Genomic DNA, 56,185 nt, shown 5'->3' on the forward strand with positions numbered 1-56,185 from the left:
GACCGGTCGTCCGGCCAGGCGGGCGGGCATGCCGCATCCCGCTCGGACGGCGTCGCCGACGGTCGGCTCGACGAACAGCTCGACGGGCTCGGCGACGGACGGTTCCACGGAGAGCTCGACGGTCTCGCCAGCCGGCGCTCCGACGGCTGCGGCGGTGTGCCCGGAAGCCGATCCGACGGTCAGCTCGACCTTGCGAGCCCCATACCGCACCCGCGGAGCACCAACGGCGCTCCCGGCACGCCCTCGCGCGGCGAGCCGTTCCGGCTGCTCGTCATCGAGAGTGACGTCTCCGACGCGGTCCTGATCGACCAACTGGTCGCCGACAGCGGTACTCCCATCGAGATCCACTGGGCGCACGGGATCGACCAGGCCGTCGGCCTGCTCTCCCCCACGCTGCCCGGCGCCCGGCGCAGCCGCCCGCGCAGCGCCGACTTCAGCTGCGTCCTGCTCGACCTGGCCGCCCCCGGCGAGCCGGGTGATCAGGCGGACGGTCCCGCCGGGCTGCACACCCCCGGCAGGGTGAACGGACCTGACGGGCTCGACGGCCTGCGCGAGCTACTGCGCCGGGCGCCGCACACCGCCGTCGTGGTCCTGACCGAGGCCGACAGCGCCGAGCTCGGAGCCGCCGCCGTCGCCGCGGGTGCCCAGGACTTCCTGGTCAAGCACGAGACGGACGGGCCACTGCTGGCCCGTGCCCTGCGCTACGCGGTCGAGCGCAAGCGGGCCGACGAGTCGCAGCGCCGCCTGGTCGAGGCCGAGCTGCGCGGTCAGGAGAACGCCCGGCTGCAACGCCACCTGCTCCCCACCCCCTTGCTCGACGGAGCCGGGCTCGCGTTCACCCGGCGCTACCGCCCCGGCCGCCGCCGCGCCCTCCTAGGCGGCGACTTCTACGACGCGGTCCGCACCTCCGACGGCACCATCCATGTGGTGATCGGCGATGTCTGCGGCCACGGCCCGGACGAGGCGGCCCTCGGCGTCGCCCTCCGGATAGCGTGGCGCACCCTGGTCTTCGCCGGGCTCACCGGCGAGGCGCTGCTCAGTACCCTCCAGCACGTGCTGGAGCACGAGCGCCGCAGTGACGAGATCTTCGCGACGCTCTGCATGCTGGTGCTCTCCCCCGGAGCCACGCCGTCCACCGGCCGGGCAGCCCCCGGCCACCCAGTGGCGTCCGCCGAATCCGCGGCGCCCGTCGGCCCCGGCGACGTCGAGCGTGCCCGGCTCTACCTGGCCGGGCACCCGGCACCGTTGCTGCTCCGGCCGGACGACCGTCCCGTACTGCTCCCGTCCGACCAGGCCGGTCCCGCGCTCGGGCTGGTCCCGTGCGACGACGGACAGGCGGTCTGGCCGGCCCAGGAGCTCGAGCTCCACCCCGGCTGGCGGCTGCTGCTCTACACCGACGGCCTGGTCGAGGGCCGGGTCGGCGCAGGTTCCCGCCGATTGGGCCAGGACGGTCTGGTCGAGCTGATCGGCGACCACCAGTCCGCCGGCCTCACCCGGGGCAGGCTGGTCGACAGCGCCATCGCCGAGGTCGAGGAGCTCAACGGCGGTGCGCTCGCCGACGATGTCGCCGTTCTGCTACTGGAGCGCAACCCGGTGCCGCTCATCATGGGCTGAAGGTCGTCACGAAACGCGGTGGGAGCGGTACCCGACCGGTACCGCTCCCACCGTCTCGTACGGATCCACCTTCTCGTACGGACCCACTGCTTCCGCGGCTCTGCCGCTCTCATCCGTCCGCTACGTCCCGTCCGCCGCCCCACGTGCGGCCCGGCCGGTGCGGTGATCACCAGGGTCCGTACGGCCCCACGTTCCGCCGGCCGCCCCTGCCCCGGCCGTCGGTCAACTGCTTGATGGCGGGCCGGACATCGACCATGTACACGATCGCGGCCACCAGTCCGGCCAGCGACAGCATGCCGAACAGGCTGGACCCGAGCAGCAGGTCGAGCACCAGGGCGAGACCGAGGATGATCAACCAGAACTGCTTCGTCTTCTTGTCCGCCGCACGGTAGCCGTCCTCGCGACGCGTGGCGGCGTCCACGAACACGAAGAGCTTGAAGCACACCATCGCGGTGGTCAGCCACCAGAACGGATCCAGATAGGCGAAGGCCAGGATCTGTCCCACTGCGGTCTCCTCACTGTGGTCTCGACGGAACCGCCCCCGGTGCCACCAGGTCGGGCAACGGCCACTTCCCATCGTGGCACGACCGGCGTCGTGTCCACCGGACAACGAACCGACCGGCCCCGATGTGCCCGGCAGCGCCCCCCGGGGCCAGACTCGGCCTGCTCACCGGCCGGTCCGCCGCCCCGCCGCGGTCTCCCCGAACCTCCCGGCGGCCCTGAGGCGGCCTACTCCGCGGACTTGTCGGTGGACTTCCGAGCCCGCGGGGCCTTCCTGGCGTCCCCCGGGGCAGCCTGCTCCTCGGAGTCCTCGACGATCTCGGCCTCAACGGGCTCGTCCGCGTCGACCGCGACCACCGAGGGCTCGGCCCCCGAGCTCTCCCCGGCCCAGCTCTGGCCGCGCTCCACGACCGCCTTGCCGCGCACGGCCAGTTCGTCGTAGACCTCCTTGGCCCGGACCGCCAACTCCGCCGCCCGGCCGACCTGCTGCAGCGCGAAGACCTGGGCCTTCTCCTGCAGTGCCTTCAGGTCCGTCGGCAGCGTGGTGACCGTCTCGGTCACCTTCGACTGCGCCTCGGCCAGCCGGGTCTGCGCCTCCTGCAGCCGGACCACGGCCTTCTCCTGAGTGCCCTTGCGGTCGGCCGCCAGCGCCTCGACCTTGCCCGGCACCTCGCGCAGCTTCGCGTAGGCGAGGTCGCCGGCGCCCGCGAGGGCGTAGAGCGGGGTCGGGTCGCTGAGGGTCTTCTTGATCTCGTCGGTGATCGGCATGACCGGTCCTCCCTTTGCGTCGACAGCCGGGCAACCGGTCTGTCATGGGTCTTCGCCCGGTGGCCACCCGACTGGGCAGCCACCCCGTGTTCAGTCCTCGTCGGCGTTCGGTCCTGGTCCGCTGGGCCCGGCCTCCGCCGTGCCGTCCGCGGACGGGCCTTCCTTGTTCTCCTTCAGGAAGGCGTCGTAGACCGCGAGCAGCGCCTGCTTCTGCCGCTCGTTGATCAGAGGATCGGCCAGGATCGCGGCCCGCAGTTCGAGCCCCTCGCCCTGCCGCTCCTCCAGAATCCCGGCCTGGACGTACAGCGTCTCCGCCGAGATCCGCAGCGCCTTGGCGATCTGCTGCAGGATCTCCGCACTCGGCTTGCGCAACCCTCGCTCGATCTGGCTGAGGTACGGGTTGGACACGCCGGCGGCCTCCGCCAACTGCCGCAGCGAGAACTGCGCGTTCCGCCGCTGTTCCCGGATGTACTCGCCCAGCGAGCCAACGTTCAGTGAGGCCATGCGGGCAGTCTCCCCCGCTGCGCTTGCAAATGCAAGCAGGGCGCTAACACCAGCAATCACTGCGGCCTGGACCGGCGCCGTGAGCTCTTCCTGATCCACCGCCGCCCCGGCCACCTACGCATGGGGGCGGCTTCTGACACAACTGCTGCGCCCCGGCCGACCGACGCGGCGCAGGGCACTCAACGGATCCTGACCGCACCGCAGGTGAAGGTGGTCGACTCGATGAGCTCGGGCGTCAGCCGGACTCCGCTCAACTCCTCGGCGAACGCGAACGCGGCGGGAACCGAGAGGTCGGGCTCCGGTTCCTCGGGACCGAAGTGGAAGCCGATGCGGTGCATCGCTTCCAGGTGGTCGTCGGGAGTGCTGCCCTGACGGGTGTCGGGGTACATCGGCTCGAAGCACAGGCGCGTCGTGGCGTCCTCGGCCCACAGGAACGAGTCGAGGGCGTTGATGTTGACGAAGTGGGAGATCCAGGTGGTCCCCGCCGAGGCCGGGAGTGCTCGCTCCTCGGCGATGCCGAGGCAGCCGTTCGGCTCGACCATCAGGGTCCACGCACCGACGCGGGTCATGGCGACGAGCTGCTGCGTGCCGTCCGAACGGTCCAGCAGGTCAAAGGACGCGTCGAGGATCGCGGTCGGACCGGTGAGCGGGCTCAGCTGCTCCCCGCTCAGCCGTCCGAGCAGCTCGGACGGAGTGAGTCCGCGTACGAGCGTGAAGCAGTACGCCTCGGCGAGGTCGGGGAACCGGTCCTCGAACCACAGGTAGTCAGCAGCAGCCACCGTCATGACCGGGATCATCGCCTATGCGTCCGACATGACCGGCGGCGGGCGCGGGGTCCGAGGCACGGGCTCCGCCGAACCGGGTGCGGTGCGGCTCGCGCACGCTCGCGACCGACCGGCCCGGCGGCAGTGGCCCGGCCGCGCCCATCCGGAGGTGGGACGGCAGCGCACACCGCCGGGCGTCAGTCGGCGGATCCGGTCAGCCGGCGGTAGGCGGGGGCGAGCAGGGCGGCGAGGTCACGTCCGGCGATCCGGACGCCCGCAGGGCCGAGGCCGGCGAGGGCCGAGTCGGACGACGGTGCGGCCGCGGAGACGGGCGAGGCAGGACGGAGGGTGAACTCGCCCTCCCAGAAGGTGTCCAGAAGCTCGGACAACGGCTGCGCCTCGGTCATCGGTCACTCACTCCCACGGCAGGTCTGCCCGCCCTCGTGTCATCCGGCGCCTCGAACTCGCCGATCGCGTCGGCGGAGAGGGAGACCAGTTCGCGCAGCGCGGCGGTGGACAGATCGGCGAGCCACTGCTCGCCCTCGCCGACCACGGCTTGTGCCAACGACCTTTTGGACTCGATCAGCTCGGCGATCCGCTCCTCCACGGTGCCGACGCAGACCAGACGCCGCACCTGGACGTCCCGGCGCTGGCCGATCCGGAAGGCGCGGTCGGTCGCCTGGTCCTCCACCGCCGGGTTCCACCAACGGTCGAGGTGCACCACGTGGTTGGCATTGGTCAGGTTGAGTCCCGTGCCGCCCGCCCTGAGCGACAGCAGGAAGATCCGGGGGCCCTCCGGCGCCTGGAAGCGGGCGACCATCTCCTCGCGCCGGCGCTTCGGCACACCCCCGTGCAGATGGAGCACCTCCTCGCCGAGCCGGGCGGCCAGGTGGGGCTGGAGCATCCGGCCGAACTCCGCGTACTGGGTGAAGACCAGGACCCGGCCGTCCTCCGCGAGCGCCTCCGTCAGAATCCCCTCCAAGCGTGCCACCTTGCCCGATCGACCACCGAACGCCGAACGGTCGTGCAGGAGTTGGGAGGGATGGTTGCAGACCTGCTTGAGCTTGCCGATCGCCGCGAGCACGGCGCCCCGGCGCTCCACCCCGCGCACGCCCGCCAGGCGCCGCAACAGGTCGGCCACCACCGCCTGGTAGAGCCCGGCCTGTTCGGCGGTGAGGTTGCACCAGACCGTGATCTCCTGCTTGGCGGGCAGCTCGACCGCGACCGCCGGGTCCGACTTGGACCGGCGGAGCATGAAGGGTCCGGTCAGCCTGCGGAGCCGGCCGGTCAGCGTCGCGTTCCCGTTGAGCTCGACCGGGATGGCGTAGCGCTCCTTGAAGGACTCGGCGGAGCCGAACAGACCCGGATTGGCGAAGTCGAGGACGGCGTGCAGCTCGGCGAGCCGGTTCTCGACCGGTGTGCCGGTGAGCGCGATCCGGTGTCCGGCCCGCAGTGAACGGACCGCCCGGGACTGGGCGGTGGCCGCGTTCTTGATGAACTGCGCCTCGTCCGCGATCACCCGGCGCCAGGGGATCCGCCCCAGCTCCTCGGCGTCCCGCTGCACCAGACCGTAGCTGGTGATCACCAGATCGGCTCCGTCCGCGACGGCCCGGGTGACCGACCCCGCCGCCCGGTCCGCGCCGTGGTGGACGTGGACGCGCAGCATCGGGGCGAACCGCGCGGCCTCCCGCTGCCAGTTGCCGACCAGGGACATCGGGCAGACCAGCAGGTTCGCCCGCGCGGCCGCCTGGCCCTTCGAGGGCCGTCCGGCTGCCTCGGCGTGCTCGACCGCGAGCAGGGCGAGGGTCTGCACCGTCTTGCCGAGCCCCATGTCATCGGCGAGTACGGCGCCGAGGCCGAGTCGGGCGAGGCCGTGCAGCCAGGCCAGGCCCCGCTCCTGGTACGGGCGAAGGGTCGCCCCGAAGCCGGCCGGGAGCGCGGGTGGCGGCATGTGCGCCCCGTCGGCCGGATCACCGGCGGCACCCGTACCGCCGGTGCGTCCGGCGAGGAGATCGCCGAGCGGGCCGGCCGCCTCGACCCGTGCGACCGGCAGCCCGGCGACCTGCGCGGCGGGGTCGAGTGCCAGGCGCAGCACGTCCGTTGTGGACATCACCCCGGAGCCCCGGTGGGAGAGGAAGGCGAGCGCGCTCGCGATCTGCTCCACGTCCGCCTCGATCCACCGGCCGCGCAGCCGGACCAGGCCCTGCTGCGCCGCTCCCAGCTCGGCCAGCTCCCGCTCGGTGAGGGTGAGGTCTCCGATCGCGGCGTACCAGCGGAAGTCCACCGCCGCGTCGCGGTCGATCCGGCCGGTCCGCTCCAGCGCCCCCGCGACCGGCGTACGAGCGGCCTTGAGCACCAGTCCGAGGCGCGGTCGGCGCTGCCACCAGGCCGGGAGCAGCACGCCGAAGCCGGCTTCGGTCAGGGCGGGGGCGGCCTCACGGAGGAAGTCGAGGGCCTGGGCCCGGCCGAGGGTGAGACCGGTGGGACGGGAAGTGCGGAGCGCCACGCGGAGTTCGGGGCGGCGGAGTACGGCCCGGTCGAGTTCCGCGGTGTAGCCGCCGACGGGGTCGGCGACCAGCCGGGAGAGCGCCGCCCACGCCGGGCCGCGGGACCAGAGGTCCGCGGCGGTGACGAGTAGGGAGGGTTGGTCGACGGGCTGGAGGAGGAAGTCCAGACGCCAGTCGTCGTCGCCCGCCGGCTGGTCGGGGACGGGGAGGTCCGAACGGTCCGGCAGGTCGGCGTCGTGGCCGAGCGGTTCGGACAGCCGGAAGCAGAGGCGTAGCGCCCGGTCGGAGGCGGGTGCCCCGGCCTGCCAGGCGGCCAGCCGCTCCCCGAGGTCTGCGGCGGCGGGGTCGGCCGCGGCGGGGTCGGCCGCGGCGGGCTCCGCAGCGGTCCGCTGTGCCGCGGCCGCACCCTCGGTGGCAACCGGGACCGGTGGCGTCACCGGCGCGAGGCGCCCGTCGGCGGCGTGGAGCGCCGCCAGCCAGGACTCGGCGATGGTGGCCGGGGAACGGCGCAACGGGGGTGGTGCGGCCTCCAGGGCGACCCGGGTCTCCTGGTCGACCAGGACGTCCAGCAGGTCGGCGATCAGTTCGGTGCCGGTCCGGGCGGGGTCACCGGGACGGTCCTCGGCGCGGCAGACCGGCGGGCATCCCGCGGCGAGCGCCTCGGCTTCGCGCCGGGCGTCCGCGTCGGGTGCGGGCTGCCAGTGCGCCCGCAGCACACCGCCCTGTGCGCGGAGCACGGGCAGTACGCGGCCCTGGCCGACCATCCTCCAGGCGAGGTCGTGCACGGCGGTCAGCCAGCGCACCGAGGCCCCGTACGCGACCTCGACCGGGCCGGTCCCGGGGAGTTCGGCGATGGCCACGGAGCAGTGCGGGTCGAAGAGTTCGCCGAGCAGCTGGGCCGCCTGGGGTGCTTCGAAGAGCAGTACCGGGATCCGCCACGGGGACAGCGTGACACCGCGCCGGACGGTGCCGACGGGCAGCTGCGGGGAGGGGACCGGCACGGCGCCGAGGCTGGGGAGCAGCAGGGTGGCCCACCGCTCGAGGGCCTGTTCTGCCAGCCAGCCGAGCCCGGGGCCGATGGCACCCAGAAGGCGCGTGAGTTCGTCGGCGGGGCACGCGTACGGGTGCGCTGCCGTACGTGCGCCCTTGTGCGTCGGGCGCGCGGCGCTCACCGGACGCGCGGCGCTGGCAGCGAGCGCCCGGCTCACCGCAGCTACTCCCGGCGCGGGCTCGGCTTCCGGCACGACGGCCGCACCCGACGCACTGAAGACCCCGGACGCACCGGCCGCCCCCGACGCACCGGAGAACCCACCCGGCGGCCCGAGCGGCGTGCCACCGGCCGCACGGGTCTCGCGGACCTCGCGCACCTCGCGGCGCGGCCTGCCGAAGGCCCGCGCGTCCTCGGCCCAGAGGGCCAGTCGGCCGTCGGCCCGCCAGAGCGCGTGCAGGGCGTACATCGGCCTGGCCTCCCGGGGTGCGAACACGGACTCGATCGACCCTAACCGGAGTCGAGTAGCGGACAGGTCGAGTAGCGGACAGATCCCGTCCTAAACCCCGGCTAACGTCGGTCCTACCGAAGCGGGGCAACCCACGACGAGAGGGAGTCGACATGCCCATCCTGGTGCGCGCGGAGAGCAACGAGCGCGACGGCCTGCTGGCTTTCCTGGACGCCCAGCGCGGCGCGATCCGCCGCGCCGCGTTCGGGCTGACCGAGGAGCAGGCGGCAGCCACACCCAGCGTGAGCAGCCTGTCGGTGGCCGGACTGGTCAAGCACGTGGCACGGTGCGAGCGGTTCTGGATCCTCGGCATCCTGATGGACGACGAGCGCGGGAAGGTCACGCCGGACGACTGGGCGGACGAGCACCGGCTGCTCGACGGCGAGACGCTGGCGGGCTGGCTCAAGGAGTACGAAGCGGTGGCCGCCGAGACCGAGGAGGCCATCCGCAGCCTGCCCGATCTGGACGTGGACGCGGCGCTGCCGACCGCCCCGTGGTTCCCGCCGGGCAGCCGCCGCACCGCGCGATGGATCCTGATGCACCTGATCGAGGAGGTGGCGCGCCACGCGGGGCACGCGGACATCATCCGGGAGAGCATCGACGGCCGGACGGCCTTCGAGTTGGTGGACGCCGCCGAGGAGGTGGCGAAGGGCTGAACTGGACGGCGGTGGAGGGCCGGCCACCGGGAGCGTTCTCCGGGAGGCGCGCCCGGAAAACGCTCTGGGCCCCCGGAGCGCACTCCGGGAGATGCGCCCGGCGTGCACCCACTACCGCGCGACGGATCGATCGAACCAGTGGGGGGATTCCTTCGGGAGTCCCCCCACTCATGGTTGAACATTGAACGAAACGGGGCTATGGTGGAGCCAACAAGTTGAAGCCTAAACAACTGGCTTCGGATCTCAGGAGGAGCCATGGGCATCTTCAGCCGCAACAAGACCGCCGCCGCAACCACCGCCGCCGCCACACCGGCCTCCGCAGGACCCGACCTGGCTCATCTGACCGGCGCCTACACCATCGACCAGGCCCACAGCCGGATCGGTTTCGGCGTGCGCCACGCCATGGTGACCAATGTCCGCGGCGAGTTCGCCGAGTACGAGGGCAAGCTGCAGCTGGACGGCAGCAACCCGGCCAACTCCTCCGCCGAGCTGGTGATCAAGGTCGCCAGCATCGACACCAACCAGGCCCAGCGCGACGAGCACCTGCGCACCGGCGACTTCTTCGCCGCCGACACCTACCCGGAGATCGCCTTCCGCAGCACCTCCGTCCAGCGGCTGCGCGACGACTCGTACCGGATGTCCGGCAACCTCACCATCAAGGACACCACCCGCCCGGTCACCCTCGACCTCGACTTCACGGGCAGTGCGACCGACGTCTACGGCGCCAACCGGGTCGGCTTCGAGGGCTCGACCACCATCGACCGCACCCAGTGGGGCCTCACCTACAACGCGGCGCTGGAGACCGGTGGCGTGCTGATCGGCGAGAAGGTCAAGCTGACCTTCGACATCTCCGCCGTCAGGGCCTCCTGACCCATCCCCGAACACGTTCGGCCTCCCGGCCCGCCTCCGCCGCTCCCCCGTCGGCGGGGTCGGCCCGGGAGGCCGAACGCTTTCACTTCCGGCGCCGCCACTTCCGACGCCGCCACTTCCGACCCGGTCACCTTCGACCCGGTCACCTTCGACGCGGTCGCCCCCGACCCGGTCACCCCCGACGGAGAGAAGCCGCTCCGCCCGGGATCATCCCAGCAGCGCGGCATCCTCCCCCGGCAGCCAACTGCCCGGCGGGCGCCGCAGCCAGCCCTCGCGCGCGCCGAACTCCGCCCCCGCGGCGCGCAGCGCGTCCAGCCCGGGGTGGCGCAGCTCCGGACGGTGGACCAGGCAGACCAGGCTAAGCGGCACCGGATCGACCAGCGGCCGGGTGACCGATCCGGGGATCTCCGGACCGCCGACCGTGGTGAGCACCGCCTCACCGTGCCGAGCCAGGTAGTGGGCCATCTCGTCCGCGCCGACCGGCGGGGTGTAGGGCGGGGCGGTCACCAGGCCGTGTTCCGCGGCGAGCCGGCGGCCGAGGTCGGACCACTCGGTGGTCGCCTGGTTGCCCGCGCAGACGTCGAGCGGGTGCCCGGCCAGGGCGGCCAGCGGCACCACGGCCCGCCCGGCGAGCGGATGGCCCGCCGGCAGCAGCACCGCCATGCGCTCCAGCCGGACGGGTGTGTGGGCGAGTTGGGACCGCACCGGCGCCGGAAGGCCGGCGAAGCGCCCGAACGAGACGTCCAGCCGGTGCGCCAGCAACTCCGCCGCGGCGCCGGCCAGTCCCCCGCAGTAGCGGGCAAGGAGTTCGCCGCCGGGCAGCGCGGCGCGGGCGGCGGCGAGCAGTCGGTCGGCGGTCAGGTCCGTGCCGGTGACCGCGCTGTTGAGATCGACCAACAGCGCCCGGTCGCCGACGCCTGCGACGATCTCGTCGTGCAGCGCCAGTAGTCGGCGCACCTTCGGCAGCAACTGCTCACCCGCCGGGGTGAGTTGGACGGTTCGGGTGGTGCGGCTGAACAGCGCGCCGCCCAACGTCCGCTCCAGCGCCCGGATGTCCCGACTGAGGGCCTGCTGCGCGATGTGCAGGCGCTGCGCAGCCCGGCCGAAGTGCAGCGTCTCGGCAGTGGCCAGGAAACCGCGCAGCAGACGCGGATGCAGGTCGACGGGCATGGCCGCAGGTTAGCAACGCGATTCGGCGCCCCCGTCCGCCGCCCGCGATTTACAACACGGACGCGTCAATCCGGCAGAACAGGTGTTGGACCGGCCCGGGCCGGCACCGCGAGGCTTGGAGGTAAGCCCCCACCACCGACCCGGGAGACCCGTGCTCGCCTCGTACCGCCGCCTCTTCGCCCCGCCGGGGGCGCTCGCCTTCACCCTGTCCGGACTGCTCGGGCGGCTCTCGTTCTCGATGACGGGCGTCGGCACCGTGGTGATGATCGCCGCCCGCCGGGACTCTTACGCGCTGGCGGGCGCGGTCTCGGCGGCCGGCGTGGCGGCGGTCGCCATCGGACTGCCGCTGCTGGGGCGGCTGGTCGACCGGCACGGCCAGCGGAGGGTCGCGGTGCGTGGCGCGCTGGCCGCCGCCGTCCCGTTCGCCGGGCTGTTGCTCTGCGTGCACTACGGCGCGCCCGCCTGGACGTACTTCGTTTGCTGGCCGGCCGCCTCCGTGCAGCCGAACCTGGGCGGCATGGCGCGGGCCCGCTGGGCCCACCTGTACCGGGACGACCCGGCCGCCCGCCATCTCGCCAACTCGTTCGAACAGGCCCTGGACGAGTTCTGCTTCATGGCCGGGCCGGTGCTGTCGATGCTGCTCTGCACCTCGTTCTTCCCGGAGGCCGGACTGCTGGTCGCCGGGCTGCTGTCGGTCACCGGTGTGCTGTTGTTCGCCGCGCAGCGCCGTACCGAACCGCCGGTGCGGCCGACGGCACACGGTGCGGGCGGCGTCGGCCGGCAGGCGGGCGGGCTGCGGGCGGTGCTGCCGGTCTTCCTCGCGACCGGCGTGGCCTTCGGCTCGATGGAGGTCACCACCATCGCGTACTCCGACGCGCTCGGCCAACGGGCGGCCGGGGGCGGACTGTTGGCGCTGATGGCGGCCGGTTCCTGCGTGTCCGGACTGGCCTTCGGCCTGGCCCGCTTCCGGCGGCCGGCGGCGGCGCGGCTACTGGCGGGGACGGCCGCGATGGCCGCACTGCTCCTTCTGCCGACCCTCGCCGCGCTCTCCGGGGCGGGGCTCACCGTCCTCGCCGTCGCACTGTTCGCAGCCGGCTCCGGGACGGCACCGACCATGGTCGCCGGGATGACGGTGGTCCAGGAGTCAGTACCGGAGAGCAGGTTGAACGAGGGCATGTCGCTCGCCGTGTCCGGCATCGTGGTCGGGATCTCCGCCGGGTCCGCGCTCGGCGGTGCGATCGCCCAGCACGCCCCACCCGGTACCGGCTACCTCCTCCCGGCGGGTGCCGCGGCATCGGCCGTGCTGCTCACCGCACTCGGCTACCGCCGGCTGCGGCGTCCCGCCCCGGCCCGTGCCGCACATGAGCCTTCCGCGGCGGAGAATTCGGCGGTGGCTGTCGGTGCCGGCCGCTAGCGTTGCGACCATGGGGGAAGAGAGCAGAGCGGGGATCGAATACCTGCGGGGGGACGCCACGTCGCCGCAGGGCAAGGGCGTCAAGGTGATCGCACACGTCTGCAACGACCTGGGCGGCTGGGGCAAGGGCTTCGTGGTGGCGCTCTCCCGCCGCTGGCCCACGCCGGAGGCGGCGTACCGGCGCTGGCACCGCGAGCGCTCCGGCAACGACTTCGGCCTCGGCGCGGTGCAGCTGGTGCAGGTCGAGCGGTATGTGTGGGTGGCCAACCTGGTCGGCCAGCGGGGCACCAGGACGGGCCGCTCGACGGGCGTGCCGGTCCGCTACGAGGCGATCGACTCGGCACTGGCCCGGCTCGGCGAGCACGCGCTCCGGCTCGGCGCGTCCGTGCACATGCCCCGGATCGGCTGCGGCCTGGCCGGCGGCCGCTGGGAGCTGGTCGAGCCGCTGGTCACGGCTCGGCTGACGGATCGGGGGGTGCCGGTGACGGTCTACGACCATGACTGACGGCCGGCCGCGCGCCCGCCCGCGATCCGGCCGGTACCCGAGCTCAGTCCGTGCCTCCCCGGGCAGCCGGCAGCCAGGTGTACTCGTACTCCGGCAGTACGTGCCCGCCCGGGAAGTGGCCGTCGCGCTCGTCGGTACGGACACCGCCCTCGCGCTCGTAGAAGGCGACCGCGCGGGTGTTGCCGCGCAACACCTCCAGATAGAGCGGGGCGTTCGCAGTGCGCGCCAGCGCTTCACGAAGCAGAGTGCGCCCGATACCGCCGCCGGTGAGCCCCGGGCGGACGTGCAGGTTGTCCAGCAGCACCCGGCCCCCGTCGGACTGCGGGACGAGGTAGGCGAAGCCGACCGTCTCGCCGTCCAGCTCGGCGATCAGCAGCAGCGGGGTCCTCGCGGGTTCACCGTAGTCAGCGGTCAGCCGGATCGCCCACACCTCGCGGCGCTCCTCCAGCAGCCCGTCGCCCAGTGCCTCGGGCGGAACGATTCCGGCGTACGCGGTGCGCCAGCTCTCGGAGTGCAAGGCCGCGACGGCTTCGGCGTCGGCGGCACCACCGACGCGGATGGCAGGCTGACGGTTCATGTGACGATCTTCCCATGCCCGCCCACTTGAACACGTTCAGAACTACCCCTAAAATCATCGCCAGGCGGTTTTGAACGCGTTCGAAACTGCGGGGGTTGCCGACTGGACACCGGAAACCTCGGGGGGATGGGGGCAGGGGGGATCAAACCGCGTGGTACCGGGACTTCCGGGGGGATCCGGTACCACGCGGGCCCGATGACGGCGGACGGGCCGCCATCGCGTCCCGCTAGGCTCGGGGACCGTGGACGACGCGGCAACGACGAACGGTGGAAGCGACCCGATCAGCGCGGCAAGCCCGATCGGCACGGACGGCCCGACCGGCACGGACACCCCGGAGCACAGGCCGCCCGTTCCCGGGCTGCTGCCTGCCGAGGTGCGCGGCGGGCGGGCCCAGCCCAAGACCGACAAGAGCGAGCAGACCCGTGCGCTGATCCTCGAAACCGCGATGCGACTGTTCCAGGAGCGCGGCTACGAGAAGACCACCATGCGCGCCATCGCCGCCGAGGCGGGCGTCTCGGTCGGGAACGCCTACTACTACTTCGAGAAGAAGGAATTCCTGATCCAGGGGTTCTACGACCGGATGACGTACGAGCATGCCGCCGACGCCCGCGTCCGCATGGCCGGGACCACCGACTTCGCCGAGCGGCTGGAGATCACCCTCACCTCCTGGATCGACTGCGCGGCCGAGTACCACGAGTTCGCCGCCCAGTTCTTCCGTACGGCGGCCGACCCGACGAGTTCGCTGAGCCCCTTCTCCAACGAGTCGCACCCCGCGCGGAAGACGGCGGTGGAACTGTTCGGCGAGACGCTGAGCGGCTCCGAGCTGGCGCCGAAGCTGGACGCCGAGCTCGCCGAGCTGCTGCCCGACCTGCTCTGGCTGCACCTGATGATCGTCGTCCTCTACTGGGTCTTCGACCGGACCCCGGACACCGAGCGCACCCGCGAGTTCGTCCGCCGCTCGACCCCGATGGCCGCGCGCATCATCAACCTCTCCCGTTTCCGGGTCTTCCGCCCGATAGTCCGGGACGCCAAGGGGCTGATCCAGGACTTCATCCTGCCGACGATCGGCCGCACCACGAAGTAGCGGCCCCGGTCCGGCCGCCGCGCGGCAGCGGCCCGCCGGACGGCCGCGGAGCCCTGTCCACCCGAACGGACAGGGTTCTCGGGTGCCGGTCCGGAACCTGCCGGACCGGCGCGGGCGGAGCTGCCGGACCTCCCCGGTCAGAAACCGTCCGGGTTCCACGGCGCGAGCGGCGTGCGCAGCAGCAGGTCGGCCGCGGCGGCCCCGCCCGGGCGCAGCTCGGTGACCAGCGCGGCGGCGACCAGCCGGGGCACCGTCTCACCGCCGAGGTCGAGCGTGGCGAGGGCGCCCGCGCCGAGTGCCAGGTCCGGCTCGTCCTCGGTCGGCGTGCAGCGTCCGGCGCCGTCGGCCCCGGCCTCCAGGACCCACCGCCCGTCGACGTACCCCCACCGGCTCCCGAGGGACACCTCCGCCGTACGGTCCCGCCTGCTCGCACCGAGCGGCAGCACGTGGGTTGCGGCGCGGGCCCGCGCGCTACGGGCGGCCGTAGAAGTCCGGGCGGCCCATGATCCACAGGCTGGCCTGCTTGATCGCCTTGCCGGGGCGCGGGGCCTCGATCATCTGGTCGTCGCCGATGTAGATGGCCACGTGGTAGATGTCGGCAGCACGGCCGGTGTGCGTCCAGAACACCAGGTCGCCGGGCCTGAGTTGGTGGTAGCCGATCGGGGTGGACTCGGCGTACTGGGTGGCGGCGAAGTGGGTGAGGGACTTGCCGCCGTGCCGCCAGGCCTTCATGGTGAGGCCGGAGCAGTCGTAGCCCTCCGGCCCCTCACCACCCCAGAGGTAGGGCAGCCCGATTTTCGAGCGGGCAAAGGTGACGGCCGCCTCCGCGCCACTGGCCGACCAGACGCTGTCCGCCGCCGGATCCGAGGGGGTGCCGGCGGCCTCGGCGGCCACTCTGGCCGCCTCCGCCGCGGCGAGTTCGGCACTCGACTCCTGGTCCTCGCGACGCTGCCGCTCCTGCTCGACGGTGGTGTCGTGGGCGGCGGCGAGTTCCGCGAGCAGGTCCTCACGGCGCTTGGTGATCTCGTCGACCCGGGCCTGCTGGGTCTCGAGCCTGGCCTGCGCCCGTTCCTTGGCCACCCGTACGGCCTCGGCAGCGCGGGTGGCGGTCTGCTCGGCCTCACGGGCGGCGGTGGCGGCGCTGGCCGCCGCGGCGGCGGTGGCGGTGGCCGAGTCGAAGATCTCCCGGATGCGGGCTCCGGCCGCACCGACGGCGGTGGCCTGGTCCCCGACGGCGCGCGGGCCCTTGGCGCTCAGCAGGGCGTTGATCGCGGAGAGTTCGGCGCTGATGCCCTGGCGGTAGGACTCGGCGGCGAGCTGGCCGGCGCGGTCGGCGGCGTCGGCGCGGTCCGCCTCGGCCGCGGCAGCGCGTTCGGCGGCCTCGGCCGCGGCGGTACGGGCCCTGGCCAACTCTGCCTGCGCCCCGTTGTACGCCTCCACGGCCTGTTCGGCGGCCCGGTCTGCGTCCGCGAGTTCGGCCTGGGCGGCGGTCAGCCGGGTCTCGATCGCGTCGGCGTCGTCGGCCTTCACGGTGGCGTCGGCCTTCACGGTGGCGTCGGCCTTCACGATGGCGTCGGCCTTCACGATGGCGTCGGCCTTCACGATGGCGTCGGCCTTCACAGTGGCGTCGGGACGGGCCGGGGCTGCCTCTTCGGCCACGGGATCAGGGGGGTCGACAGGGGACGCCAGCAGCGGCGGGGCGTTCACCGCTGCACTCGGCGCGGCGGCGGCCGCGGGGAGCAGTCCGAGCAGACTCGAGGATGCCAGCAGGAGCGTCGACAGGAGTCTGCGTGCCATGGGCGGGCCCTCTCTCGCGGTGTCTGATAATCGATCAAAGGTCTCATCAGGTGACATTTCGGTCACTCGACGCAATATCTCAGATCTCGCACCAGGCCGAGGTCATCCCCGTGCGCCCTGTCGGGTGAGATGTGCCCGCCGCCGATCCGGCGTCAGTTTCCGCTCGGGAGGTAGCCGGTGAACACCGGCCGCGCGGTCAGCGCCGGGGTGCCGGGTGGGGCAGCCGGGGGTGCCCGGGGTGGCGACGGCACGTGCGGGCCTCCGGCCCCGGGGCGGCCCCGGCGCCCGGCGTACCACCCTCGCCCCGGCGGAAACCGGCGTTGAGACCGCCGGCCGCACCCGGTCGGCCCGACCAAACCGGCAGGCGTACGGCGTAGCCGCGGTTGCGCCCGGCGCGTACCACGCGGCGGCGCTGCTGTGCGCGGCTGTGCCGTGCGGGGTCGGTCGCGGTGGCGAGGGCCGCACCGGCTGCGGCGGCTGAGCGGCGGTCGGCCAGCCGGGCGGAGCGGCGGGCGAGGGCACGGGCGGCATGGGCGTCGAGGTGGGCGGTGGCTCGGGCCGCCATGCGCTCCGCGACGCGGTGGGTGGCGGCGTGGTGCGCCGGGACCTTGTCGGGTGCCCCGGCGATCAGGTCGAAGAGCCAGGTGCGCGCCCGGTCCGCCCGCTGGTGCAGCAGGCGCTCGCGCCGTAGCGCACGCGCCGCGCGGCGGGGCCGGCTCGGGTACCACCAGCGGGCCCAGGGGCTGCTGGGGCGGGCCAGCCGGACGGCGCCGATCCAGGAGAGGCCGGGCACCATCATGCCGAGCAGACCGGTCCACACCTTGCCCTTGAGCAGGGTGACGACCGATACCAGGGCGTTCACCGCGATCACCGCGACCACGCCCCAACGGCCGGCCTCGGCGGATGCGGTCTGGCCGGGCACCACCCCGAGCGGCACGTACCCGGTGAGCAGCAGGGCGGTGCCCAGGATGCCGAGGATGACGGCGTCCACGGACTTGCGCCCCTGCTCGCTCCAGTAGACGTCGTCCAGGTGCAGGATCAGCGCGAACTCGTCCAGCACCAGGCCGCAGCCGATCCCGAAGGCCAGGCCGAACCAGTCGATCCACGGATGGCCGCCGTCGGCGGCGAACACCCCGATGCCGCCGAGCAGCAGGAAGCCGAGGCCGAAGACCATGTGGTGGATGTGCAGGCCGCCGGGCGTGATGTTGCCCGGCCACCAACGGACCTTGGCGCGGATCATCCGGACGCTGAACCTGATCAGCACGAAGGAGCAGATGAACCCGACCAGCAGCAGGAACAGCGGCTGCTTGTGCGCGGTGACGATGTGCGTGCGGTAACCGTCCAAAAGCGTGCTGGTCATGGGTCGCGGTGCCTTCGTTCCGTGGTCCTCCGGGTGCCTTCCGGCTAACCCCCGGTCAGAATCCCCGGGTGCGTTTGGCGGCTCGGCGCGGCACGCCCAGCGAGGCCGCGAGGGACAGTTCGGCGCCCGGCTGCTTGAGGAAGAGGCGGGCGATCTCACCTCCGAGGTTCACACCGCCGGCCAGCGCCAGGGCGAGCGCGGCAGCCCGGCCGACCGCGACCAGGCCGGTGACGGGCTGGTTCTGGGTGAAGGAGAGCATGCCGAGGTAGATCGCGGATCCGGGCAGCAGCGGGCCGATCGCGGCGGTCACGTACGGCAGCGAGGAGGCGTGCCGGTAACGGGCCATCAGCTGGCCGAACAGGCCGACCATGCCGGCGGCGATCCCGGTGGCCACCACCGCGGAGACGTGGGCGTTGAGGGTGAGCACCCCGTAGGTGGACCAGCCGATGCAGCTGTTGAGGGTGACCAGCGGAAGCTTTCTGCGGTCGGTCTGCAGCAGTATCGCGAAGGCGAAGGTCACCAGCATCGCGGCCACCAGCTGCACCGGCGGGTGGCTGTAGCCGGTCAGGCTCTCGCTCGGGTTGAGTTTGGCGCCGAAGGTCAGCCCGAGGTAGAGGATCAGCATGACGCCGATGATGATGCCCGCGACCAGGTAGAGGACTTCCAGCAGCCGGGCGGCCGCGGTGATGTAGAAGCCGGTGAGGCCGTCCTGCACGGCGGCCATCAGGGCGCGCCCGGGCAGCAGGGCGAAGAGTCCACCGGTGATCACCACGGATCCGCGCAGGCCGAGGTGGTTGAAGGAGAGGACGATGCCCGAGGCCGCGGCGGGCATCGCGGCGACCACGAACTGGTAGAACTCCGGCAGACCGCGGCGGGCGATCAGCGCGGCGAACCGGTCGCCGAGGATGGCGGCGACGAAGGCGCTCGCGAAGACCAGCCAGGCCTTGGCGTCCAGCCGCCCGCCCACCAGGAACGACGCCGACCCGGCCAGCAGGCCGGTGGCCAGCGCCAGCAGCCAGACCGGGTACGGGTGCCGGTTGCGGCGGATCTCGGCGAGGCGGCGGTAGGCGTCGTTGACCGAGATCTTCTCGGCGGTGATGTCCCCGACCAGCCTGTAGACGGCGGCGAGCCGGGTGTAGTCGGTGGTCCGGCGGCGCACCACCCGGTCGGCCGTGACCGGCGGCTCGACCAGGGAGGGCAGGTGCGAGATGCCGATCAGGGTGAAGGTGACCTGCGGCTCGCAGTGGTCCAGGCCGTAGGCGTGGGTGATGCCCAGCATCGCGGCCTCGACGTCCTCGGCCGCCTCGCCGCTGGCGAGCAGCAGCTCGGCGATCCGCAGCGTCAGGTCGAGGACGCGGGGGATGTTCTTCTTGCTGGCCGCCTCCGGCTTCTCGCGCTGGGTGCGCTCGAAGGCGGGGCGCTCGGACATCGGCGTGCGCAGCAGGGTGCGCATCCGGTCCGGCCAGGGCGCGGCGCCGGGTGCGCCGGGGCTGAGGGCCGAGACGTCGAGACCGGTGGGCAGGCCGTAGCCGACGGCGCGCCAGACCTCGGGGGTGAGGGTGTCCTCCGGGCCGGTCACCGGGCGGGCATCCGACGGCTCGGGCTCGGCCGGACGCAACAGGCCCTCGGTCTCGACCGGCGGCGGGGCGAGCGGGATGACGGTGGGCCGCTCGACGGGCGGCGCCGCGGAGCCGAGCAGCCCCTCGGTGGGCGGCGCCTCGCGCGGTGGTACGGGCTTCGGCTCCGGCCTGACCGCCCGCCCGCCCCTGACCTTCTTGCCGCCGCCCGATCGGCCTCGGCCCCGCTTAGGCACTACCACTCCTCGCCGCCCCTGGTGGCATCCGGCCACCGATGTGATCTTTTGTCCCACCTTGCCTGATCGAACGCGCGAACGCACATATACGGAGCGGCAGCCTCTGCGCCGGCTACTCGACCTACTCGTCCACCGACCGGCGCCGGGCCGCGCGATCCGCCCGGCGGGCGCGCAGCAGTTCGACCACGACCGGGAGCGCCGGCGCCAGGACGACCGTGACCAAGATCGCCTCGATGTCGTCCCGGACGAAGGCGATCCGGCCGAGCGCATGGCCGAGAACGCTGACGCCGCCGCCCCGGAGCACCGCGCCGAGCACGTTGCACGGGACGAAGGTCCGGCAGTTCATCCGGCTCACGCCCGCCACGATCGGCGTGAAGGCGCGGACGACCGGGACGAACCCGGCCAGCACGATCGCCTTGGCTCCGTGCCGGTCGAAGAAGGCGCTCGCCCTCTCCACATTGTCCTGCTTGAAATTCTCCTGCTTGAACCAGCGGAAGTCAGGGCGCCGGAAGAGACCGGGCCCGACTTTCCGCCCGAACCGATGGCGGGCCTCGTCCCCGGCCACGGCCACGATGAGCGGGCAGACCGACCCAGCGGCCGGCCGAGAGTGCCGTCGGCGACCAGCAGGCCGGTGGTGAACAGCAGCGAGTCGCCGGGCAGGAAGAAGCCGATCAGCAGGCCGGACTCGGCGAACACGACCACGAGGATGCCGAGCAGGCCGAAGGCGGAGATCAGGGCCGTGGGATCGAGCCAGGACGGGCCGAGGGCGAGGCTGGTCACGCGCTGAACTCCTGACAGGCGGCACGGCCGGCATTGCCTTGGCAAGGAAATGGCAAAGCATCCACCAAGAAGCGGGTCAACTTCCTTGAGTTGACCGAAGGTTGACCGTCTCGCAGGGGTGGGTCGACCAGCCCGAACTGTATGGTCTGCCCATGCCAATGCCTCCGAGGCCGCAGAGGACCCCACCACTCCCGGTCCTCCCCTACCGCAAGCCCACACCCGGGCGGGACTACTGGGTGCTGGACGACGTGCTGCCCGACGTCGACGCCGTCCGGGCCCGCTGCCTGGCCGAGGACGACTGGACCGAGGGCTACCCGTACAAGCCGGAGAGCTGGCCGGGGCTGCGCACCATGCCCGGGCTGACACCCGAGGAACTCGCCCTGGTCGAGCGGCAGGTGATGAAGGCCACCGGCGCGGGCAGGCTCTGGCAGGAGGCCGCCCCCGGTGGTGCCACCCTCAACCACAACTGCGTCCAGGTCGTCGGCCGGGACGAGGGCCAGGTCCGGCCGCACACCGACTCCCGGGCGCTGTGCCGGTACGCCGCGGTGCTCTACCTCAACCCGGACGTGCCCCGGGACTGCGGCACCAGCTTCTACCGGCAGAGCCTGCCCGGCGGCACCCTCGGCGGCAATCTGGTGACCGCGCCGCACAACAACCTGGTGGACGCGCTGCGCACCCGCTTCGTCTCCCCCGACGCCTTCACCGAGGACGTCCGGGTGGCGAACAAGTACAACCGCCTGCTGCTCTACACCTCCAACATGATCCACAGTGCCACCGGGTACTGGGGCAGCGCCCTGGAGGACAAGCGGATGACCGCCGTCTTCTTCTGGATGGCTTGAGCCCGAGCGGACGGCTTGAGCCCGAGCGGACGGCTTGAGCCCGAGCTGGACGGCGTGAGCCCGGGCCCGCTCGGGGGCCGGCCGGGGCGCCGCTCAAGGGCACGGGGAGCGCACTGCGAAGCCGTACGAGTCTCCCGCGTCCCGAGAAACCGACCGGGCCGCCCGATGGCGTGTTCAGAGGCCGTAGCCCGCCTCGCCGAGTTCCTCGCGCAGTGCCGCCCAGGCCTCACGGCCCGGCCAGCCGCCGTCCAGCCAGTAGTGGGCGAGCCGGGTGCCGAGCTCGGCGTCGTTCGGGTAGGCGCCGGCGGCGGTGAGCGACTCCACGGCGGTGGCCCAGCGGTAGCGGATGTCCGGGTACCGCTCGGACTCCGCCACGCCCGGCAGCTGCTCCAGGGCGAGTTCGGTGCGGCCGAGGGCGGCGAGCACCAACGCGACGTGAACCAGTCAACTCGGCATTGACGCAAGAGTGACCCCGAGCCGCTATGGCAAAGCGGGGGAAATTGCCGATATTCGCCGCCATTCCGGGCCTCACCAGCCCTCCGCACCAGCCTCGTACCGCTTCGCGCTATTCCATCCGGGTGACACGAACGAGGGAACCTGGCGGCGATCCATTGAAGTCAATCGGCCGTTCGGGGAATGCTTGTCCCGCGACGTCAGGAAGCGGCGCGGCCGGGGCGGCCACCCCGGGACGCGCCACAATTCGCACCAGTTAAGCAGGGAGACCACCGTGTCCCGTATTCGCGCGGCCGCTGCCGTCACCGCTCTCGGCGCGTTCCTCCTCGCCGGAGTCGGCAGCGCCCAGGCGAGCAACGGCACCGGCTCCGAGCCCCAGCCCCAGCCCGACAGCAGCGTGGTGAGCGACTCCGGCAACACCTTCGACGGCGACACGGGCCGGCAGGCCGGCTCGGGCGGCGCAGACCGGAACCAGCAGCAGAACCGGACCCGCGGCCTCGGCGACGCCCGCACCACCCTTCAGGGCAGCGCCCTGGACAGCCGCGTCTACTACCCCTTCGTGCTCTACTGAGCCGCCCAGACCGCGGAGCGGGCGCGCTCAGCCCGCTCGCGAGCGACCGGGCGGGCCCCTCCCTTCCACGGGGGCCCGCCCTTCACCGTCCGGCTGCCGCCCCCTCCCACAGCCGGCCGGGGCACACCGTTGCCACCGTCGGCCGGGTCACACCGTCAGACCCAGCACCGCCCGGCCCAACTCGACCAGACAGTCCGCCAGATCCGGCCTGGTGCAGCCGGGACGGTTCCGCACCCCGTCGTTCACCAGCGCGAACATCGCATGCACCCGGATCCGCGCCTCCGCGTTCTCGAAGGCCGGCCGCACCTGGCGGAGCAGGCCGACCCAGGTGTGCAGGAAGTCCCGCCGGAAGTCCACCGCCGCCCTGCGGTCGGGCTCGGCCAGCCGCTCGGTCTCGACCAGCATCACGCCCAGGTGGTGCCGGTGGCGCAGCGCGAAGTCGACGTACGCGGACAGCCCGGCGGCGAGCGCCCCGCCGGGGGTGCCGCCGCCCGCGATCGCGCTCTCGACCTCATGCCAGAGCCGCTCACGGCTGCGCACCAGGGTGGCGGCGAGCAGTTCGGCCTTGGTGTCGAAGTGCTTGTACACACTGGGACCCGAGATTCCGACCGCGGCGCCGAGCTGGTCGGTGCTCACATTGTCGAAACCGCGCTCGTGGAACAGCCGTACGGCCGCGGTGAGCAGTTCCTCCCGCCTGGACTCCGGCACCGCCGCGGCGGTCCGGGCCGCCACCGCGGGCTCGGGCAGCCCGGACGGGGTGACCGCGAGCACCGCCCCGCCGATCCGTCGCAGCAGCCGCTCGAAGCTGCGGCGGGGTGGTGCGAAGGTGTGGTACGACAGGCTGCCGTACGCGGACAGCATCGACCAGCAGAGGAACTCGGCGTCCTGGGTCGGGAGTTCGGGCCTGGCATCGGAGAGCAGCTCGGCCATCGCGCCGACGTCCGCACGCAGCCGCCCCCACAGTTCGGCGCGCTGGACGGACGGCAGCAGCCTGGCGTCCCGCTGCCACAGGGTGCCGAGCGCCCGGTGCTCCACGGCGACGGCGGCGAGCGCGCCGCAGAGCCCGTCCAGGTCCCGGTGGCCGGCGCGGACCGCCGCCCGGACCGCGGCGAGGTCCGACTCGACGGCCCGGAGCAGGAGTTCGGGCTTGTTACGGTAGTGCCGGTAGAGCGCGGGGGCGGTGATGCCGACCTCGGCGGCGACCTCGGCCATCGAGATCTGGTGGTATCCCCGCCGGTGGAACTGCTCGCTCGCCACCGCGAGGATCTGCGCCCTGCGCCCGGGCGGCCGGCGCACGACCTCCCGCTCCGTCGTCACGTGACTCCCCTCGCGATCGGCCCGGGTGCCGCACCCCGCTGGTCCGTGCTCCCCGCAGCGGACCGGTTCGGTGAATCGCGGCAACACCACACCTCGATGATTCGCCACAGGTTAGCAAGGATTCACTTCCCCCTCCCCGATCAGCGAGAAAGAAGTGCTCCGATGCTGGACAGCCATGGCTACCAGCGATTAACTTGTGGGGCGATCAACGGGCACCACGAAGGGAGCGCCGCCGTGCGCCGCACCGTGTTCACCGAGGACCACGAGGCGTTCCGGGAGACCATCCGGAGCTTCATCGCCAGGGAAGTCGTCCCGGTCTACGAGAGCTGGGAGGCCGAGGGCCACCCGCCGCGCGACTTCTACCGCAAGCTCGGCGAACTGGGTGTCTACGGCATCGAGGTACCCGAGGAGTACGGCGGCGCGGGCGAGACCGGCTTCAAGTACCAGGCGGTGATCAGCGAGGAGTGCGCCCGCGCGGGCGTCACCTTCGGCTCCTCCGGTGTGCACACCGGCCTGGTGCTGCCCTACCTGCTGGAGTACGCCGACGAGGAGCAGAAGCGGCGCTGGCTGCCGGGCTTCGTCTCGGGCGACATCATGACGGCGATCGCGATGACCGAGCCGGGCGCGGGCTCGGACCTGGCCGGGATCAGCACCACGGCGAAGCTCTCCGAGGACGGCACCCACTACGTCCTCAACGGCGCCAAGACCTTCATCACCGGCGGCGTGCTGGCCGACCTGGTGCTGGTGGTCTGCCGCACCTCCCCGTACGACCCGGCCGACCGCCGGGCCGGCCTGTCGATCCTCTGCGTCGACACCACCTCCCCCGGCTACGCGGTCGGCCGCAAGCTCCAGAAGATCGGCCTGCGCACCTCGGACACCGCCGAACTCTCCTTCACAGACGTCAAGGTGCCGGTGGAGGACCTGCTGGGCGAGGAGGGCAAGGCCTTCGACTACCTCACCCACAACCTGGTGCAGGAGCGGCTGGCGATCGCCGTGGGCGCGTACGCCTCGGCCGCGGCCGCGGTGCGTTTCGCGGTGGGTTACGTCAAGGACCGCAAGGTGTTCGGCCAGGCGGTGGCCGAGTTCCAGAACACCAAGTTCACCCTGGCCGACTGCCAGGCCCAGGTGATGGCCCAGCAGTCGATGGTCGACCGGGCGCTCGAGCTCTACCAGAACGGCGAACTGACGGTCGCCGACGCGGCGGCGACCAAGCTGTTCTGCACCGAGTCCGCCTCCCAGGTGATCGACAAGTGCCTTCAGTTGCACGGCGGCTACGGCTACATCCTGGAGTACCCGATCGCCCGTCTCTACACCGACAACCGGGTGTTCAGGATCTACGGCGGCACCAGCGAAGTCATGAAGACCATCATCGCCAAGTCCCTGGGCCTGTAGGCCCGGGAGGCGCGGCGGCCGTCCCCCACCGGACCGCCGCGTCCCCGGTAGCGGGCTTCCCCCATGGGCCCGCTGCCGGCCCCTTCGCGACCTTAGACCGACCGGTCTTCCGAGAGCCGACGCACCGAGGACGCCATGACACCCGCGCTCGCCAAGCTCGTCCGCGTCCAGGCCGCGCTCAGCGCACCCGGCGCCCCCTTCGCCACCGCCGACACCCCTGACGGCCCGCACTACCGCCAAGGCCCGCGCACCCTGCGGGAGTTGCTGGACGCGACCCTCGCGCACGACGACCGCCCCTTCCTGCTGGCCGGCTCCCGCGAGCTGACCTACGCCGGGCACCACGCGGCCGCCACCGCCCTCGCCCACCGGTACCGCACCAGGTACGGCCTGCGGCCCGGCGACCGGGTGGTGATCGCCATGCGCAACCTCCCCGAGTGGCAGATCGCCTTCTGGGCCACCCAGTTGGCCGGGCTGGTCGCCGTACCGCTGAACGCCTGGTGGGAGCGCGAGGAGCTTGGGTACGCGCTGAACGACTGCGAACCGGGGCTGATCGTCGCCGACCGCGAGCGCGCCGAGCGGACCGAGCGGTGGGCCGCCGCCCATGGAGTACCGCTGCTCACCGTCGGGGCCCCGGGGCTCGGGCACGACCGGCTGGAGGAACCGCCGCTCGACGGCCCGGCCGCGTCCGGGGCCGGTCTCCCACCGGTCGAGCTCTCCCCCGAGGACCAGGCCACGCTCATCTACACCTCGGGAACCACCGGTCGCCCCAAGGGAGTCTCCGCCACCCACCGGGCCTGGTGCGCGGCGGCGCAGAACCCCCGCTTCTTCGCGCTGAGCGCGATGCTCTGCGCGGACGTGGACCCGGTGGCGGTGCCGCCGCACACCGCGCTGATGACCTACCCGTTCTTCCACGTCGCGGCGTTCACCGCGCTGTTCCCGCTGATGGCGAGCGGCGGCACCGTGGTCCTGATGCGCAAATGGGATGCCGCCGAGGCGCTCCGGCTGATCGCCGGACACCGGATCACCGCCTACTACGGGGTCCCCGCCACCGCACTCGGGCTGCTGGACGCGGCCGACGCCGCCGGGGAGGAGCTGCCCACGATGCGGGCGATCAGCACCGGCGGCTCCGCGGCCCCGCCCGAGCTGGCCCGGCGGATCGCCCGCCGCTTCGGCGGGCGGGTGGAGGCCCGCAACGGCTACGGCCTCACCGAGACCTGCGGCGGCGTGATCGCCAACCTCGGCGCCCGCTACGTCGAACAGCCCGACAGCATCGGCCGCCCCGCTCCCGCCGTCGAGGTGCGGATCGCCGGCCCCACGGGCGCCGCCCTCCCGGACGGCGAGATCGGCGAGCTCTGGCTGCGCGGGCAGCCGGTCTTCAGCGGCTACCGCAACAACCCCGGGGCCACCGCCGCCGCCTTCACCGACGGGTGGTTCCGCACCGGCGACCTGGCCCGCCTCCACGGCGGCGAGGTCTACATCGTCGACCGGCTGAAGGACATGGTCATCCGCGGCGGCGAGAACGTCTACTGCATCGAGGTCGAGGGGGTGCTCTTCGACCATCCGGAGGTCGCCGACGCCGCCGTGATCGGCGTGCCGCACCCCGTACTCGGCGAGGAGGTGGCCGCCGTGGTGGTGCTCCGGCCGGGCGCGGGCGTCGACGCGGACGGGCTGCGCGACCACATCGCGGCCCGGCTGGCCTCGTTCAAGGTGCCCGCGCACGTGTTCCTGCGCGGCACCGGACTGCCCCGCAACCCCACCGGGAAGATCGTCAAGCGCGCCCTGCGCGCCGAGGTCATCGCGCAGGGCGCCGTTCCGGGCGCGACGTGAGCCGGACGGCCGGTCAGTCCGCCGGACCGGCCGCCGCCTGGGCGCGCCAGGCTTCGAGGCCCGCTTGGGAGGCCGCCTTGGCCTGTTGGAGGGCGCGGGCCGCCAGTTCACTGGGTGAGGTCTCCAGCTGCTGCACCCAGCCCCGTCCGGCCGAGGCCAACGCCACGCCGACGAGCACCGTGCCGGTCAGCCCGATCAGCGCGCCGATCCCGGCGAGCGCGGCACCGGCGGTGAGCATGCCCCGGTTGACCTGGAATCCACTGATGAACTTCTGATGGTTCGCCATGGCATCCACCATCCAAGAGTGGCGTGCCGTCCGCACCCGGAAGCCGTCCGCCGATGGACCGGACCGGGTGCCCGGCTACCGCACGCGGCTGGTCCGGGCCGGGTGCACGGTTGCCGTCCGCGGAGCGGGCCGCCTAGGGTCGCGCTCGGGGGTCCCTCCAGCAGTAGGCCGCGAACCAGGAGGACGCGATGGCCGGCCCAGCTCCCGCCGACACCCCCGCCGATCTGGTGGCACTCGCCGACGAGCACGCCGCGAAGGCCGCCTCCGACCCGCACGGCCGCAGCGCGCACCTCCTGGTCCACGACGGCGTACTGCGCCAGACCGTGATCGCCCTGACGGCCGGGACCTCACTGGACGAGCACAACGCACCGCCCGCCGCCAGCATCCAGGTACTGCGCGGACGGGTGTCGCTGACCGTCTCGGGCCGGCGGATCGAGCTGCGGGCCGGCCACCTGCGCCCGATCCCGCAGGAACGGCACGGCCTGCTGGCCCACCAGGACTCGGTGGTGCTGCTCACCGCCGTCACCTACTGACCGCGCGGCGGGACGGCGCGGCGGCGCGGCGGAAGAGCCGTCAGGCCTCCGGAGCAACCGTCCGGCCCGCGTCGGGCTCAGGACGCCGGCGCGTCCAGGACCGTCCCGCTGACCAGCCGCAACCCGCGCAGGATCTCCCGTCCGTCCGGGGCCTGGTCGGGGGTCGCGAACCACTGGACCGCCAGCCCGGTCAGGAGTGACTGGTAGAAGGCGCCCCTGGCCAGCTCCTCGGGGACGTCGGGCACTTCCGCCAGCCCCTGGAAGATCGCCGAGAGTCCGAGCCGCGCCTCGCGCTGGGTGGCCGCGAACGCTTCCCGCAGCTCCGGCGAGTCCGCCACCCGGGTGGCGACCTCCAGCTGCACCGCCCACAGGTCACGGTGCTCGACGAAACTCTCCAGCACCCGGTCCCAGACGGCGACGAAGCGTTCCTCGGGGGTGGCGGCGCCGTGCGCCCCGGCCGTCAGCCTGCCGACCTCCTCACCCCACTCACCCATAGCCTCGATGATCGCCTGGACGAGCAGGGCGTCCTTCGAGCCGTAGTGGTAGCCGATGGCGGCCAGGCTGACCCCGGCGGCCGCGGCGATGTCCCGGGCGGTGGTGCGCCCGTAGCCCTTCTCGTACAGGCAGCGCTTGGCCCCCGCCAGCAGATCCTCGCGATTTCCCATGGCCCGATGCTATTCCAGCGCTGGACGACCGTCTTGGACAGTAGAGCAAGACACCCGAGTCACACGACCGTGCGGTGCGGCCGTCCCGGACGGCCGCTCCCCACGTCCCCACCGCCGCACCCCGCGCCCCGCGCCCCGGCCACCCCGGTGCCCGGCCGTCAACACGGCTCCCCACCCGCCCCGACCTGATGAGATCTCAGACCGCACGCTCGCCGCCCCGGTGCGGCCGGCGGACCGGAGCGAGCCGGCCAGCCGGTCGGGCGGGGTGCGGCAGCCGGGGTGCGGGACCGGCGGACAGGCGGCCCGCCCGAACGTGGTCGAGACCACATACCCCGCCCCACCTGCGGGACACCCGCTCTTTGACCACCGTTTCCCGACCGGTGTATACGTTCTGCGCTCGCGCCAGGCATACTGGCCGAGTCGGGCAAGCCCGCCCGGCCCTGATAACGGCGAGATATCCGAAGGGACCGGTGGTCAGGGATGCTGCGCAACGGTCTGGAGCCCTGGCACCTCCTCGTGGTGCTGGCTGTCATCGTTCTGCTCTTTGGCTCGAAGAAGCTGCCCGAGATGGCCCGTGGCCTCGGGAAGTCCATGCGGATCCTGAAGGCGGAGACCAAGGCGCTGCGCGAGGACGAGACTCCGACCGACGGGACGGCCCAGAACTCCACGGCCACCAGCACTGCCACCGAGCAGCCGCGCCCGGCGGTGAGCCCCACCAACATCGCCAAGTCCGCCGAGACCGACAGGTCGGCCACCACCGCCTGAGCCGGCCACCACGACTTCACCCGGAGCCTCCGGCCCGTCAGCTGACGGGCCGGAGGCTCCGGCGCTTCCGTTCCTGACCGCGGACGCTTCCGTTCCTGACCGCGGGGGCCACCGCCACCGACCGGCCGGCGTGAGCGGGTGGCGGAGCGGCCCGTGCGGCGGCACCGGCGGACCGGATGCCGACCGGACGCCGCGTCAGTCGTCGCCGTTGTTCGCGTTGCGGTCGCGCGACTGCTGGCCGTGCAGCGTGTTGACCAGTGCACCGAGGCGGTTCTGCCAGTTCTGGGTGGTAGCGCCGTCGACCGCGTGCTTCTTGGGCAGGTCCTTGACGGTCTTCTGGACACCGCGCAGCACCGCCTCGGCATCCTGCGGCCGGTGGTCGGCGATCGCCTGTGCCGCGGTGTCCAGCCGGTCCAGCAGCTCGCCCTGCTTGTCCTTCTCCTTGCCGAACGGCTGCGCCGCCACGTCGGCGCGGAGCGCGGCCAGTGCGGCGGCCGGGCCGTTCTTGGGCGGGGCGCTGGTCGTGGTGCCCGGCGTCGGGGTGGTGGCCGCGGCGGCCGGGGAGGGCGCCACCGCGGTCGGCGGGTTACCGCTCGGCGCCGCGGCCGGAGCCGAGCTGCCGGAGGACCCGCCGAGCGCGAAGGCGGCGACCGCCACCACGCCCGCCACCACGGCGACCCCGATCGCGATCGGTACCAGCGGTCGTCTGCGGCGCTGCGGCACGGGCTCGTCGTGGGCGGGCACGGGCTCCATCAACGAGGTGGCGGCCCCGGACGCCGGAGGTCCGCCCGGCGGGGTGAACGAGGGCCGGGCGAACGGCGGCGGGGCCGCCGCCGGAAGTACGGCGGTGCGCTGCGCGTCGACGTGCCCCTGGCCCGGCGCCTGGGCCGGTGCTCCGGTGACCGGGGGCAGCAGCTGGGTGGCGGCGAAGAGTTCGGCGCCCTGCCCGTTGGTTGCCAGCAGCTCAGCCGTACGGTCGGTGGCCGCGGCCACCGGGACGGCGGCCAGCAGCTCCGACCGGGCGACGGCCGCATCGGCCGGACGGTCTCCGGGCTTCTTGGCCAGCAGCCGCAGTACCGCCGCGTCCAGCGCCGGCGGTACGTCCGGGCGGCGCGCCGCGACCGGGGCGGGCTGCTCGCTGACGTGCTTGAAGGCGATGCCGACCGGGGTCTCGGCGTCGAACGGCGGCCGGCCGGTGAGCATTTCGACCAGGACGCAGCCGACCGCGTACAGGTCGGAGCGGCCGTCCACCGGGGCGGCGGTGGCCTGCTCGGGCGAGAGGTAGGCGGCGGTGCCGACCACCGAGGCGGTCTGGGTCAGCCGGGAGCTGGAGGAGCCGGCCCGGGCGATGCCGAAGTCCACCACCTTCACCCCGCCGTCCTGGGTGATCATGATGTTGCCGGGCTTGATGTCCCGGTGCACGATCTCGGCCGCGTGGGCGACCTCCAGCGCCTCGCAGACGGCGGCGGCGACACCGACGGACCGCTCCACCGGCAGGCGTCCGAGTTCGGCGATCAAGCGGCTGAGCGGCTGGCCGTGCACCAGCTCCATCACGATGTACGGGGAGCCCTGGTCCACGCCCGAGTCGAAGACGGTGACGATGCGCGGGTGGACCAGCATCGCGGCGTGCTGGGCCTCGCGACTGAAGCGCTCGGCGAAGCGCGGGTCGTCGGCCAGGCCGCCGTTGAGCACCTTGACCGCGACCGCACGGCCGAGCACCCGGTCGTGGCCGCGCCAGACGGTGGCCATCCCACCGACGCCGATTATCTCCTCCAGTACGTAACGCCCGTTCAGCGCACGTCCGATCACCTGGCACCACTCCCCTCGGGTCCACCGGCCGGAGACTTCGGGCCGCTGGTGCACCTGTGCACGATAACCAACTCGACCGTGTGGTGTTCTCGCAGACCGTGTGCGCCTTCCGGGCAGCCGTGCCACACGCCGCGACTACCGGACACCGAGCACGCGGAGCAGCACCAGCCGGACCCGGAGGACGAGGACAGTGACGCGCGGGGGGAAGTGGATCACCTCGGCGCCTGCAGGCTGCCGTAGCGCTGCATGCGCTGCCAGCGCAGGCGGGACCCGGCCACCGCCGTGCAGACGGACTGGATCACCACCAGGTACATCAGCTGCCGGTAGACGAACTGCTGCAGTGGCAGGCTCCAGAGCGGGCCCAGCCGCTCACGGTCGAGTCGGAAGGCATAGCCGGCCATCGCCAGCTGGAGCACCAGGAAGGCGAGCCAGACGCCGAGGACCCGTACCGGGTCCAGGAAGGCCAGGCCGTACAGGGCGAAGACGTCCACCACCGGGGAGAGCAGGGGCAGCAGCACCTGGAACATCAGCAGATAGCCCAGGCCGCGTCGTCCGAGCTTGCCCGCCTGGCCCCCTTGGACGAGCGCGCCGCGGTGCTTCCACATCGCCTGCAGGGTGCCGTAGCACCAGCGGTAGCGCTGGCGCCACAGTGCGCCGAGGGAGGCCGGGGCCTCCGTCCAGGCCTTGGCCCGTTCCTCGTACACCACCCGCCAACCGGCCCGGCAGAGCGCCATGGTGAGGTCGGTGTCCTCGGCCAGGGTGCTCTCGCCCACACCGCCGACCCGCAGCAGGGCGGAACGGCGGAAGGCTCCGACCGCACCGGGCACGGTCGGCATGCACTCGGCCAGGTCGAAGAGCCTGCGGTCCAGGTTGAAGCCGACCACGTACTCGATGTGCTGCCAACGGCCCAACAGCCCACCGCGGTTGACCACCTTGGCGTTGCCCGAGACGGCGCCGACCCGCCGGTCGGCGAAGGGCTGCACCAGCATCCGGACGGCGTCCGGCTCGAAGACGGTGTCGCCGTCCACCATCACCAACAGCTCGGACCGGGCGGCGGCGATACCGGTGTTGAGCGCAGCGGGCTTGCCCGCGTTCTCCTGCCGGATCACCCGGACGCCGGGAAGGTTCAACGACTCGACCAGGTCGGCGGTGCCGTCGGTGGAGCCGTCGTCCACCACGATCACCTCGACCGGATGGTCGGAGTCCAGCAGCGAACGGACGGCCGGCTCGATGCCGGCCACCTCGTTGTAGGCGGGGACGATGACGCTGACCGGCTCGGTGACGGGCGGACCCCAGGAGCGGCCGCGCAGCCGCCTGTGCCGCCGGGCGGCGACCAGCACGGCCACCGCGCGCAGGGCGCTCACCGCACCCGCGGCGTACAGCAGCCAGTCGAGGGTCCCGAGTACCCAGTCGCCGGCCGTCATGGCGGCGATCAGTGCCTGTCCCTGCCAGCGGTCGGAAGTGCCGGCCGCCTTCACCGGGTTCGACAGGCCGACCGCGTCACCGACGGTGGCGAAGCGGTAACCCGCCGCCTGCAGCCTGGGCAGCAGCTGGTCGAGCGCGGCCACGGTCTGGCTGCGGTCGCCGCCCGCGTCGTGCATCAGCAGGATCTGGCCGTCGGTGCCGTGCGGGGTGGCGTTGGTGAGGATCTTCTCGATGCCCGGGCGCTGCCAGTCCTCGCTGTCGAGGGTGGTCAGCACGGTGAGGTAGCCCTCCCGGCCGGCCTGCTGGACAGCTTGCCAGTCGGTGTCGGTCAGCGCCTCGGCGGAGGAGGAGTACGGCGGGCGGAGCAGTGAGCTGGTCCGCCCGGTGGCGCCGGCCAGGGCCAGCTGGGCCTCGCGCAGCTCCAACGAGCGGCGCCAGGGTGCGACGCTGCCGAGATCGGTGTGGGTGAAGGTGTGAATTCCGATCTGGTTGCCCTCGGCCAGGATCCGGCGGGCCAGCCCGGGGTTGTCGGCGACCTGGGTCCCGACTACGAAGAAGGTGGCGTGCACGTTGTGGCGGCGCAGTACGTCCAGGATCTGCGGGGTCCAGCGCGGATCGGGGCCGTCGTCGAAGGTGAGCGCGATGGTCCCGGCCGCGGGCCGGGCGGTGCTGGGCCCGGTGGCCGAGCCGGCCGGGACCGGGTCGATCACCGGACCGCCTCCGTGGACCACAGGGGGGACGTCGGCGTCGCTGCCCTGGCTCAGGGCCGCCCCGTCGGCGGTCTGCCCGTACATGTGCCGGGTGTAGCCCTGCAGCAGGAGCGCTGCCGAGAGCGTGGTGATCAGTACGGTGAGCAGCAGCCAGTGGGTGCGCAGCGGGACGTTGCGCACCGTGCCGCGCCTGCCGCGGCTTCGGCGTCGGGGGGCGGTACGGGTCGGCGTGGTCACTCGGTCCTCGGTCGGGGGTGCAGGGCCGGGGGTCGGGGCGGGCGGCTCGGAAGACGGTCGTCGGGTGTCAGGCGGTCTTGGTCGGGTGGGCGTGCGACGGTGTGGCGCTCGGGTGGCCATGAGTCGTCGGGCTCGCGGTGGCGCTCGGGGCGGGCGCTGTTGCGGGCGCCGTGGAGGGGCCGGGTCCGGCCGGGGCTCCGGGGGCTGCCTGGCCGGCGGCCGGGGCTCCGGGGGCTGCGGGGGCTCCCGGAACGCGGCGGGCGGTGGTGGCCGCGGGCCCGGACGGCCTCGGTCCGGTCGTACTGGAGGCCGCGGGATCGCCTGGTGCTGTACTCGGCTCCGAGCTCGGTACCGGCTGGGGCGCGACCGGAGGCCGGCCTGCCTGTTGCGCCGGCGACTGGGGGAGGAAGGGGGCGTTGACCGTGGGGCCGCCGAGCGCGCTGCTGACCAGTAGAGCGAGGTAGCCGGCGGCGGGGACGGCGGCCAGTCGGCCGAGTCGCCTCACCCGGCGCTGGCGGCGGCCCGAGGAGTCCACGAAGACCGGCGCGTCGGATGGCGCCGACTCGGCGGACGGTGACGGCACACGGTCGATCCGCACCGTGTCGTCCGGCGCGGCCCGGTCCGCCACCGTGTGGCCCGGCATCGCGTGATCCGGCGCCGCGTAGTCCGGCGCCGCATAGTCCGGCACCGCGTAGTCCCGCAGCATGGCGTCCACTGTCGGGTGACACCTCACTGCCTCGTCCGTTGCGGTCCAACTCGTCGTCATGGCCGGGCCTTTCGCCTGGCGACTGCGCGGCCGATTGTGCGGTCCGCAGCATGCCGGGGGTCGGTGACACGGGCGGCCGGTGGACACGGGGAAGCCCACCGACCGCCCGGTGCCGGGGAGTTGACGCTCCACCGGCGGGGTGGTCCGGGCGGCCGACGGGCCCGGGGGTGCGCCGTCGGCCGTCCGGAGTCGAACCGGGCGTGCGGTGGACACGGGGGAGCCCACCGACCGCCCGGAGCTTGGGAGTTGCTACCGGGTACTGCTGGTCCGGTACTTCGGTTCACTGGTGCAGCGGTTCACCGGACGGACGGTGTGCCCGGGGGGGAATGTCGCACACCGTCCGTCCGGGGTTCTAGGGGTCACCTGCCAGGGCCGTTGCCTCCGCCGGTGTCGTGCCCCCCGGACCCGCCGCCGGGCCGGGTCGGCTGGCCCGGCTTGGTCGGCGGCTCGGTGGGGAGCTCGTCCTTGAGGTCCTTAGTGCGGTCCGGGGCCGGGGTCGTGCCGTTGCCACCGCCGTTGCCACCGCCGTCGCCCTTGGACCTGGCGGCGACAGCCGTGCAGTAGCCGTCCACCCGGTCCACGTCACCGGCGGCCGCGACCAGCGGGGCCAGCCGTGCGTCGGCGAGTACGGTGCGGGCCGCCGCTCCGCCGACCAGCCGGTCCGCGTACAGCCGGCAGAGCTCGGCCGACCGCTCGGCCACGGCGTCCGGGACCTGCCCGGCGGGTTGGCTCGGGTCGCCGGCCGGGTTGCCGCCGGGATCGGTGCTCGCCTCCGGGGCCCGGTCCGCGGCCGGTGAGGCGGAACCGTTCGGCCGGGGCTGTCCGGAGGCGGTGGCACCGGCACCGACGTGGTGGGCGGTGGCCGACGAGGCGGACGCCGTGGCACGCGCGGCGGTGGGACCGGCCGCGGCGGGCCGGCCGCCCAGTGCCCCGGGCAGATGTCCGGTACCGGCGGCGACGGCCACTCCCCCGAGGGTGGTGGCGGCGAACACGGCGGCGAGGACCTTCGCACTGAAGGCCCGCGCCAGCGCGGTGCTCGCCATCGTTCGTCTCCCGGGTAGCGGTGCAGGGTTGCGACGGGCCTCCCGGAACGCGGCCAGTGCCGCCTCCTCTCCGGGCAGTGCGCCGTCCGCCTGCTGCGCGTCACCCGCCGCGGCCGGGGCGGCAGCGGCGGCGAGCAGCCCGGCGAGGGCGGCATGACCAGTGAGGGGGGCCTGACCGGCCGACGTGCCGACCTCGGCGCCACCGAGCAGTTGCTCGGCGGCGCTGCGGTCGATCCGGCGGGATCGGTTGGTGCTCATCTCATGTCCTTCAGCGTCGCTGCTCCGGCGTGTGTCACACCCTGCGCGGAATTCTTCGAGGAATTTTTTTCCAGCCCGGGCTCCGGCCCGCCGTCCGGTCCCCGTCCCGGGCCCCAGCGCGTCGCCGAGGCGGTCCGTCCGGGTACGCCCGAGGCGGCTCCGCCGGCCTGGTCGAGCAGCTTGGCCAGTTTGCGCAGCCCCCGGTGGGCGGCCATCCGCACGCTGCCGGGGCGCTTGCCCAGCACCTGGGCGGCGGCGGTCGCGTCCAGGTCGAGCACCACCCTGAGCAGTACCGCCTCGGCCTGGTCCCTGGGCAGCCGGGCGATCAGGGCCAGCGCGTCGGAGGTGGCGACGGTGGCCAGTGCCGTCCCGGCGGTGTCCTCGGCGGCGGCCAGCTCGGTCAGGTACTCCACCGGGAGGTCCGCGACCGGACGGCGGCGGATGCGGCGCAGGTGGTCCATGGCCCGGTTGCGGGCGATGGTGGCGGCCCAGCCCCGGAAGCCGTCCGCGTCGCCGCTGAAGCCGCCGAGGTCGCGGGCGATCTGCAGCCAGGTCTCGGAGGCGATGTCCTCGGCGTCCTCGGGTCCGCCGCCGACCAGTACCCGCAGATAGCGGAGCAGCCCCGGCTGGACGGCGCGGAACAGCTGTCGGAACGCGTCCTCGTCCCCCTGCTGGGCCGCCTGTACGGCGGCGGTGAGGTCGGCCGTACGGCGGGCGGGCAGCGGATCGTCCGGCGGGCCCGGCCGGCTGGGTGATATCTGGTCGCCGGCGAGGTGGTCGGCGCCCGTCCCGTGTGGTTCTGCACTGTGCACCCGCCACATCATGCGCCATCCCGGTGGGGTGCCCCAGAGGCGAGGGGTGACCCGGCAGGGCGGGAGCCGTCTGCCGGGGGCGCGCGATCATGCGCGCCGGGCGGCCCGGACCGGCCGCGTGGACGCGGACGGCGGAGGGAGGCCCCGGCCGGTGGGACCCACGTCCGCTCCGGTGCCGTCGTCGGCCGGTGCCGTCCCGGCCGCCCCGGTCATACCTTGGCAGGGAGGGGCGCGCCCCGTCCCCGGGCGGGCCCGGCGGCACACCGGGCTTCCCCGCCCGGCGGCACACCGGGCCTCCACGCCCGGCCCAGCGCGACCGCACGCCCAGCCAGCACCGGGACAACGCGATGACCACCGCCCAGGACCTGTTCGCCGAGGGGCTGCGCACGCACATCGCGCCGTCCCTCCGGTCGATGGGCTTCACCGGCGGCGAGCAGCACGTCTTCCGGCTCCCCGACGAGACGTACCGGGCACTGCTCGGCATCCGGTTCGGCACCGTGAGCCAGCACGCCGTCCGGTACACCTTCGACCTCAGCCTGTCCGCCGCGACGGGCGGTGCCGAGCACTGGCGCTCCTCGATCGGCGAGCTGCTGCCGGTCGGCGGCGAGGTGTGGTGGGAGATCGCGGCCGGGCCGCGCTGGCTGGTGGCCGTGGAGGACTCGATCGCCGCCGTCCGCCACTACGGCCTGCCCGAGCTGCGCCGCCGACTCGAACAGGCGCGGGCGGGCGGTGCGGGCAGTGCGGCCTACCTCTCCGCCGCCGAGCTGGAGGAGGTCAACGCCGCCCTGCTCATCGCCGCCGTGGCCCGGATCCAGCGCGCCGAGCTGGTGGACGGGGACCTGGTGCTGATCGGCGCCTGGAGCCGCAGCGACCCGGTCGCGCGCGAGGTCCTGCAGGGGGCGGCCGAGGGCTTCCTCTCCGCCCGGGACGAACGCTTCGGCCGGGTGCGCTGCCGGGACACCCTCGGCCGCGACCTGTGGACGTTCTGACCGCGCCCGGAACCGATCCGCACTCCCCGGGTGTCCTGGTGGACGGGGAGCGAACAGCTCCCGCCCAAGGGGGAACAACCAAATGAAGACCGAGCTGCCGGCCGACCGCCGGCTCTTCTGGGACGGCTGCCTGAACGTACGGGACCTCGGCGGCCTGTCCACCACCGACGGCCGCCGCACCCGGCGCGGCGCCGTGGTGCGCGCCGACAACCTCGACATGCTCACCGCCGAGGGCTGGGCGGCGCTGGCCGACTACGGCGTGCGTACGGTGGTCGACCTGCGGGACGAGCCGGAGTACCGGCCGCTCCTGCCTCACCCGGAGGGCGTCGACCTGGTCCGGGTCCCGCTCGACCGGCTGGCCGGGGCGGCCTGGTGGGAGCGGTTCGGCGAGCTGGACGGCACACCGCTCGCCTTCCGCCCCTACCTCGACCACTGCGCGGGCGCCGTGCGCTCCCTGGTCTCCGCGGTCGCGACGGCCCGTCCGGGAGCGGTGGTGGTGCACTGCAAGGCCGGGCGCGACCGGACCGGTCTGGCCGCACTGGTCCTGCTGGCGGCGGCCCGGACCGAACCCGGCGAGATCGTCGCCGACTACCTGCTCAGTGCCGCCAACCTGCGCCCGCTCTGGGGCATCCTCGGCCGGCCGGACCAGGAGCGGGCGGCGGAGGACCTGCTGGCCCGGGCCGGCACCACCGCCGAGGACGCGCTGCTGGACACGCTGGCCGGGTTCGACCCGGACCGCTACCTGGCGTCCGGCGACCTGGCCGCCCTACGGGCCAGACTGGTGGGCTGAGGACACCGGGGCCGCGCTCACCACAGCCTGTCGACGGTGCCCGGGTGGAGGGCGATCCTGGCACCCACGAAGCCGTCCCTGGCCGACCGGGCCCGCCGGGAGCAGAACCGTGCCATGGTGACCTTGTCGAAGCCGGGCGAATCGCTCGGGAAGGGGTCCTCGGGGGTGCCGCCGACCAGCACCGTTCCCGGCAGCGCCTCCCACCCCGCGCTCTCGTAGAAACCCCCGAGGGCCCGGTCGCAGGTGAACAGGCCCAGGTCCGCACCGCTGTCCTCGACGGCCCGGCGGGCGGCGGCGACCAGCCGCCTGCCGTGGCCGCGGCCCCGGTGGGCACGGTCGGTCACCACGCAGCTCAGGCCGCGGGCGGTGAACACCTCCCCGGCGTGGGCGAGTTCCTTGGAGAGCAGGTCGAGGGCGGCGAGCACCCGGCCGCCGTCGTCCACCAGCAACATCGACCGCGGATCCAGCGCCGGGTCGTGGCTCAGCCCGGGATCGGGCCCGCCGCTGGGCCAGGCCTGCTCCTGCAACTCCCACACCTGCGCGCGGAGTTCCGACGGGACCTCGGCCTCGGGCCAGGACGTGATCCGCAACTTCGATGCACCGCCTTGGAGTTGACTTCAGGCCAGCGACACCAAATCCACTCGCCGTCGGAGCACCGGACCGTCAATACTCCCGGCATGGTGCAATTCGCAGATTTCGATTCCCGCGGCTATCCGATGGTGGACGTCCGCACAGGGTACGGCCAGTGGGTCGGCAGCTACGAGCGGACCGTCGAGGACGCGATGGACCTCGCCGTCCTCGCCCGGCTGGCGGTACCGGACTGGGGCGCGGCCGCGCGGGCCGCCGACCTCGGCTGCGGTACCGGCCGTACCGGCGTCTGGCTGCGCGACCGGGGCGTCGGCGCGGTGGACGGGGTGGACCTCACCCCCGAGATGCTCGAACTGGCCCGCGCCAAGGGCGTCCACGACCGGCTGGTCGAGGCCGACCTGGCCGCCACCGGGCTGCCCGGCGAGGCGTACGACCTGGTGGTCTCCTCCCTGGTCGACGAGCACCTGGCCGACCTGGCCCCGCTGTACCGGGAGGCGTTCCGGCTGGCCAGGCCGGGCGGGCTGTGCGTACTGGTGGGCCTGCACCCGTACTTCATCATGGCCGCCGGGATGCCCACCCACTTCGACGGCGCGGACGGCTCACCGGTCGCCATCACCACCCACGTCCACCTGGTCAGCGACCACCTCACGGCCGGACTGGCCGCCGGGTGGCAGCTCGCCGAGATGCACGAGTCCGTGGTCGACGACGCCTGGGTCGCCCTGAAGCCCAAGTGGGAGCGCTACCGCCACCACCCGGTCTCCGCCGCGTACGTCTGGCGCAAGCCGGCCTAGCCCGTACCGGCCCGGCCGGCGACGCCTCCCCTGAGCACCGCCCGCACCGGAGCCCGGCGCACCCGGCCGCGGCCCGGTCCGCCCGGCCGGCTCGTGCTCAGAAGCCCACCATCGGCGTGGTGAGCACCCGGGTGCGCCCGTCCGCTCGGGCGGCGAGGCCCGCGGCGAGGCGCAGGGACCGGCTCGGGCCGAGCAGGACGAGGGCCTCCTCGGGGGCGGCCCAGCGGTAGGCGTCGAGCTCGCCGGGCGGCAGGACGACCGGGGTGTCGGCGGGAATGGTGCCCAGATCGAAGAGGAAGTGGCAGGCCGGGTGGTCGAGTTCGGCCGAGGGGTGGGTCCAGCCGACGGCCAGCAGGGCGCCCGGCTCCTTCACGATGCCGGTCTCCTCCAGGAGTTCGCGCTTCGCGCACTCCTCGGGGTTCTCCCCCGGGTCCACCGTGCCGCCGACGAACTGCCAGTGCTCCCGGTAACCGGCCTTCACGATCAGCAGCCGCCCCTCGGGGTCGCTGATCAGGCAGCCGGAGGCCGCGTAGACGCGGCGCAGCGAGGCGAGCCACTCGTCGCGGGTCTGCAGCAGCGGGGTGTCCGTCATGGGCTGTCCCTCCGGAGGTGTCGCGGACCGGTGTGCGCGCCCACTCTCCCACTCCCACCGCGCCGCCGGGCAGGGCGTGCGGCATCCGTACGGGGCGGCACCGGCCACCGGGCACCACCCCGCGCGTCCTCCGGGTCAGTGGGCGGAGTGCTTCTCCGCGCCGCGGTGGCGGTGGCCCGGGAGTTCGGCGTGGTGCGCCGATCCCTGGAGCGGGCCGGCGGAGTCGGCGGCGCGGCGGCCGCCGTGACTGAAGACGGCGTCGCCGAAGTACGGCCCGGACTGGGTCGCCTTCGGTGTCCCGGCGCCGAGGACGGGCGGGAGCCCGCGGGGATTGGCAGCCATGCCGCGGCGTTCGAGGAGCTCCTGGGTGCCACGGCGGAGCCTGGTCATCTTGCCCGACGGTTGCTTGGTCATCGTGGACCTCCCTCCGGCGGCCACTCGTCGCGGCGGAGTGCGCGGCAGGGCGGGCGCATGGGACGTTATGTCCCGGATTCTAGCCTTTCGGCCCGTCACGGTCTCCGCTCGGCGCCTGGCCGCCGGCCGTCCCGGCGGCAACGACACACCTGACCGTCGGCCGTGCGCCGAACCGCATCTGTGGAAGCATGCGCCGGGTGGCAACGGTGATACGCGACGACAGGCGAACACGGGCGGGGGACGACGCGGCCTCTCCCGAGGTCCGGCGGATCCGCTACCCCGGCTCGCTGTTCCGCTGCGCGCTCGGCCTCGCCGCCGCCGCACTCGTGCTGCTGCTCGCCATGGGCGCCCACGGCACCACCAACGGCCTGGAGGCCGATGTCGCCGAGGGTGCGGAACACGTCCCCTGGCCACCCGGCCGGCTCGCCTCGGTGGTCTCCGGCGCCGCGCTGCTGCTCGTCCCGCTCGCCTTCTCCGTCGACCGGCTGGCCCGCCGCGCCGGGCTGCGGGCCGCCGACGGGGTCTTCGCCGCCGTGGTCGCGTACGGGCTCTCGCTCGGTCTCGACACCGTCTTCGGCGACCTCGCCACGCTGACCCACGCGGCCCCCGAGGGCCTCGGCCGGACCGACGCCGTCTACGGGCACCTGGCACCCGTCCTCGCCTTCATGACCGCCGCCGATCTCGTCGGACTGCCCCGCTGGCGCGCCGCGCTGACCGCGACCCTCGCCACGGCCGGGCTGTCCGGGCTGATCACCGGCTGGGCCACCCCGCTCTCACTGGTCCTGGCCCTGCTGGTGGGCTGGGCCGCCGCCCACGGCACCGTGTACGCGATCGGGACCCCGGTCGTCCGCCCGAGCACCGAGCAGCTGCGAACTGCGCTCGGCCAGGCCGGCGCCCGCCCGGACCTCGCCCGCCGTACCGGCTCCTTCCGCTACCTGGTCACCCAGCACGACGGACGCCCCGACCTGGACGTCCACCTGCTCGACCGCCACGCCCAGGCCACCGGCCTGTTCCACCGGCTGTGGCTGCTCCTGCGGCTGCGCACCGCCCCTCGCCCGCGCGGGCCGCGCGGCCTGCGCTCGCTGCGCTCCGGCCTGGAGCACGAGGCCCTGCTCGCGTACGCGGCCTCCGCCGCCGGTGCCCGCACCCGCCGCCTGGCCGCCACCACCGAACTCGACGCCGACCGCGCCCTGGTCGCCTACGAGTACCTCCCGGGCCGGCCCCTGTCAGAACTCGACGACACCGAAGTCACCGACGAGGTGCTCAACGACGCCTGGCGGCAGCTGGACCTGCTGCGGCGCCGCCGCATCGCCCACCGCGCCCTCGCCCCCGAGAACGTGCTGGTCGGTCCGGACGGCGCGGTCCACCTGGTCGGGCTCACCGACGGCGAGATCGCCGCGGGCGAGCTGCTGCTGCACCTCGACGTCGCCGGACTGCTCACCACCCTGGCCCTGCGGGCCGGCGCCGAACGCGCGGTGACGACCGGCACCGCGCTCCTCGGTGCGGCCTCGATCGGCGCCGCACTGCCGCTGCTCCAGCCGATCGCCCTGCCGCGCGGCACCCGGAACGCGCTCAAGGGCCGGCCCGAACTGCTCGCCGCGCTCCGGGAGGAGACCCTGCGCGGGCGGCCCCAGGCCCCGGTCGAACCGGTACGGCTGGAGCGGCTGCGCCCGCGCACCCTGCTGGCCCTGGTCGCCGGGGTGTTCGCCGGCTACCTGCTGCTGCAGTTCATGTTCAGCTCGAAGACCGACCCGATCTCCACCGTCGCCCACGCGGACCCCGGCTGGCTGGCACTGGCCGCGCTGGCCGCCGTCGCCAGCCACTTCGCGGCGACCATGGGCTTCGTCGGCTTCGTCCCGGAGCGGCTGGGCTTCCGGCGCGCGCTGGCCGCCCAGGTGGCGGGCTCCTTCGTCAGGCTGGTCTCCCCCGGCGGGGTCGGCGGGGTGGCGCTGAACACCCGCTTCCTGCAGTGCGGCGGCGTGCCGACCGCGCAGGCGCTGTCCAGCGTGGGCGCGTCCCAGCTGATCGGGGCGGCGCTGCATCTGCTGCAACTGGCGGTCTTCAGCGCCCTGCTCGGCCACGGCGAGGGCGCCGAACTCCCGGAATCCCCCGTCCTGCTCGCCTCGCTGGCGGTGCTGGCCGTCCTCATGGTGCTGGCGCTCTCCGTGCCCTGGGTGCGCGGGCGGCTGGCCAAACTGCTGCGGCCGCTGCGCGCCGAGGTACTGCCCCGGCTGCTCGACCTGCTCCAGCAGCCCCGCAAGCTTGTCATCGGACTGGTCGGGCAGATGCTGGTGTCGATGACCTTGGTCGCCTGCCTGTACTGCTGCACCCGGGCCGTCGGACCACGGCCCGCCTTCGCCGCCACCGCCGTCGCCTACCTGGCCGGGAACGCCGCCGGCAATGCCGCCCCGACCCCCGGCGGCTCCGGCGTGGTGGAGGGCCTGCTCGCCACGGCCCTGGCCGGCACCGCCTCGATCGACAAGGGCACCGCGCTCGCCGCGGTGATCCTGCTCCGGGTGCTGACCTTCCTGCTCCCGATCCTCCCCGGCTGGCTGGCCTTCACCTGGCTCCAGCGCCGCAAGGCGCTCTAGCGGCGCGCGCGAACCACCGCGCGCCACCTGGGCCCACCGGGCCCGGGGTGCCGCACGGCCGGTCCCTGCGGCCGGAGTCCGTCAGCGGTACTCGTCCTCGTCGAGTTCGACGATGCGGGCCTGTTCGACCGCGTCCGCGTCATTGGCGTCGTCCGAGCCGAGCGAGCGGCGTTCGCGCAGCTGCTCGAAGTCGTCGCCGGGGTGGCCGTCGATGTCCCGCTCCTCGTCCTCCGTCTCCAGGACGAGCGGGGATTCGTCGGCGAAATCGTCGAAGTCCTCGGGGAACTCGGGGTTCTCGGGGTTCTGCCGCATGGCGTCCGTCCCTGCTGCTCGGAGCCCCACCTGGGCCCAGGTCGGTACTGGAAGTATCCGACGGCCGCGGCCCGGCCGCGCGCCTTCGCCGTCCAGTCGGCATTTTGTCCGGCTCTCGCACGGTAGACCCATGGACCGCCCTCCGGACAGTGCCCGTCACCCGCGCGGCTCTGCCGCCGCCCGCTCGCCTCCGGGCCCTCCGACCCGGCGCCGACGCTCTTCGCTCGCCCTCCTTGCCCACCACTGGGCAGGAGGGGCCCGCACTCCCTCGTTCCTCGGTCGCTTGTCGCTCATCGCTTTCGGCACCGGCGGGCCCTTCGGCTATCCGTTCCTCCCGGGGCCGCCGCGGCGGCGGCCCGGGCTGCGAGGGCGCCGAGCCGGTCGCGCAGGGCCGCGGGCTCGTGGACCTCGAAGTCGCAGCCCAGCATGGCCAGTCGGACCGCCAGCCAGTCCAGCGACTCGGAGCTGGCCCGCAGCCTGCAGGTGTGCTCGTCGATCGGCTCCAGCCGGTCGGACGGGCCGGTCAGCCAGCACGGGACCCGGTCGATCGGGGAGTGCAGGGTGACCACGGCGGTGTAGGTCGTGGTCAGGTCGGCGAGTTTGCGGGCGACGTATACGGCGGCGTCCTCGGCGGGCAGTTCGCGCGGCGGCACCCGGGCCCCGGTGGGCAGGGGGTCGCGCAGGCGGTCGACCCGGAAGATCCGCCAGTCGTCCCGTTCGTTGTCGTACGCGACCAGGTACCAGCGCCGTCCGGCGGCGACCAGTCGGTGCGGTTCCACCAGGCGGCGGGTCTCGTCGGCGGCGCCCTGGGGCCGGCCCCAGCCGGCCCGGTAGGTGAAGCGGATCCGTTCCCGGGCGGCGACCGCCGAGGCCAGCACGGTGAGCGTCTCCGGGTCGACCCGCGGACCGCCGGCGTCCAACCGTACGGTGGCGGCGCCGAGCGAGCCGACCCGGTGCCTCAGCCGGGACGGGAGCACCTGGACCAGTTTGGCCAGCGCCCGCACCGATGCCTCCTCTACGCCCTCGACCGCCGCGCCGGCCGCCGTGCGCAGGCCGACCGCTATCGCCACCGCCTCCTCGTCGTCCAGCAGCAGTGGCGGCATCGCGGTACCAGCGACCAGGCGGTAGCCGCCGATCGGACCGCGCGTCGCCTCCACCGGATAGCCGAGGTCGCGCAGCCGTTCGATGTCACGGCGGATGGTGCGCGGGGTGACCTGGAGGCGCTCGGCCAGCTCGCTGCCCGGCCACTCGCGTGGGGTCTGCAGCAGGGAGAGCAGGTTCAGCAGGCGTGCGGAGGTGTCCGTCATGGTGGCCAGCATGACGGAGGTAGCGGACAGGTTCTGACCTGTATGCGGCTTACCGTCGACGACGTCCGGGGCGCCGGCCGCGGGAATCCGCGGGACCCGCCCCGCCCCCGTGTCGGGCCCCGGCCGGTGGATCCGCAGCCCGGGGCTCGGCACACACCACAACCGAGCTCGCGCGAGCCCAACCAGCGGCTTCCCCCGGACGAATCGGGTAATACCGACTCTACTGATACGGCCGCGCCCGCGCCGTTCGGGGGTGACACCGGCGCGCTCGAACGCGGCGAGGTCGAGAAGGGCGCCCCGGTCCTGCTCTTCGGCTTCGGCGGCGGCCTCTCCTACGCCGGCCAGATCGTCCGCTGCCCCTGATCCCACGGCACCCCGGCACGCATCCGGCGGCCCCTTGCCCACCGGCAGTCGCCCCGGACGGCCCGTCAAGGGCCCGCCGGGCACCCTGCCGACGACAAGCCCCGCTGTTGGGGTCGCACGGCCCGAGGAGCGCGCGGACCAACTCCTGGACCTTGCCATCGGGCAGTGCCTGGACCGAGGCGAAGCGGGCCGGCCGGCCCGCCCGTTCGACTGCGGCTCGCGCCCCACCGGGCGCCCTGACGTCGCGCCGGCCCCAGAGGCCACCCGCCGCACACATCACGACTTCGCGCGCCAACCCCGCTCCGGGCGGTCCCTGGGGCTCGTGGGCCGGTCCGCAGGCGTACCATCGGTCAGCTTTCCCAGGCCGCGGCGAGCGCCGTAACGGGGTCGGTGGCGGCGGGCGCACAGGGCCACCAAATTCCGTCCTCCTTGGCATACGGGTACCAGCGCCCGTCCGGGCCGAGGCGGAGCTGGAGGCCGCTGTCGCCAAAGGTGAGGCGGTTCCGCCAGGCGCGCAGGGGCAGCGACGCGCCCTGGTCGCGACGGGGGGCCATGTCCGTGATGGCCTCGGTCACCGCCGTGCGGGCGGCGGCCATGGCGTCCGGGTCTGCGGCCACGGGGTCCTCGGCGACGGCCATCCCGATGGCGCCGCCGTACCGCCAGGCGCGGGTCAGCCGGGCAAGTTCCTGGGGGCGCAATCCGGTTCCGGCCTGCAGGGCGTGGAACCACTCGAGACTGCGCTGCGTGACGGTGAGGCGCACCGCGTCCTGGCGTTCGGCGAGTGCCAGCCAGGAGTGGTCTCCGGCGAGCAGCTGTCCGGCGCGAACGGCTGCGTCGGCGGCCAGGTGGTCGAGGTCGGCAGCGGTGAGGCCTGAATCTGCCGGGGGTTCGACCGGGAGGCGGGGCGTGCGTTCGGCGGCGGGCCAGCGCGGCTCGGGCAGAGCGGGCCGCTGGTCGGCCCAGCTCGCATAGGCGGCTGCGGCCGGAATGCCCGTCGGGGTCTGGCCGGCGGGTGGCCGGTCGGCCGCCCGCCGGTCGCGCAGCGCGGCGAAGACCTGCTCGCGGTCCCGGCCGCGCAGGGCGAAGAGGACGAAGGGGTCCTCGTCGATGCGGGCCCCGATGGCGTAGCAGAGGGCCGCCGCGTGCTTGCAGGGGTAGCCCCAGTCGGGGCAGGAGCAGTCGGGGTCCAGTTCGGTGGGGGCGGGCAGCAGCGACACGCCGGCGGCCCGCGCGTCCTCGACCAGCTCGGCGGGCATCTCGCCGTCCAGCAGCGCCGCGACGTGTCCGGCCCGAGCGGCGACCGCGTCGAGCAGCGCGCTCCACTGGTCGTCCGTCAGTACGGGGACGTGGACGGCCGAACGGTACGGCTTCGGGCGGCTGCCCTGGACCGGCGCCTTCACCTGCCCGGGAACGATCAGGACCTGGCCGACCATGCCCTTTCGCGCATAGGTACGGCCCCGGGAAAGGCGGGCGGAGTCGAGGGTCGAGCCCTCCAGGGCGGTGACCCATGCCCGGCCCCACCAGGTGGCGGCGAAAGCGCGGGCACCCCGGGTGGGTGCGCGACGGGCCGGACTCATGACTGCCTCCTCAGGGCCACCAGTTCAGCCAGTTCGTCGTCGCCGAGCTCGGTCAGCGCGGCCTCGCCGGAGCCGACCACGGCCTCGGCCAGGGCGCGTTTGCCCTCCGACAGTCGGGCGATCCCGTCCTCCACGGTGCCCTCGCAGAGGAGTTTGTGGACCTGCACCGGCCGGTCCTGCCCGATCCGGTAGGCACGGTCGGTGGCCTGGTCCTCGACGGCCGGGTTCCACCAGCGGTCGTAGTGCACGACGTGGGTGGCCCGGGTGAGGTTGAGCCCGGTGCCGGCCGCTTTGAGCGACAGCAGGAAGACCGGGTTCTCCCCCGCCTGGAAGGCGGCCACCATCTCCTCCCGGCGGGTCACCGGGGTGGCGCCGTGCAGGTACAGGGGGGACATCCCACGGGCCGTCAGGTGACGTTCGACCAGCTTGGCCATCTGGGTGTACTGGGTGAAGACCAGGGCGGACTCACCCTCGGCGGCGATGGTGTCGAGCAGTTCGTCGAGGACGTCCAGCTTGCCGGAGCGTCCGCTGAGCGGTCCGGTCTGGCGCAGGTACTGGGCGGGGTGGTTGCAGATCTGTTTGAGCCCGGTCAGCAGCTTGAGCACCAGGCCCCGGCGGGCGATGCCGGAGCTCTCGCGGATCCGGTCCATGGTCTCGCGCACCACGGCCTCGTACAGCGACGCCTGCTCGGCGGTGAGCGGGACGACGCGCTCGGTCTCGGTCTTCGCCGGCAGCTCGGGAGCGATCCCGGGGTCGGTCTTCTTCCGTCGCAGCAGGAAGGGCTTCACCAGCCGGGAGAGCCGTTCTGCGGCGGCCGGGTCCTCGCCCGACTCCACCGCGCGGGCGTGGCGTTCGCGGAAGACGGGCAGCGAGCCGAGCAGACCGGGCGTGGTCCAGTCCAGCAGTGCCCACAGCTCGGAGAGGTTGTTCTCCACGGGGGTGCCGGTGAGGGCGACGCGGGCCCGGCTCGTCAGGGCGCGCAGTTCGCGGGCGGTGGTGCTGTACGGGTTCTTGACGTGCTGCGCCTCGTCGGCGGCCACCAACGACCAGTCGGTTCCGGCGAGTTGTTCGCGGTCGCGGCGCAGCACCCCGTACGTGACGAGCACGATCTCGTCGGCCGCGAGGTCATCGAGGTGCCGTCCGCCGCCGTGGTAGCGGCGCACGGGGGTGCCGGGCGCGAACTTCTCCGCCTCTCGCTGCCAGTTGCCGAGCAGGGAGGCCGGGCAGACGACCAGGGCCGGTCCGGCGGTGGCCGGAACGGTCTGGCGGTGCAGGTGTAGCGCGAGCAGCGTGATGGTCTTGCCCAGGCCCATATCGTCGGCGAGGCAGCCGCCGAGCCCCAGCTCGCACATGTGCGCGAGCCAAGCCACACCCCGGCGCTGGTAGTCGCGCAGGGTGGCCTTGAGCGCGGCGGGCTGCTCGACGGCGGTGCGCGCCTCGGGGTCGCGGATCCGCGCGACCAGCTCACCGAATGCACCCACGGCCGCGCACGGCACCCGTTCGCCGTCCAGTTCCGCCTGGCCGGTCAGGGCCGTGGTGAGCGCCTCCATCGGAGCCATCGACTCCGTGCGGCGGCGCTTGATCCGGGCCACCAGCCTGGGGTCGGCCACCACCCACTGGTCGCGCAGCCGGATCAGCGGGCGGCGTGCCTCGGCGAGGGCGTCCATCTCGACCTCGGTCAGCTCCTCGCCGCCGAGCGAGACCTGCCAGCGGAAGTCCAGCAGCGCGTCGGCGTCCAGCAGTCCGCTCGCCGCGCTGCCCGGGGCGGTGCGCTGCCCGATCACCGCCTGGGCGGTGAGTGCCTTGACCAGTTCACGCGGCCAGTGCACGGCGATGCCCGCCGCGCCCAGCGCGTCGGTGGCATCGCCGAGCAGTTCCATCGCCTCGTCGTCGGAGAGCCGGAGCTGGTCGGGGGCAGCGTCCTGGAGCAGCCTGCCGAGCGGCGCCCACGCCCGGGCGCCGCGCCGCAGCGCCAGCAGCATCTCCGTCTCGGCACGCGGGCCCAGTAGCCGCCGCGTCGCGCCGGGATCGGCCCACACCTGCCCCGCCTCCACCACCAGGGCGGGATCCTGGGCGGTGTGCAGTTGGAGCACGGCACGGAACTGCTTGCGCCGACCCTCGGGCGGATCGACCCGGAAGGAAACCGACACGTCGGCGAGCAGCGCCGCATCCAACTCCTCGGCCCAGCCGCGCAGTTGCGGCAAGGGCCGGACTTCCCGCCAGGCGTAAGGGAGTTGGCCGACCGCGAGCGGTGCGGCAGGAGTGCGGGCCAGGGTGTCGGCCACCGCGTCGCAGAACGCCCGCAGCAGTACGGCGGGCTCGGCGATGCGCAGCGGCGGCGGTCCGGCTTGGGGCAGGCAGTGGGCGTGCGGCGGAAAGGCGGCGGCCAGTTCCTCCAGCGCCTGGCGGTGTGCAGCGTCGTACGGACCGGCCCGCCAGGTGTCGTACGCCTCGAGTGTCAGGCCGGGGTGCAGGCGGCCCTCGGCCAGCAGCCGCAGCGCGAACCGTGCCCCCGCCACCCACGCGGCGGCGGACGGGTGCTCCGGTGTCCCGGCCAGCAGGGCGGACACGGCCACCGCCACCGGCACCCCGAAGCCCGTCACGGTACGGCGGCGCACCGTGCGCCCGTGCGGCAGCACCAGCTCGGCCGAGCGTGCCTCGATCCCGGCCGGAAGCCGCTCCGCTGCGGCCGCCGGGGCATCGGCGGGCCGCCACAGCAGCAGTCGGCCGTGCCGGGCCGGTTCCTCGGGCAGGAACACGGTGGCCCAGCCGTCGCGCAGCAGCTCTGCCGTCCACGCAACGGCCTCGGGGCCTGCCAACGGCGGCAGCGTGCGCTGCCCCGGCAGCCGTACGGTCCGGTCGGTCATGACGTTCCGGCGGCTCATCGGCGGGACCTGGCCTTGTTGGCGGCGGTGCGGAGGCGCTTGGCGAGCTTCCTGTCCACCCCGCGGAGCGCCTCACCGAGCGCAGTGAGCACCTCGGCGGTCGCCGGATGGCCGCTGCGCCACAGATCGTCGGCCGCCTCGGTGAGGCCGTCGCGCAGCTCTTCGTCACCCTCGGTGACGAACTCGGCGAGCTCCTCGGCATCCAGGTCGGTCATGACGGCAAGGATGTCGACCATCAGCCACAGCCTGCCCGACTCGCCGCACCCGCCCGGGTTCTCACCACGCGCGTACAGCGCGGCGGCGGCCACGTGGCGGCTGCCGTCCACGTCCGACGCGGCCGCCTTCCGCAGCACCCGCAGGGCCCGTTCCTCTGCCAGCCGCGTCAGCACCAGCGGCGCGGTGGTGCGGCGTAGCGCCGAGCCTCCGTCGGTGCCCCGGCAGGCGTCGATCACCTGTACCGCCGCGTCCGCCTCCGAGCGACCGGTCAGCCAGCCGTCGACCTCGTGCTCGGCGGCCTGCGGAGGGTAGTCCACGAGTCCCTCCAGCAGCGCGGCGGCATCGGCCTCGGCCAGCCCGCCGACCAGCGGGGCTGCGAAGCCCAGGTCCAGCAGGAGCTCGCGCACGCCGTGGCGGCCGAGCGGCGTCAGGCGCAGGCGGGTTCCGTCGCTCTCCTGGTCCGGCTGCCCGTCCGGGCTGCCGAAGAGGATGCCCGTCACCGGCCGCACGGGGTGGCCCGGGGACTCCCCGCGCTCGACCTCGGCGGCGCCGAAACGTCCGAGCGTGTCCGCGAGTTCGCGCAGGGTCTCACCGGCCAGCAGGTGGAGCAGCGAAGCCGCCTGGCCGGGCGGCTCCTCCACCAGGGCGTCCAGTGCCGTGCCCGGGTCGAGCCACTCGCCTTCCGGGAGGGCGTACAGCAGCACGGCGAGTTCGACCGCCAGGCCCGCCGCACCGGGGAGCACACTCCTGATCGGGCCCGGGACGCCCTGTGTGCCCTCCGCCATCAGGCCGGTCAGCTCCGAGCAGAGCGCATCCTCCCAGCCGGTCAGCAGCGCTTCGTCGTCGACATCGGTACCGCGCGCCGTCCCCGAGCCGACCTCCACCAGCTCGGCCGCCACCGCGAGCCGCCACGGATCGTCGACGATCGGCAGATCGCCCGCACTGCGCAGCGACCCGAGCCGTGCGGCCCGCACATCCGGGTCCGCCAACTCCGGGTCGAGCCGCCACAGTTCGAGATCCTCGACGGCCTCTCTCGCGAGCGCGGGCCGCAGCACGCCCTTCGGCGTGACCTTGCGCCCCTTGCCGCACCAGGCGGCGAGCCGCAGCGCGGCGTCCACCAGGGGCAACGCGCGGGTGACGGCCGCGAGCTCGGCGCGGGGCGGCAGCACGACGGGGGGCAGCGGCCCGGCGTCGGCCAGCGCGCCCGTCTCGTCGTCGGGATCGAGGACCGACCGCACCGGGTCGCCCTCCCGGCATCGGCCGCAGGTGCAGTACGCCAGGTCAGCCCTGGTCAGCCGGCCCAGGTCGCCCCGGGCGGGAGCACGGTCCTTCCCGCGGTCCTTCCCGGTCTGCGAGCGCCGTCCGACCGGGCGCGGAGCGCGCAGCTCCAGCGCCGCCAGGGCGCTGGTGGTCTCCTTGACGTCGAAAACCGCCGGATCGTAGCCGCGCTCGCGCAGCTCCCCGGCCAGTTCCTCGTAGTCCTCGTAGTCCTCGTACTCCTCGTCGTCCGCAGGATCGGGATCGGCCAGCAGCTCCAGGACGGCCGCCATGCCCCAGGGCCCGCCGATGTCCTCCGCCGGAGGGTCTGCCCGGCGCCCGCCCACGCACCGGGCCACCCGCTCGGTGCCCTCGCGCGGCAGCACCTTCTCCACGGTGACGCGGTGCATCCAGTCGTCACCGAAGTCGTAGGTGTAGTCCAGCCGGTCACCGGCGCTGGGGAGGACATCGGCGAGTGAGACCGACTCCTCTTCGACCGTCCGCAGGTACACGTCCTCCAGCTGATCGGGGTCGCCGTACCGGCGTCCCGAACCGTCCTCGAAGCCGTGCAGATGGCTGCCGGTCCACCCGAAGGCCCGCTGGATCACCTCGTGGAGGCTGCCGAGCGTGCTGTCGGACGGCATGACGACGCGCCGCCACACGGGAGGTTTCGTGCCCAGAAGCACGATCTTGAGTTGGTGCTCCGTCGCCTGGTTCTGTGACCGCCGCGTCATGTTCCCCACATTTCCCGATCGCCCAGGAGACATCCTGACGGCTGGAGCGGAGCCGGAACAAACCCGCAGCACCGGCAGCCCGGGACCGGGGCTCGTACTCTCTGGCGCCTTCACCCTCTGCCAGGAGCCACCAAAGTGCCCGATTTGGCTGATCTACCCGGATCAAGAGAACAGAAAAAAACCCCAGGTCTGGATACCCGACCTGGGGTTTTCACATGGAGCCGCCTACGGGATTCGAACCCGTGACCTACGCATTACGAGCCCGACAGTGATCATGTTGGCTGCTGTCGGCATCGATCATCTGGTGACGAAACCACAGTTCAGAACGTTGCGCCGTGATCCACGATCCCGCCCGAACCGGCACGTGCTGCCCCGTCCGCTCACGCATCGCTCACGCAGAGAAGCCTGCGTCGAGGCCAGAAATACGCCTGCGTCTTCACCGTGGTCGACGACGGCGCGGCTCGGGCGGCCTGCGGGTGGGGTTGAGCTCCAGGTTCGAGCGAGAGTCGGTGGCCTCGCCTTCCGCAAGCCAGGCACACCGAAGTCAGGAACGCCTGTCCAGCAGCCCGCGTTCGAGGGCGACGACCACCGCGTGGGTGCGGTCCCTGACGTCGAGCTTGGCGAAAACCCGCAGCAGATGGGTCTTCACTGTGGCTTCCGCAATGACCAGCCGCCGACCGATCTCCGCGTTGGACAACCCGTCGGCGACTGCGCTCAGTACGTCCACCTCCCGCGTGGTCAGAGCCACCGGAGCGGGCTGCCGCATGCGGGCGACCAGCCGCTCCGCGACCCTCGGGGCCAGGACGGTCTCGCCGCGGGACGCGGATCGGATGGCGTCGACGAGCTGGTCACGCGTGGTGTCCTTGAGCAAGTAGCCGATCGCGCCCGCCTCGACCGCGCGCTCGATCTCCGCGTCGGTGTCGTACGTGGTCAGGATCAGTACCCGGGTCCCCGGGTGGCGGGCGACGATCTCGGCGGTGGCACTCGCGCCGTCGAGGACCGGCATCCGCAGATCGATCAGTGCCACATCCGGCTTCAGGAGCTCGACGAGTTCGACGGCCGCGCGGCCGTCGCCGCCCTCGCCGACGATATCGATGGTGGGTTCCGAGGCCAGCAGGGCGACGACCCCGGCGCGCATGACCGTGTGGTCGTCGACCACGATGACGCGGAGACCTTCCGGCTCTGTTCGACCTGCCATGTCGTCACACCTGACTGTTCGTGGGAATCACGGCGAGAACACGGGTGCCGTCGCCGAGGGAACTGGTGACGGTGAGTTCGCCGCCGAGTTCGGCGAGGCGGTTGCGCATGCCGTTGAGCCCGAAGCCGTGGGAGTCCTCGACCACGAAGCCCCTGCCGTCGTCGGTTATCTCCAGTTCGACGCCGTACGGAGACGGAGTGAGGACGATCTCCACCGCAGAGGCGGCCGCGTGCTTGCGGACGTTGGCCAGGGACTCCTGGGTGCAGCGCAGGAGCGCGATCCGGGTCGGCTGGTCGCACTCGACGTCCGGCAGGTCCGCGGTGACGGTGAGCCCCGTGTCCTCGGCGAACCGGTCCAGGGTCCGGCGCAGGGCCCCCGCGACCGAGCCGAGGGCGAGACCGCTCTGCGGGGCGGAGCCGACGAGTACCCGCGCCTCGGCGAAGTTCTCGCGTGCGGTGTTCTCGATCGAGAGCAGTTGCCGGGCGCTCCTGCCGGGGTCCGTGTCGAGGCTGGAGCGGGCCGCCTCCGCCAGCACGATGATGGACGCGAAGCCCTGGGCGAGGGTGTCGTGGATCTCCCGTGCGAGCCGCTCGCGCTCCTCCGTGGCGCCCTGGAGCTTGTGCGCCTCGGCCAGGCGCAGTTGGGCGCTCTCCAACTCGGAGGCGAGTCGGCGGGCGCGATCGTCGCTCTGCTCGACGATTCGGACCACCGCCAGTCCGAGCAGCACGCTCGCCGTGTAGCCGATGAGGGTGAAGACGATGTTGCCGGTGGAGAAGTCCTCCGCGTGCCAGCTCTGATGGCGGATGATGCCGGCAACGGTGGCCGCGGCGGCGGCGCCGCTGAACGCGATCGAGTGCCGCGGGCTCCTGGCGAAGAGCCAGAAGTGAGGGAGCGACACGATGAACAACGCCGCGCCGTCGCCACGCAGGAGGGACAGTGCGCCCAGACCGAGGACGAGCACGCCCAGAAAGGTGTGGGGGCGCAGCACAGGATTGCGGGGGAAGGCCACCACGGTCGCGTAGCAGAGGGCGATCACGGCCAGCAGCGCCAACGACCAGTACTTCGTCGTCCCGCCGTGGTTCAGCGCGGAGATGACCGGAGGACACACGCCCAGGAGCACCCAGGAAGCTGCGTACCACCGGCGAAGGATCCGTATGCGGAACCGGTCGCCCGGCTGCGGCCGTTGAATCATGATCGTCAGCCTACGTTCTGCAGCGGTCCGGCCGCAGGGACCGCGGCATGCGCCCGTCGCGCCGGGCGGGACGGCCACCACGCCCGGTCGCCGAGGAGCAGCAGGAGCGAGGGCAGGACCATGAGCCGGATGACCACGGCATCCAGCAGCACGGCCACCGCCAGGCAGAAGCCCATCTGCTTCATCTCGGTGAGGTGCAGGGCGACGAAGGCACCGAACACCGTCACCATCACGATCGCCGCGCTGGTCACCACCTTGGCCGACCGGCTGATGCCGTCCAGTACCGCCTCGCGAGCCGACATCCCGTTGCGCATGGCCTCCTGTATCCGGCTGACCACGAAGACCTGGTAGTCCATCGACAGGCCGAAGAGGATCACGAAGAGGAACAGCGGTACCCGGGACGCGATGGCGCCGAGGGAGTGGAAGGCCAGTAGGTCCTCTGCCCATGTCCCCTGGAAGAACACGACCAGCAGGCCGAGCGAGGCCCCGGCGGACAGCAGATTGAGTGCCACGCCGATCAGGCCGATGACGACCGAGCGGAACGCCAACACGGTCATCACGAAGGTCGCCAGCAGCAGGAACCCGATGACCAGCGGCAGCTTGCTGTTCTCGTGATCCACGTAGTCGCGGCCTCGGGCCACGTCACCGCTCACCCCCGTCTCCACACCGGACAGCCTGCCGACCGTGGCGGGCAGATAGTCCTTACGGATGTGGTCGAGTGACTCGATCGCCTGGGCGGAGGGTGCGGGGAACGGGACGGCCAGCTCCAGCACGCTGACCCGGCCGTCGGCCGACGTGCGCACCGTCGGCTCGGCGTCCATGGCGAACAGCGGATCGGCCTGCGCCCGTCGGCCGAGGTCCGTCAGAGCATGCTGCACCTGAGCCGCTCGCTCCGGAGTGGAGCGGGCGACAACCACGTGCTTGACCAGGAGCTCCGGGAAGGCTGCGTTCAGCCGGTCGTAGGCCTGCATGGCCGGGATGTCGCGGGAGAAGGTGTCCTTGCCCGGGTCGACGAGCCTCAGGCCGAGCGCGGGTGCCGCCAGGGCGAGCATGACCAGCGTCGATACGCACAGCGTGAGGGCGGGGTGCTTGTGCGCGGGCCTCAGCAGGGCGCCGAACACCCGGCCCGTCTCGGCCTCGGCCCGCTTCGCCCGGACCGGCTTGCCGCGGGCCGCACGGCGGGCTGCACGCAGCTCGGTCCGGTGGCCGATCTTCACCAGGAGTGCGGGAAGTACGGTCAGGGAGCTGACCACGGCAACCGTCACGACCAGGATCGTGCCCGTCGCGAGCGAGGAGAAGATGACGTCCGTGGCCAGATACAGGGTCGCGGTGGAGACGATCACGGCGAGACCGGAGACCACGATGGCCCGGCCCGCGGTCGCCGCCGCCAGCTCCACCAGGGCCTCGGAACTGAGCCGCCCCCCGGCGCGGGCCCGTTCCTCGCGTTCGCGCTTGAGGTAGAAGAGCGTGTAGTCGACGCCCACCGCCAGGCCGATGAGCAGGATCATGTTGGTCCCGACACCGGGGTCGGGCAGGACATGGGACGCGACCATGGACAGCCCCAGGGCGGCGGTGATCGAGGAGAGCGCAAGCAGCAGCGGCACACCGGCCATGACCACCGATCCGAAGACGATCAGTAGCGTGATGAGCGTGACCGGCAGGGTGATGCGCTCGGAGAGCGTCAGGTCTTTCCCTCGCTGGTCATTGACGCCCTTGCTGATCGAGGGGGAGCCGGCCTCCTCCACGATCAGGTCCGGGTGGCCGTCGCGAACCTTCGCCGTCTGCGCGAGGAGCGGGACGACGTTCTTCTTGCCGTCCAGCTCGGGGCCGTTCAGGACCACCGAGACCCTGACGACCTGACCGTCCTTGGAGCGGACCGGAGCCGCCACGCCGTCCACCTCGGGAAGCTTCCGCATCCGCTCGGTGAGCTCCTGCGCCGCCGAGGCGGCGGCGGCCGTGTCCAGCGGTCCGGACCTGGCGTGGATGATGATCTGCTCCGTCGGCCGCTGCTGCATGCCGCCCGCGGCCGCGATCGCCTCGGCCCGCCCCGCCTCACCGACCCGGTAATCCTCGGTAGTGGCTTCGTGGGAGCCGACCGTGACGCCGACACCGAAGCACAGGATGACGAACGCGAACCAGCCGGCGATCGCGCGCCATGCGTGCCGGGCGCTCCATCGGGCTATCCGCACAGGGAGTTGACTCATACCCGAGATCCTGGTCGGCCGGGGGCAGGGCCCGACACGCCCGGCCGGTTGAATCTCGGGTCCACCGTTCAGTGGACGGCCGGGGGTGAAACTTCAGTAGGCCCAGGACAAGCCCGTTCCCCGGTACTCCTCGACTGGGATCGGGTGGACGTCGGGGCGCATGCGGTCGGTGCAGAGCAGGCCGTCGAGGTGGTCGATCTCGTGGGCGATGAGGCGGGCGAGGCCGAACTCGTAGGTGACGGTGGTGATGGTCCCGTCGAGGGTGGTGGCGGTGACGTCCATGCGGAGGGGGCGGGG

Annotated in this window: 50 protein-coding genes and 1 pseudogene (2 of these 51 cut by a window edge); 17 read left to right on the forward strand and 34 right to left on the reverse strand. The window is 73.2% G+C overall.

Going from position 1 to position 56,185, the window contains the following annotated elements:
- Window positions 1-1,614 carry the 3' portion of a PP2C family protein-serine/threonine phosphatase gene (locus ACZ5ON_RS22425; RefSeq protein WP_465595400.1) on the forward strand. Its footprint begins 99 nt before the window's first position, so the window shows 1,614 of its 1,713 coding nt (coding positions 100-1,713); its start codon lies beyond the left edge, outside the window; it ends in the stop codon at window positions 1,612-1,614.
- A 166-nt stretch (window positions 1,615-1,780) separates the two neighbouring features.
- On the opposite strand, the gene ACZ5ON_RS22430 is transcribed toward ACZ5ON_RS22425, so the two are convergent.
- From ACZ5ON_RS22430 to ACZ5ON_RS22455, 6 genes are all read right to left on the reverse strand, one after another.
- A complete protein-coding gene (locus ACZ5ON_RS22430) occupies window positions 1,781-2,110 on the reverse strand; it encodes a DUF2516 family protein (RefSeq protein ID WP_465595602.1) in 330 nt (109 codons plus the stop codon).
- 233 nt (window positions 2,111-2,343) lie between these two features.
- Entirely contained in the window at window positions 2,344-2,883 is a 540-nt protein-coding gene (locus tag ACZ5ON_RS22435; RefSeq protein WP_465595403.1) for a hypothetical protein, read from the reverse strand.
- 90 nt (window positions 2,884-2,973) lie between these two features.
- Window positions 2,974-3,387, reverse strand: a complete 414-nt coding sequence (locus tag ACZ5ON_RS22440) for a helix-turn-helix domain-containing protein (RefSeq protein ID WP_465595406.1) — start codon at window positions 3,385-3,387, stop codon at window positions 2,974-2,976.
- A 179-nt stretch (window positions 3,388-3,566) separates the two neighbouring features.
- Entirely contained in the window at window positions 3,567-4,172 is a 606-nt protein-coding gene (locus tag ACZ5ON_RS22445; protein ID WP_465595409.1) for a DUF6461 domain-containing protein, read from the reverse strand.
- Between the two features lie 176 nt (window positions 4,173-4,348).
- A complete protein-coding gene (locus ACZ5ON_RS22450; RefSeq protein ID WP_465595412.1) occupies window positions 4,349-4,558 on the reverse strand; it encodes a hypothetical protein in 210 nt (69 codons plus the stop codon).
- Window positions 4,555-8,142 (reverse strand): DEAD/DEAH box helicase, encoded by a 3,588-nt coding sequence (locus tag ACZ5ON_RS22455; protein WP_465595415.1) that lies wholly within the window; start codon window positions 8,140-8,142, stop codon window positions 4,555-4,557. Before ACZ5ON_RS22455 ends, ACZ5ON_RS22450 begins: the two co-directional genes overlap by 4 nt.
- A gap of 125 nt (window positions 8,143-8,267) precedes the next feature.
- Here ACZ5ON_RS22455 and ACZ5ON_RS22460 point away from each other — a divergent pair, with 125 nt between their 5' ends.
- Window positions 8,268-8,810: a DinB family protein gene (locus tag ACZ5ON_RS22460; RefSeq protein ID WP_465595418.1), complete on the forward strand. Its 543-nt coding sequence runs from the start codon at window positions 8,268-8,270 to the stop codon at window positions 8,808-8,810.
- Window positions 8,811-9,065: 255 nt separating this feature from the next.
- Window positions 9,066-9,680, forward strand: a complete 615-nt coding sequence (locus tag ACZ5ON_RS22465; protein ID WP_465595421.1) for a YceI family protein — start codon at window positions 9,066-9,068, stop codon at window positions 9,678-9,680.
- Window positions 9,681-9,887: 207 nt separating this feature from the next.
- On the opposite strand, the gene ACZ5ON_RS22470 is transcribed toward ACZ5ON_RS22465, so the two are convergent.
- The gene (locus ACZ5ON_RS22470) at window positions 9,888-10,850 is read right to left on the reverse strand and encodes a LysR family transcriptional regulator (protein WP_465595424.1); all 963 of its coding nucleotides are present in this window, start codon (window positions 10,848-10,850) and stop codon (window positions 9,888-9,890) included.
- Between the two features lie 151 nt (window positions 10,851-11,001).
- On the opposite strand from ACZ5ON_RS22470, the gene ACZ5ON_RS22475 reads away from it, so the two are divergent.
- Both ACZ5ON_RS22475 and ACZ5ON_RS22480 read left to right on the forward strand, forming a co-directional pair.
- Window positions 11,002-12,264 (forward strand): MFS transporter, encoded by a 1,263-nt coding sequence (locus ACZ5ON_RS22475; protein WP_465595427.1) that lies wholly within the window; start codon window positions 11,002-11,004, stop codon window positions 12,262-12,264.
- Between the two features lie 10 nt (window positions 12,265-12,274).
- Window positions 12,275-12,769 (forward strand): macro domain-containing protein, encoded by a 495-nt coding sequence (locus ACZ5ON_RS22480; RefSeq protein WP_465595430.1) that lies wholly within the window; start codon window positions 12,275-12,277, stop codon window positions 12,767-12,769.
- 43 nt (window positions 12,770-12,812) lie between these two features.
- Here ACZ5ON_RS22480 and ACZ5ON_RS22485 read toward each other — a convergent pair whose 3' ends face one another.
- Window positions 12,813-13,346, reverse strand: a complete 534-nt coding sequence (locus ACZ5ON_RS22485) for a GNAT family N-acetyltransferase (protein ID WP_465595433.1) — start codon at window positions 13,344-13,346, stop codon at window positions 12,813-12,815.
- 241 nt (window positions 13,347-13,587) lie between these two features.
- On the opposite strand from ACZ5ON_RS22485, the gene ACZ5ON_RS22490 reads away from it, so the two are divergent.
- Window positions 13,588-14,430 carry a TetR/AcrR family transcriptional regulator gene (locus ACZ5ON_RS22490; RefSeq protein ID WP_465595436.1) on the forward strand — a complete coding sequence of 281 codons (843 nt, stop codon included), beginning with the start codon at window positions 13,588-13,590 and terminating at the stop codon, window positions 14,428-14,430.
- Window positions 14,431-14,567: 137 nt separating this feature from the next.
- Here ACZ5ON_RS22490 and ACZ5ON_RS22495 read toward each other — a convergent pair whose 3' ends face one another.
- From ACZ5ON_RS22495 to ACZ5ON_RS22515, 5 genes and pseudogenes are all read right to left on the reverse strand, one after another.
- A complete protein-coding gene (locus tag ACZ5ON_RS22495) occupies window positions 14,568-14,834 on the reverse strand; it encodes a sterol carrier protein domain-containing protein (RefSeq protein WP_465595439.1) in 267 nt (88 codons plus the stop codon).
- 67 nt (window positions 14,835-14,901) lie between these two features.
- Window positions 14,902-16,227, reverse strand: coding sequence for a C40 family peptidase (locus ACZ5ON_RS22500; protein WP_465595442.1), 1,326 nt, complete (start codon window positions 16,225-16,227; stop codon window positions 14,902-14,904).
- 196 nt (window positions 16,228-16,423) lie between these two features.
- Window positions 16,424-17,587, reverse strand: a complete 1,164-nt coding sequence (locus ACZ5ON_RS22505; protein WP_465595445.1) for a hypothetical protein — start codon at window positions 17,585-17,587, stop codon at window positions 16,424-16,426.
- 55 nt (window positions 17,588-17,642) lie between these two features.
- Window positions 17,643-19,400 carry a threonine/serine exporter family protein gene (locus ACZ5ON_RS22510; RefSeq protein ID WP_465595447.1) on the reverse strand — a complete coding sequence of 586 codons (1,758 nt, stop codon included), beginning with the start codon at window positions 19,398-19,400 and terminating at the stop codon, window positions 17,643-17,645.
- A 121-nt stretch (window positions 19,401-19,521) separates the two neighbouring features.
- Window positions 19,522-20,180, reverse strand: a pseudogene (locus tag ACZ5ON_RS22515) (DedA family protein).
- Between the two features lie 158 nt (window positions 20,181-20,338).
- On the opposite strand from ACZ5ON_RS22515, the gene ACZ5ON_RS22520 reads away from it, so the two are divergent.
- On the forward strand, window positions 20,339-21,019 hold the full coding sequence (locus tag ACZ5ON_RS22520; protein ID WP_465595605.1) for a DUF6445 family protein: 681 nt from the start codon (window positions 20,339-20,341) through the stop codon (window positions 21,017-21,019).
- 174 nt (window positions 21,020-21,193) lie between these two features.
- Here ACZ5ON_RS22520 and ACZ5ON_RS22525 read toward each other — a convergent pair whose 3' ends face one another.
- Complete coding sequence (locus ACZ5ON_RS22525; protein WP_465595450.1) at window positions 21,194-21,445, reverse strand: hypothetical protein; 252 nt, start codon at window positions 21,443-21,445, stop codon at window positions 21,194-21,196.
- A 301-nt stretch (window positions 21,446-21,746) separates the two neighbouring features.
- On the opposite strand from ACZ5ON_RS22525, the gene ACZ5ON_RS22530 reads away from it, so the two are divergent.
- Window positions 21,747-22,043 (forward strand): hypothetical protein, encoded by a 297-nt coding sequence (locus tag ACZ5ON_RS22530; RefSeq protein WP_465595453.1) that lies wholly within the window; start codon window positions 21,747-21,749, stop codon window positions 22,041-22,043.
- A gap of 147 nt (window positions 22,044-22,190) precedes the next feature.
- On the opposite strand, the gene ACZ5ON_RS22535 is transcribed toward ACZ5ON_RS22530, so the two are convergent.
- Window positions 22,191-23,360 carry a TetR/AcrR family transcriptional regulator gene (locus tag ACZ5ON_RS22535; RefSeq protein ID WP_465595456.1) on the reverse strand — a complete coding sequence of 390 codons (1,170 nt, stop codon included), beginning with the start codon at window positions 23,358-23,360 and terminating at the stop codon, window positions 22,191-22,193.
- A 234-nt stretch (window positions 23,361-23,594) separates the two neighbouring features.
- Between ACZ5ON_RS22535 and ACZ5ON_RS22540 the strand changes: the two genes are divergently transcribed.
- A complete protein-coding gene (locus ACZ5ON_RS22540; RefSeq protein WP_465595608.1) occupies window positions 23,595-24,752 on the forward strand; it encodes an acyl-CoA dehydrogenase family protein in 1,158 nt (385 codons plus the stop codon).
- Between the two features lie 135 nt (window positions 24,753-24,887).
- A complete protein-coding gene (locus ACZ5ON_RS22545) occupies window positions 24,888-26,579 on the forward strand; it encodes a class I adenylate-forming enzyme family protein (protein WP_465595459.1) in 1,692 nt (563 codons plus the stop codon).
- A gap of 13 nt (window positions 26,580-26,592) precedes the next feature.
- Here ACZ5ON_RS22545 and ACZ5ON_RS22550 read toward each other — a convergent pair whose 3' ends face one another.
- Window positions 26,593-26,865 carry a hypothetical protein gene (locus ACZ5ON_RS22550; protein ID WP_465595462.1) on the reverse strand — a complete coding sequence of 91 codons (273 nt, stop codon included), beginning with the start codon at window positions 26,863-26,865 and terminating at the stop codon, window positions 26,593-26,595.
- A gap of 188 nt (window positions 26,866-27,053) precedes the next feature.
- On the opposite strand from ACZ5ON_RS22550, the gene ACZ5ON_RS22555 reads away from it, so the two are divergent.
- On the forward strand, window positions 27,054-27,398 hold the full coding sequence (locus ACZ5ON_RS22555; RefSeq protein WP_465595465.1) for a cupin domain-containing protein: 345 nt from the start codon (window positions 27,054-27,056) through the stop codon (window positions 27,396-27,398).
- A gap of 77 nt (window positions 27,399-27,475) precedes the next feature.
- Here the strand turns inward: ACZ5ON_RS22555 and ACZ5ON_RS22560 are convergent, their stop codons facing one another.
- A complete protein-coding gene (locus tag ACZ5ON_RS22560) occupies window positions 27,476-28,063 on the reverse strand; it encodes a TetR/AcrR family transcriptional regulator (protein ID WP_465595468.1) in 588 nt (195 codons plus the stop codon).
- Between the two features lie 480 nt (window positions 28,064-28,543).
- Here ACZ5ON_RS22560 and tatA point away from each other — a divergent pair, with 480 nt between their 5' ends.
- Window positions 28,544-28,828 carry a Sec-independent protein translocase subunit TatA gene (tatA, locus tag ACZ5ON_RS22565; RefSeq protein WP_465595471.1) on the forward strand — a complete coding sequence of 95 codons (285 nt, stop codon included), beginning with the start codon at window positions 28,544-28,546 and terminating at the stop codon, window positions 28,826-28,828.
- Between the two features lie 195 nt (window positions 28,829-29,023).
- On the opposite strand, the gene ACZ5ON_RS22570 is transcribed toward tatA, so the two are convergent.
- From ACZ5ON_RS22570 to ACZ5ON_RS22590, 5 genes are all read right to left on the reverse strand, one after another.
- Window positions 29,024-30,637: a protein kinase domain-containing protein gene (locus ACZ5ON_RS22570; protein WP_465595474.1), complete on the reverse strand. Its 1,614-nt coding sequence runs from the start codon at window positions 30,635-30,637 to the stop codon at window positions 29,024-29,026.
- 212 nt (window positions 30,638-30,849) lie between these two features.
- The gene (locus ACZ5ON_RS22575; RefSeq protein ID WP_465595477.1) at window positions 30,850-33,009 is read right to left on the reverse strand and encodes a bifunctional polysaccharide deacetylase/glycosyltransferase family 2 protein; all 2,160 of its coding nucleotides are present in this window, start codon (window positions 33,007-33,009) and stop codon (window positions 30,850-30,852) included.
- Between the two features lie 67 nt (window positions 33,010-33,076).
- Window positions 33,077-33,715, reverse strand: a complete 639-nt coding sequence (locus tag ACZ5ON_RS22580; RefSeq protein WP_465595480.1) for a hypothetical protein — start codon at window positions 33,713-33,715, stop codon at window positions 33,077-33,079.
- A 419-nt stretch (window positions 33,716-34,134) separates the two neighbouring features.
- Window positions 34,135-35,076 carry a hypothetical protein gene (locus tag ACZ5ON_RS22585; RefSeq protein ID WP_465595483.1) on the reverse strand — a complete coding sequence of 314 codons (942 nt, stop codon included), beginning with the start codon at window positions 35,074-35,076 and terminating at the stop codon, window positions 34,135-34,137.
- On the reverse strand, window positions 35,073-35,897 hold the full coding sequence (locus ACZ5ON_RS22590; RefSeq protein WP_465595611.1) for an RNA polymerase sigma factor: 825 nt from the start codon (window positions 35,895-35,897) through the stop codon (window positions 35,073-35,075). Before ACZ5ON_RS22590 ends, ACZ5ON_RS22585 begins: the two co-directional genes overlap by 4 nt.
- Window positions 35,898-36,235: 338 nt before the next feature.
- Between ACZ5ON_RS22590 and ACZ5ON_RS22595 the strand changes: the two genes are divergently transcribed.
- A complete protein-coding gene (locus ACZ5ON_RS22595) occupies window positions 36,236-36,877 on the forward strand; it encodes a hypothetical protein (protein ID WP_465595486.1) in 642 nt (213 codons plus the stop codon).
- A gap of 82 nt (window positions 36,878-36,959) precedes the next feature.
- A complete protein-coding gene (locus ACZ5ON_RS22600) occupies window positions 36,960-37,667 on the forward strand; it encodes a tyrosine-protein phosphatase (protein ID WP_465595488.1) in 708 nt (235 codons plus the stop codon).
- Window positions 37,668-37,684: 17 nt separating this feature from the next.
- Here the strand turns inward: ACZ5ON_RS22600 and ACZ5ON_RS22605 are convergent, their stop codons facing one another.
- The gene (locus tag ACZ5ON_RS22605; RefSeq protein ID WP_465595491.1) at window positions 37,685-38,257 is read right to left on the reverse strand and encodes a GNAT family N-acetyltransferase; all 573 of its coding nucleotides are present in this window, start codon (window positions 38,255-38,257) and stop codon (window positions 37,685-37,687) included.
- An 87-nt stretch (window positions 38,258-38,344) separates the two neighbouring features.
- Between ACZ5ON_RS22605 and ACZ5ON_RS22610 the strand changes: the two genes are divergently transcribed.
- A complete protein-coding gene (locus ACZ5ON_RS22610) occupies window positions 38,345-39,046 on the forward strand; it encodes a class I SAM-dependent DNA methyltransferase (protein WP_465595494.1) in 702 nt (233 codons plus the stop codon).
- A gap of 97 nt (window positions 39,047-39,143) precedes the next feature.
- On the opposite strand, the gene ACZ5ON_RS22615 is transcribed toward ACZ5ON_RS22610, so the two are convergent.
- Window positions 39,144-39,638, reverse strand: coding sequence for an NUDIX domain-containing protein (locus ACZ5ON_RS22615; protein WP_465595497.1), 495 nt, complete (start codon window positions 39,636-39,638; stop codon window positions 39,144-39,146).
- A 135-nt stretch (window positions 39,639-39,773) separates the two neighbouring features.
- Window positions 39,774-40,052: a hypothetical protein gene (locus ACZ5ON_RS22620; RefSeq protein WP_465595500.1), complete on the reverse strand. Its 279-nt coding sequence runs from the start codon at window positions 40,050-40,052 to the stop codon at window positions 39,774-39,776.
- Window positions 40,053-40,249: 197 nt separating this feature from the next.
- Between ACZ5ON_RS22620 and ACZ5ON_RS22625 the strand changes: the two genes are divergently transcribed.
- The gene (locus ACZ5ON_RS22625) at window positions 40,250-42,643 is read left to right on the forward strand and encodes a lysylphosphatidylglycerol synthase transmembrane domain-containing protein (protein ID WP_465595503.1); all 2,394 of its coding nucleotides are present in this window, start codon (window positions 40,250-40,252) and stop codon (window positions 42,641-42,643) included.
- Between the two features lie 81 nt (window positions 42,644-42,724).
- Here ACZ5ON_RS22625 and ACZ5ON_RS22630 read toward each other — a convergent pair whose 3' ends face one another.
- Both ACZ5ON_RS22630 and ACZ5ON_RS22635 read right to left on the reverse strand, forming a co-directional pair.
- Window positions 42,725-42,955 (reverse strand): hypothetical protein, encoded by a 231-nt coding sequence (locus ACZ5ON_RS22630; RefSeq protein ID WP_465595505.1) that lies wholly within the window; start codon window positions 42,953-42,955, stop codon window positions 42,725-42,727.
- A gap of 290 nt (window positions 42,956-43,245) precedes the next feature.
- Window positions 43,246-44,262, reverse strand: a complete 1,017-nt coding sequence (locus ACZ5ON_RS22635) for a helix-turn-helix transcriptional regulator (protein WP_465595508.1) — start codon at window positions 44,260-44,262, stop codon at window positions 43,246-43,248.
- A 126-nt stretch (window positions 44,263-44,388) separates the two neighbouring features.
- Between ACZ5ON_RS22635 and ACZ5ON_RS22640 the strand changes: the two genes are divergently transcribed.
- Window positions 44,389-44,625, forward strand: coding sequence for a 3-oxoacyl-[acyl-carrier-protein] synthase III C-terminal domain-containing protein (locus ACZ5ON_RS22640; RefSeq protein ID WP_465595511.1), 237 nt, complete (start codon window positions 44,389-44,391; stop codon window positions 44,623-44,625).
- A 350-nt stretch (window positions 44,626-44,975) separates the two neighbouring features.
- Here ACZ5ON_RS22640 and ACZ5ON_RS22645 read toward each other — a convergent pair whose 3' ends face one another.
- From ACZ5ON_RS22645 to ACZ5ON_RS22675, 7 genes are all read right to left on the reverse strand, one after another.
- On the reverse strand, window positions 44,976-46,202 hold the full coding sequence (locus ACZ5ON_RS22645) for an SWIM zinc finger family protein (RefSeq protein WP_465595514.1): 1,227 nt from the start codon (window positions 46,200-46,202) through the stop codon (window positions 44,976-44,978).
- Entirely contained in the window at window positions 46,199-49,087 is a 2,889-nt protein-coding gene (locus ACZ5ON_RS22650) for a DEAD/DEAH box helicase (RefSeq protein WP_465595517.1), read from the reverse strand. The genes ACZ5ON_RS22645 and ACZ5ON_RS22650 overlap by 4 nt, the downstream gene beginning before the upstream one ends.
- Window positions 49,084-51,327 carry an IS1096 element passenger TnpR family protein gene (locus ACZ5ON_RS22655; protein WP_465595520.1) on the reverse strand — a complete coding sequence of 748 codons (2,244 nt, stop codon included), beginning with the start codon at window positions 51,325-51,327 and terminating at the stop codon, window positions 49,084-49,086. Before ACZ5ON_RS22655 ends, ACZ5ON_RS22650 begins: the two co-directional genes overlap by 4 nt.
- 511 nt (window positions 51,328-51,838) lie before the next feature.
- On the reverse strand, window positions 51,839-52,492 hold the full coding sequence (locus ACZ5ON_RS22660) for a response regulator (RefSeq protein WP_465595523.1): 654 nt from the start codon (window positions 52,490-52,492) through the stop codon (window positions 51,839-51,841).
- Between the two features lie 4 nt (window positions 52,493-52,496).
- Window positions 52,497-53,684 (reverse strand): sensor histidine kinase, encoded by a 1,188-nt coding sequence (locus ACZ5ON_RS22665; protein ID WP_465595526.1) that lies wholly within the window; start codon window positions 53,682-53,684, stop codon window positions 52,497-52,499.
- Between the two features lie 5 nt (window positions 53,685-53,689).
- Window positions 53,690-55,888, reverse strand: a complete 2,199-nt coding sequence (locus tag ACZ5ON_RS22670; protein WP_465595529.1) for an MMPL family transporter — start codon at window positions 55,886-55,888, stop codon at window positions 53,690-53,692.
- A gap of 93 nt (window positions 55,889-55,981) precedes the next feature.
- A protein-coding gene (locus tag ACZ5ON_RS22675) for a peptide deformylase (protein ID WP_465595532.1) crosses the window boundary here: on the reverse strand, window positions 55,982-56,185 show its end. 288 nt of this gene lie beyond the right edge of the window; the window shows 204 of its 492 coding nt (coding positions 289-492); its start codon lies beyond the right edge, outside the window; its stop codon occupies window positions 55,982-55,984.

Source organism: Kitasatospora sp. NPDC032150 (genome assembly GCF_055579945.1).

Coding starts and splice junctions, on each gene's coding strand:
- ACZ5ON_RS22435 (WP_465595403.1), bottom strand. CDS start 2,883: ATGCCGATCACCGACGAGATCAAGAAGACCCTCAGCGACCCGACCCCG.
- ACZ5ON_RS22440 (WP_465595406.1), bottom strand. CDS start 3,387: ATGGCCTCACTGAACGTTGGCTCGCTGGGCGAGTACATCCGGGAACAG.
- ACZ5ON_RS22445 (WP_465595409.1), bottom strand. CDS start 4,172: ATGACGGTGGCTGCTGCTGACTACCTGTGGTTCGAGGACCGGTTCCCC.
- ACZ5ON_RS22450 (WP_465595412.1), bottom strand. CDS start 4,558: ATGACCGAGGCGCAGCCGTTGTCCGAGCTTCTGGACACCTTCTGGGAG.
- ACZ5ON_RS22460 (WP_465595418.1), top strand. CDS start 8,268: ATGCCCATCCTGGTGCGCGCGGAGAGCAACGAGCGCGACGGCCTGCTG.
- ACZ5ON_RS22465 (WP_465595421.1), top strand. CDS start 9,066: ATGGGCATCTTCAGCCGCAACAAGACCGCCGCCGCAACCACCGCCGCC.
- ACZ5ON_RS22470 (WP_465595424.1), bottom strand. CDS start 10,850: ATGCCCGTCGACCTGCATCCGCGTCTGCTGCGCGGTTTCCTGGCCACT.
- ACZ5ON_RS22480 (WP_465595430.1), top strand. CDS start 12,275: ATGGGGGAAGAGAGCAGAGCGGGGATCGAATACCTGCGGGGGGACGCC.
- ACZ5ON_RS22485 (WP_465595433.1), bottom strand. CDS start 13,346: ATGAACCGTCAGCCTGCCATCCGCGTCGGTGGTGCCGCCGACGCCGAA.
- ACZ5ON_RS22500 (WP_465595442.1), bottom strand. CDS start 16,227: ATGGCACGCAGACTCCTGTCGACGCTCCTGCTGGCATCCTCGAGTCTG.
- ACZ5ON_RS22505 (WP_465595445.1), bottom strand. CDS start 17,587: ATGACCAGCACGCTTTTGGACGGTTACCGCACGCACATCGTCACCGCG.
- ACZ5ON_RS22520 (WP_465595605.1), top strand. CDS start 20,339: ATGCCTCCGAGGCCGCAGAGGACCCCACCACTCCCGGTCCTCCCCTAC.
- ACZ5ON_RS22545 (WP_465595459.1), top strand. CDS start 24,888: ATGACACCCGCGCTCGCCAAGCTCGTCCGCGTCCAGGCCGCGCTCAGC.
- ACZ5ON_RS22550 (WP_465595462.1), bottom strand. CDS start 26,865: ATGGCGAACCATCAGAAGTTCATCAGTGGATTCCAGGTCAACCGGGGC.
- ACZ5ON_RS22555 (WP_465595465.1), top strand. CDS start 27,054: ATGGCCGGCCCAGCTCCCGCCGACACCCCCGCCGATCTGGTGGCACTC.
- ACZ5ON_RS22560 (WP_465595468.1), bottom strand. CDS start 28,063: ATGGGAAATCGCGAGGATCTGCTGGCGGGGGCCAAGCGCTGCCTGTAC.
- tatA (WP_465595471.1), top strand. CDS start 28,544: ATGCTGCGCAACGGTCTGGAGCCCTGGCACCTCCTCGTGGTGCTGGCT.
- ACZ5ON_RS22580 (WP_465595480.1), bottom strand. CDS start 33,715: ATGCTGCGGGACTACGCGGTGCCGGACTATGCGGCGCCGGACTACGCG.
- ACZ5ON_RS22585 (WP_465595483.1), bottom strand. CDS start 35,076: ATGAGCACCAACCGATCCCGCCGGATCGACCGCAGCGCCGCCGAGCAA.
- ACZ5ON_RS22590 (WP_465595611.1), bottom strand. CDS start 35,897: ATGTGGCGGGTGCACAGTGCAGAACCACACGGGACGGGCGCCGACCAC.
- ACZ5ON_RS22595 (WP_465595486.1), top strand. CDS start 36,236: ATGACCACCGCCCAGGACCTGTTCGCCGAGGGGCTGCGCACGCACATC.
- ACZ5ON_RS22600 (WP_465595488.1), top strand. CDS start 36,960: ATGAAGACCGAGCTGCCGGCCGACCGCCGGCTCTTCTGGGACGGCTGC.
- ACZ5ON_RS22610 (WP_465595494.1), top strand. CDS start 38,345: ATGGTGCAATTCGCAGATTTCGATTCCCGCGGCTATCCGATGGTGGAC.
- ACZ5ON_RS22615 (WP_465595497.1), bottom strand. CDS start 39,638: ATGACGGACACCCCGCTGCTGCAGACCCGCGACGAGTGGCTCGCCTCG.
- ACZ5ON_RS22620 (WP_465595500.1), bottom strand. CDS start 40,052: ATGACCAAGCAACCGTCGGGCAAGATGACCAGGCTCCGCCGTGGCACC.
- ACZ5ON_RS22630 (WP_465595505.1), bottom strand. CDS start 42,955: ATGCGGCAGAACCCCGAGAACCCCGAGTTCCCCGAGGACTTCGACGAT.
- ACZ5ON_RS22635 (WP_465595508.1), bottom strand. CDS start 44,262: ATGACGGACACCTCCGCACGCCTGCTGAACCTGCTCTCCCTGCTGCAG.
- ACZ5ON_RS22645 (WP_465595514.1), bottom strand. CDS start 46,202: ATGAGTCCGGCCCGTCGCGCACCCACCCGGGGTGCCCGCGCTTTCGCC.
- ACZ5ON_RS22650 (WP_465595517.1), bottom strand. CDS start 49,087: ATGAGCCGCCGGAACGTCATGACCGACCGGACCGTACGGCTGCCGGGG.
- ACZ5ON_RS22655 (WP_465595520.1), bottom strand. CDS start 51,327: ATGTCTCCTGGGCGATCGGGAAATGTGGGGAACATGACGCGGCGGTCA.
- ACZ5ON_RS22660 (WP_465595523.1), bottom strand. CDS start 52,492: ATGGCAGGTCGAACAGAGCCGGAAGGTCTCCGCGTCATCGTGGTCGAC.
- ACZ5ON_RS22665 (WP_465595526.1), bottom strand. CDS start 53,684: ATGATTCAACGGCCGCAGCCGGGCGACCGGTTCCGCATACGGATCCTT.
- ACZ5ON_RS22670 (WP_465595529.1), bottom strand. CDS start 55,888: ATGAGTCAACTCCCTGTGCGGATAGCCCGATGGAGCGCCCGGCACGCA.